Here is a 53,601-nt window from a genome sequence, read left to right on the forward strand (position 1 = left end):
CCAACCGTCCACGGCTCTACTGGTCGATGCCGGCTATCCAGATGTGCGGCGCGACGCCAGTGCCAGTCTATCAGGACAGCGTCGCGGAGGAGATGCAGTTCGTTCTCGAACATGCCGGGGTCCGCTTCGCCATCGTCGAGGATCAGGAGCAGGTCGACAAGGTGCTCTCGGTTGGCGACAAGCTGCCCGATCTGGAGCGGATCGTCTATTCGGACCCGCGGGGCCTGCGGAAATACGATCACGAGCGCCTTCATCGCTATGACGAGGTTCAGAAGGCCGGCCGCGCGGCGGAGGCGGAGCACGGGGCCGAGATCGACGCGCTGATTGCGACGGCGAAGGGCTCCGACACTTGCATCATCCTCTACACGTCCGGCACCACGGGCAAGCCGAAGGGCGTCGTTCTTTCCAACGACAATATTCTGTCGGCGGCGCGGTCCTCGGCGGTTTTCGACGATCTGAGGCAGACCGACAGCGTTCTCGCCTATCTGCCGATGGCGTGGGTTGGCGATTTCATCTTCTCGGTCGGTCAGGCCTATGTATGCGGCTTTTCGGTCGCCTGCCCGGAAAGCCCGGACACGATGCTGCTCGATCTTCGCGAGATCGGGCCGAGTTATTATTTCGCGCCGCCGCGCATCTACGAAAGCCTTTTGACCACGGTGATGATCCGTATGGAGGACGCCGGGCGTCTGAAGCGATGGCTCTTCAATTACTTCATGAAACACGCGGAGGATGTCGGCCCGAAGATCCTGGACGGGCGCGCGGTCGGCCTTCTCGATCGGTTGAAATACCGGCTCGGCGATATCCTGATCTACGGGCCGCTGAAGAACACGCTCGGCATGTCGAACATCCGGCTCGGCTACACCGCCGGCGAAGCGATCGGCCCTGAGATCTTCCGGTTCTATCGCGCGCTTGGCATCAACCTGAAACAGCTCTACGGACAGACCGAGGCCAGCGTCTTCATCACCGCGCAGCCGAATGGCGAGGTCCGCGCCGACACGGTCGGCACGCCGACGCCGGGGGTCGAGCTTCGGATCGATGAGAAGGGCGAGGTCTGGTATCGCAGCCCCGGCGTTTTCGTGGAGTATTACAGGCAGCCCGAAAAGACCGCCGAAACCAAAGACAAGGATGGCTGGGTCGCCACCGGCGACGCCGGTTTCATCGAGAAGGAGACAGGGCACCTCAGGATCATCGACCGGGCGAAGGATGTCGGCAAGATGGCCGATGGCGGGCTGTTCGCGCCAAAATACGTCGAGAACAAGCTGAAATACTATCCCAACATCCTCGAAGCCGTGGTTTTCGGCGCGGGGCGCGACAGGTGCAGCGCGTTCCTGAATATCGATCTCGGCTCGGTCGGCAACTGGGCCGAGCGCAATAACATCGCCTATGGATCCTATACCGAATTGGCGCAGCATCCGAAGGTCTACGAGATGATGCGAAGCCATGTTGATGAGGTGAACCGTTCGCTCGCCGCCGACGAGATGCTTTCCGGCTGCCAGATTCATCGCTTTCTGGTGCTTCACAAGCAACTTGATGCTGACGATGGCGAGTTGACCCGCACGCAGAAAGTGCGCCGTCCGACGATCACCGAACGCTACGAGCCGCTGATCGAAGCGCTCTACTCCGACGCGGAGGAGGTCTTCGCCGAGACCGAAGTCACCTATGAGGACGGTCGCAAGGGCAAGATCTCGGCGGTGCTGAAGATCGCCGACATGGAGGCCTACCCGCCGGTCCGGAAGGCCGCCGCGTGAACAACCCGAGTCATGGCTTCGTCACCCCTGACGGCCGCCGGATCGGCGGGCCGGTGCTGGAGGTGCGGAACATCACGCTCCGTTTCGGCGGCGTCGTCGCGCTGTCCAATATCTCCTTCGACGTCCTAGAAGGTGAGATTCGCGCGATCATCGGGCCAAACGGGGCCGGCAAGTCCTCCATGCTGAACGTGATCAACGGATTCTATCACCCACAGGAGGGCGAGGTCTGGTATCGCGGCGCGAAGCGCGAGCCGCTGAAGCCCTATCAGATCGCCCATCAGGGCGTCGCCCGCACCTTCCAGAATATCGCGCTCTTCAAGGGCATGACGACGCTCGACAACATCATGTCCGGGCGGCTCACCAAGATGAAGGCCGGGATGCTGTCGCAGGCGCTCTGGTTCGGCAAAGCCGAGGCCGAGGAGGTCGCGCATCGGGAGGCGGTCGAGAAGATCATTGATTTCCTGGAGATACAGGGGATCCGCAAAACCCCGGTCGGACGGCTCCCATATGGTCTGCAGAAGCGGGTCGAACTCGGCCGGGCGCTGGCGGCGGACCCGTCGCTCCTGTTGCTCGATGAGCCGATGGCGGGCATGAATGTCGAGGAAAAGGAGGACATGTGCCGTTTCATCCTCGATGTGAACGATGAGTTTGGCACCACGATCGCGCTGATCGAGCATGACATGGGCGTGGTGATGGACATCGCCGATCGCGTCGTCGTGCTGGATTACGGTCGCAAGATCGGCGACGGCCCGCCCGACGAGGTGCGGCGCAATCAGGATGTGATCGACGCCTACCTGGGGGTGAGCCATGACTGAAGCGCGGATCCCGGTGTCGGAGACCGCGTTCGGCGCGATCACCGCGCGCGGGTCGGCCGCACCGCTGCGGATAACGCCTCCGCCGCCTGACGCCAATCTGCGTGCGCCGGCTTCGCGCGAGATCGTCGGCGGTTTTCCGCGGGGCCGGGCTTGTGTCGGACCGAACGAAAGGCGCGTCTCCTCTGTCGGCGACGACGCCGAAAGTGACGGCGGCGTTTTCGCAAGCTATCAGGATCTGGCGCACGGGGTTTCCGCGCGGGTCATGATCAAACCAGAGGCCGGGGCCTGATGGCGCCGGTCAACCGCTTCACCGAACTGTTCGCGCCAGGCGTGAACGACCCCTATTCCGGAGTATGCAATGAGTGATTTGACGAAACTGGGGCAAGCAGCGCTCGCCGCCGCGGTTCTGACGGCCTGCGCGCAGGCGCCGTCGAGCGAAACGCAGCCAGCGCCGGCGCACGCAGCGGCGAGCCCCGCCGATGTGAACGCGATCGGAGATCGTTTCGCCGGCTATTTCAGGGATAGATGCGCCTTGCCCATCAAGGCCGGCGACGCGCCCGACACGGCGGGGCTGATCCCGGCGACGGCCGAGGTGATCGCCCGGTTCCCGAAGGTGCCCGACTACGAGGAGTTGAGCGGGCGCGACCTGTCGTTCTGGATGGCGCCGGACGATTCGCAGGGCGCGGTCATCCTGGTCATCGAAGAGGGGCCGGAGGGCGAGCGCTGCGCCGCCGTCACGGAGGCGTTCTCGACCGAGCAGTTCGCCGGACTCCTAAAGAAAACCTACCCAGAATATCTCGGGGAGGCGTCGGATGACAGCGTCGTCAACGCCCGCGCATTTCTTGACGACGCAGGCGATTCTACGCGCAGCGTCATCTATTCATCCTATCACGACGCGAAAACGCGTGTTTCGGCCGGCGTTGTTTCGCTGAGCGAGGCCGATTGATGGACCCGGTCATTCTCTACACGATTGAGGTGATCCTCAACGGGTTGATGACCGGGGTGATGTATTCACTTGTGGCGCTCGGCTTCGTGCTGATCTTCAAGTCTTCAGGAATTTTCAATTATAGCCAGGGCGTCATGGCGCTGTTCGCGGCGCTGACGCTGGTCGGGCTGCAGACCGGGCAGGTACCGTTCGCGCATCTCATCAACGCGATCTTCGGCGTGCATCTCGAATATTTCGGCTGGACGCTGCCCTCGGTCCTCGCGATTCTCGGTTCGCTCGCGGTGATGATCCTGTTCGCGTTCCTGGTCGAGCGGCTGATCCTCAAGCACCTGGTGAACCAGGATCCGATCATCCTTTTCATGGCCACGATCGGCCTCGCCTATTTCATGGAGGGGTTCGGCGATCTGCTGTGGGGCGCCGATATCAAGACGCTCGATATCGGCATCCCGCAGGGCGGGTCGTTCTGGCTGGAGGACCGGACCATCGGCCTCGCGGCCGAAGGGTCGAACTATTACGGGATGTATATCGACCTGCTCGATGTCTGGGCGACGGTGGTCGCGGTCATCCTTGTGATCGGGCTGACGGTGTTTTCGCAATACACCAAGACAGGCCGCGCCCTGCGCGCAGTGGCGGACGATCACCAGGCGGCGCTCTCCGTGGGTATCTCGCTCCGGGCGATCTGGGTGATCGTCTGGTCCATCGCCGGCTTTGTCGCGCTGGTCGCGGGCATCATGTGGGGCGCCAAGTCCGGCGTTCAGTTTTCGCTCTCGCTGATCGCGCTGAAGGCGCTTCCGGTTTTGATGCTTGGCGGGTTCACCTCAATTCCCGGCGCCATCGTCGGCGGGCTGATCATCGGCGTCGGCGAAAAGCTCTTCGAATTCTGGATCGGCCCGTTGATCGGCGGGGCGACGGAGAACTGGTTCGCCTATGTGCTGGCGCTCCTCTTCCTCGTGTTTCGGCCGCAGGGTCTTTTCGGCGACAAGATCATCGAGAGGGTGTGATGGCGCATCAATCCCGCATCGGTGTTATCGTGATCGACTGCCAGACCGAGGATTTGACCGCGGCGCTCGCCTTCTGGAAGGAAGCGCTTGGCTGCGAGGGCGAGATCGACGACGACGGCAAATACGCGCAGCTCCATACCGGGGGGCAATTGCGCGTCCTCCTGCAGAAGGTCGGGCACGAGCCGCGCGTCCATCTCGACATCGAGACCGACGACCGGGAAGCCGAGCGCGCGCGGCTCGCGGCTGTCGGCGCGAAGCCGCTGGAGAGCATCAAGACCTGGCACGTGATGGAGGCCCCGACCGGCCACCGGTTCTGCATTGTTGGTCCGCAGGGTGGGGATTTCCCCGCCGGCGCGGCGGAATGGGAAGACTGAGATGCTGTATCGCGAAGCCGGTGACTTCAAGACATCATACGCCGCCGACGGCCAGACCTTTCCGATCGCTTTCGACCGTTGGGGCTATTACGTGGCGATCGCGGTGGCGTTTCTGGTTATTCCATTCATTATTGACGACTACTGGGAGAAGTCGGTCCTCGTCCCGGTGCTGATTTATGCGATGGCGGCGCTCGGGCTCAACATTCTGACTGGCTATTGCGGGCAGCTTTCGCTCGGCACCGGCGGGTTCATGGCGGTCGGGGCCTACGCCTCCTACAAGTTGATGACCGCGTTTCCGGAGCTGAACATCTTCTTCGTCATCCTGCTCTCCGGCGGGGTGACGGCGGGGGTCGGGCTACTCTTCGGGTTGCCCTCGCTCAGGATCAAGGGGTTCTACCTGGCCGTGGCGACGCTGGCGGCGCAGTTCTTCCTGGTCTGGCTCTTCAACAAGGTGCCGTGGTTCTACAATTATTCCGCGACCGGGCAGATCAATGCGCCGACGCGCACTTTTTTCGGGATCGAGGTGACCGGGCCGTCGGCGGCGCCCTGGGCGACCTATCTGTTCTGCCTTCTCTTCGTGTTCATTTTCGCCTGGGCGGCGCGGAACCTGACGCGGGGTAGGCTGGGACGACAATGGATGGCGATCCGCGACATGGACATCGCGGCGGAGATCATCGGCGTGAATCCGCTGATGGCGAAACTCTCCGCCTTCGCGATCTCATCCTTTTACATCGGCGTCGCGGGTGCGCTCTTCTTCACTGTCTATCTCGGCGCGGCGGAGGTGGGCGAGGCGTTTGGCATCGACAAGTCGTTCCTCGTCCTTTTCATGATCATCATTGGCGGGCTCGGCTCGATTCTGGGCAGTTTCATTGGGGCGGCGTTCATGGTGCTTCTGCCGGTCCTCCTGAAAAACCTCTTTGTCGGCGGGCTCGACTGGCCGACGGATGTCGCCGCGCATCTTCAACTCGTCATTTCGGGCGGGCTGATCATCCTGTTCCTGATTGTCGAGCCGCACGGGCTTGCGCAATTGTGGCGATTACTGAAGGAAAAATTGAGATTGTGGCCGTTTCCGCACTAGGATCGACCGCATGAGACGAACCCGGAACAACCGGGGCGCATACCGATCTTCAACCCTACAGGGAGGATTTAGCATGAAACTCTCCAGACTGTCCGCGATCACTGCGGCGGCGCTGCTGGCGGCGAGTCCGGCGTTGGCGGACCTCGTGTTCCCATCGCTCAGCTACCGCACCGGCGCTTACGCCGCGAGCGGCATCCCCTTCGCCGACGGCTATGCCGATTACTTCACCCTGGTGAACGAACGCGATGGAGGCATCGGCGGCGTGAAGGCGCGGGTGCCGGAATGCGAGACCGGCTACAACACCGAAAAGGGCGTCGAGTGTTATGAGTCGACCAAGGGCGAGGGCGATGGCGCGTTGCTCTATCAGCCCCTCTCCACCGGCATCACCTACCAGCTGATCCCCAAGGTTTCGGCCGATGGAATTCCGATGCACTCGATGGGGTATGGCCGCACCTCGGCCGCCAACGGCAAGGTGTTCGAATGGGTTTTCACCTACCCGACCAATTACTGGGCCGGCGCCTCGGTCGCGGTGAAGTACATTCTGAACGAGAATGGCGGCGATATTTCCGGCAAGAACATTGCGCTGCTTTACCACAATTCGGCCTATGGCAAGGAGCCGATCCGGACGCTGGAGGAACTCGCCAAGAAGCATGGTTTTTCCCTCACGCTGCTGCCGATCGACGCGCCCGGACAGGAGCAGAAATCGCAATGGCTTCAAATCCGGCGCGAACGGCCGGATTACGTTCTCTTCTGGGGCTGGGGCGTGATGAACCAGGTCGCGATTCAGGAGGCCGCGAACATCCGTTACCCGATGGAGAATTTCATCGGCATCTGGTGGTCGGGCGCCGAGCCTGACGTGATCCCGGCGGGCGCCGGCGCGGACGGCTACAAGGCGCTGGCCTTTTTCGGCACCGGCGACGACTGGCCGATCTTCGACGATATCCGGAAATACGTTGTGGACGCGGGAAAGGCCGCCGGCGCCGGTGATAATATCGGCTCGGTCGGCTACAACCGCGGCCTCTACGCGGCGATGCTGGCGGTCGAGGCGACGAAGACGGCGCAGGAACTGAGTGGCGAGAAGAACATCACCGCCGCGATGATGCGCGACGGGATGGAGGCGCTGGAGATCACCGAGGAAAAGTTGACGGCGCTCGGCCTCGCCGGCTTCGGCCCTACATTCAAGGTCACCTGCGCGAACCATGGCGGGCCGGGCCTTGGCGCGATCCAGCAATGGGACGCCGACGCCCAGACCTGGAGCATCATCACCGACTTCGTTGAGCCTGATATGGACGTGCTCCAGCCGTTGATCGATGAGGACAGCGCGGCCTACGCCGCCGAGAATGGCATCGAGCCGCGCTCCTGCGACTGACATGATATCTTCCCCGGCTCCGCGCGGGGCCGGGGAGGCGCCAACATCGCCCTTCCTAGTTCAGGCCGCATCCATGCTCGACGACAGTGAAAATCCGGCGAAGAGCGAACCGGAAACCCTGCTCGAAGTCTCGAATGTCGAGGTGATCTACAATCACGTGATCCTCGTTCTGAAAGGCGTCAGCCTGACCGTGCCGCGGGGCGGGATCACCGCCTTGCTGGGCGGCAACGGGGCCGGCAAGACGACGACGCTCAAGGCGATCTCGAACCTTCTCCATTCCGAGCGTGGCGAGGTGACGAAAGGCGCAATCCGCTATCGCGGCGAGCCGGTCGCGAAACTGAATCCCGCCGCGCTGGTGAAAAAGGGCGTCATCCAGGTAATGGAGGGGCGGCACTGTTTCGAACATCTCACGATCGAGGAGAATCTTCTCACCGGCGCCTACACGCGCTCATCGAAGACCGAGACCGCGGCGGAACTCGAGAAGGTTTACGCCTATTTTCCACGCCTCAAGGAGCGACGGAAAAGCCAGGCCGGCTACACTTCTGGCGGCGAGCAGCAAATGTGCGCCATCGGCCGCGCGCTGATGAGCCGGCCGGAGATGATCCTGCTGGACGAGCCATCGATGGGCCTCGCGCCGCAGCTTGTGGAGGAAATCTTCGGTATCGTGAAAGGGCTGAACGAGAACGAGGGCGTCAGTTTTCTTCTAGCCGAGCAGAACACCAATGTGGCGCTTCGCTTCGCTCATTACGGCTATATCCTCGAAAGCGGCCGGGTGGTGATGGACGGGCCGGCGGCGAGCTTGCGCGAGAACCCTGACGTGAAGGAATTCTATCTCGGGATGTCCGAGACCGGGCGCAAAAGCTTTCGCGACAGCCGCTCTTATCGCCGGCGCAAGCGGTGGCTGAGTTGAGGCCACGCCTTGGCCGCGCCGAGCAGGAGAGGCGGCCGGACCTCCCGGACCCGCCGCCTCCGATAGTCTCTCGACCGATTCCGCCTCTACTCTACTTGGGCGCGCAATCGTTAATGATCACTCCGGGTGAATGGGCGAAACTGACGCCACTTGCGCCGTAGCGGTAGTAGTATCGCACGTTCCCGCCTGATGAGAGGGGATCGCCCTCCGGACTCATCGTGTATTCATATTTGAAGCTGCGGTCGGTGGGCTGCGCATTCGGCGTATCTGAAAAGCCGATGGCGCCCGCTCCCTTGTAGGGCTCGAATGTGAGTGTGAACCAGTCGCCCGCGTCGCCGGGATTCACGCATCTGAACTGACGTCCCGACACGGCGTCGAAGAACGCGTCGTTCTTCAGCGGGACGAGATCAGCCCTGGCGGTCGGAGCGGTGGCGGTTGGAGTGGAGCAAGCGGCCGCAAGCAGGGAGGAGCAAGCAATTAAGTGGAATCTTCTCATGGTTCTAGTTTCCTTATGTTTTGATCGAATCAATAAATAGCGTGAAATTATTGAGCGGCCTTCCGAACGCTGCCAACAAAATTGCGCGCGGTGCAACTTCGCGTTTCCTTTCGTCGAAGGAATGCAGGGCGTTGGTCTTCATTCCGGGCATCTGTAATGTTGCGCGGAATGCTGGGAGGAAAAGCAAATGACCCGCCACTACGACGAACTCGAAACCCGCAGCGCTGATGAGCGCGCGGCGGATATCGCCGCCAAGCTGCCGCGGCTGATCGCCGGCGCGATGGGGGCCGCGCCGGGGCTGGCGTCGCATCTTGATGGCGTCGATCCTGCGGCAGTCGCTGACCTGAACGGGCTCGCAAAGCTTCCCGTGCTGCGCAAGTCTGACCTTCACGCCGCGCAGAAGGCGGCCCCGCCCTTCGGCGGCTTCGCGCGGCCTCCGGGCGCGACGCATCATGTCTTTCAGTCACCCGGCCCGATCTATGAGCCGGGCGGGACGGGGCGCGACTGGTGGCGCATGGGCCGCAGCCTTTTCGCCGCCGGGATCGGGCCGGGCGATATCGTGCAGAATTGCTTCTCCTATCACCTGACGCCAGCCGGCATGATGTTCGAGAATGGCGCGGCGGCTGTCGGCGCTTCGGTCTTGCCGGCGGGAACAGGGCAGACGGAGCTTCAAGCGCAGGCGGCGGCGGATATCGGCGTCACCGCCTACACCGGGACGCCGGATTATCTGAAAGTAATCCTCGACAAGGCGGCAGAGCTTGGGTTGGATCTATCGCGGTTGAAAAAGGCGGTGGTCGGCGGCGGTGCGCTTTTTCCGAGTCTTCGCGCGGAATATGCTGAGCGTGGGATCACCTGCCTTCAGGGTTACGGCACGGCCGATCTCGGTTCAATCGCGTATGAGAGCCCTGGACCGGATGGCGCGGTCGAGGGGATGGTCGTCGATGAGGGTGTGCTTGTCGAGGTCGTGACGCCGGGTACGGGCGATCCTGTCGCTGAGGGCGAGGTCGGCGAAGTCGTGGTCACCACGTTCAACCTGGACTATCCACTGATCCGTTTCGCCACCGGCGATCTCTCCGCTGTTCTACCGGGCGAGAGCCCTTGCGGGCGCACGAACATGCGGATCAAGGGCTGGATGGGTCGCGCCGACCAAACCGCGAAGGTCAAGGGCATGTTCGTTCGTCCGGAACAGGTCGCAACGCTGGTCGCCCGCCATGATGAAGTGCTGAAAGCCCGCGTTATCGTCACCCGTTCGGGCGAGCAGGATTCGATGCTGGTGCGGCTGGAGGCGACGGGCGGCGATGTCGCGGCGTTCGAAGCCAGCGTCGTGGCGGCGCTGAAGCTCAAGGGCGCGGTGGAGGTCGTCGTCCCGGGGAGTCTGCCGAAGGACGGCAAGGTGATCGACGATCAGCGCAGTTACGAGTGATTCCCGAAACGCCAAAGGCCGCGCGAGAGCGCGGCCTTCATTTTCGTCGCACGGCTCGAAGGCGCGCGGCGCGGGTCAGCCCTGGCGGGCCTTGAACCGGCGCTGCACCTTGTTGATCACGTAGACCCGACCCTTGCGGCGCACCACGCGGCACGCCGGATGACGACTCTTCAGCGAGCGAAGCGAATTCTTGACTTTCATCCTGCGTCTCCCGGCGCGCTGCGCCCTGATCTCTGTCTCTCGCCCGGCGCGGCGGTCTGATGGTGGGCGTAACTGGGATTGAACCAGTGACCCCTTCGATGTCAACGAAGTGCTCTCCCGCTGAGCTATACGCCCATGAGCCTCCGCGCCCGGTCGCGGGATAAAGCATGGGATGCGTGGGGTCGTCAAGGCCGCGAAGCGGTGAAACTCGACACCGCGTTCGGCCCTTATTGTTCGGATTGCCAATCGCATGGCGCGGGTCCATCCTGATCCGCATGGTCACGACGCAGCCCTTCCATCTGACTGAGCCGGAGACGCTTTCCGCCGCTGCGGTGTTCAGTTCCCCGCATAGCGGCCGAATCTATCCCGACGACCTGATCCGGCGCGCCCGGCTCGACCGGCACGCGCTCCGCGCCTCCGAAGACGCATTCGTTGATCGGCTCTTCTCGGCCGCGCCCGATTCAGGCGCGCCGCTGATCGCCGCCGCGATGCCCCGCGCATATGTCGATCTGAACCGCGGGCCGGAGGAGCTGGACCCGGCGGTGGTGCGCGATGTCCGGGCGACCGGGCTCAACCCGCGCGTTGCAGCTGGCTTGGGCGTCATCCCGCGCATCGTCGCGGAAGGGCGGCCGATATACGAAGGGAAGATCGGGCTGGACGAGGCGCGCGCGCGAATCGCCGCGTGCCATACGCCCTATCATCGTAAGCTGGAGGCGCTGATGACGCGGGCGGCCGCGCATTTCGGCTACGCGCTTCTCTTCGATTGTCATTCGATGCCGTCCGACGCGTTGCGCGCGGCGCCGCGGGTGCGGGGCGGGCGCGCGCAGATCGTGCTCGGCGACCGCTTCGGCGCCTCGGCGGCGCGACCATTGATGCAGGCCGCCATCGATGCGTTCGAGCGCGCTGGCTTCGTCGTCGCCGTAAATGCGCCGTTCGCCGGCGGTCACATAACGCAGCGCTACGGCCGTCCGTCGCAGAACTGGCACGCGATTCAGATAGAGATCGATCGTGGTCTCTATCTCGATCAGAATCTGGTGACGCCGGGGCCGGGCTATGCAGAATTGAATGCGCGACTGGCGCGTGTGATCCCTGAACTGGCTCTGATCGGCCGCGCCGGAGCGCTCGCCGCCGAATAGGTTTCTACGACCGGTCGCCATCGAGGACCCACGCGGAAACAGGCGTTGGACTCCAAGAATACCGCAAAAAAATGGGCCGCCGAAGCGGCCCAAGTAAAGGGAGGAAACGCCCGACTAAGGGCTACGGCCTAAGCCGTGAGTTGAAGATATGTGTGCGATGCAGCATTGGCAAGCGTGCATTGCAGAATCTCGCCAGACCAGGTGACCTTGGTTGGTGGCGGACGAATAAAAAGAATTTTATATCAACATATTGAAGGATTATTGGCGGGGGAACAAATTTGTTGCAACTGCGAGGGTCCGCCGGTATCGCGGCGACGGATCATCTGATGCTGCGGCCCTTTGCGATCGAATCCGCGCCAAATCGGGCGCGGATCCGGTCGCTTGCGCGCTCCGCGCGGGCTCTCGCCCCGGCCTGAGAATCGAGAAGGTCCGCCGAGGCGTCGTCGCCTTCGCCTTCAGGAAGCAGGTCCGATATTCCCACGCCGACCAGCCGGAACGGGCCTTGGGAGAGGATCAGACCGAGGAGCGCCCGTCCGGTGGTGAAGATGCGGTCGGCGAGCTGCGTGGGGCTGGTGAGCGCGCTTTGGCGGGTGAGGGCGCGGAAATCCGCGGTTCTGACCTTCACCGTGACGCGGCGGCCGGCGAGAGTCCTGGCCTTGGCGCGGTCGGCGACGCGCACGGCGAGGCGCCAGAGGTGGGCTTCGAGCGTTTCGCGGTCGCGGATGTCTTCGTCGAAAGTGGTCTCGGCGGAGATTGATTTCATCGCGGCGTTGCGGGTCACGAGGCGGGCGTCTTCGCCGCGGGCGAGGGCGGCGAGGCGGCGGCCCATGGCGCCGTAGCGGGCGGTGAGGTCGGCTTCATCGGCGCGGCGGAGGTCGGCGATGGTGCGGAACCCGTCGGCGATCAGCTTCTTCTGCGTGGCGGCGCCGACGCCCCAGATGGTGGAGACTGGGCGGGGGGCGAGGAAGGTGTCGGTTTCGGCCTCGCCGACCACGGAATAGCCGCGCGGCTTGTCGAGATCGGAGGCGATCTTGGCGAGGAACTTGTTGTGGCTGAGGCCGGCGGAGGCGTCGATGCCGGTCTCGCTCCTGATCCGGGCGATGAGGCGGGCGAGGGTGATCGCCGGGGGGGCGCGGTGAAGGCGTTGGGTGCCGCGGAGGTCGAGGAAGGCCTCGTCGAGGGAGAGGGGTTCGACGAGGGGGGTCGCCTCCTCCATCAGTGTCCGGATCTGGCGGGAGACGGCGACATAGGTCTCCATACGCGGAGGGATGACCACGGCTTCGGGGCAGAGGGCGAGGGCCTTGAACATCGGCATGGCGGAGCGGACGCCCCTGATCCGGGCGACGTAGCAGGCGGTGGAGACGACGCCGCGGCGACCGCCGCCGATGATGACGGGGCGGTCGGCGAGGGTCGGATCGTCGCGTTTCTCGACCGAGGCGTAGAAGGCGTCGCAGTCGATATGGGCGATCCCGAGGGTGAGAATCTCCGGGTGCGACAGGGTGCGCGGCGAGCGGCAGGCCGGGCAGCGGCCGGGCCTTTCGAAGCTCTCGTAACAGTCGCGGCAGATCGTCGGCATGGGGGCGAGGATAGCAGAGAGCGGGGCGGGGCGGCAGCGGGAAATCAGTGCGTTATCGCACGCGATAAGGGGGTCAAACAATTGATATAAATAAATAATCCGAATCTTCGTGTTTTTCGGGGCGGCTATCGCGCGGGTTTCCGGGGGTGAAAATCTCATTCAACAATTCGGTTGACTCATGCCATTCCGACATGTACATTCAACGCCATGGTTGAATCAGGAACAGCAGAGATGAACGCCGTCTTTCACGCGCTCGGCGATCCGACGCGTCGGGGGATGCTCGGCGCGCTGGCCGAAGGCGAACGGAGCGTGGGGGAGCTGGCGGCGCCGTTCGAGATGTCGCTCGCGGCGGCGTCGAAACACGTGAAGGTGCTGGAGCGCGCCGGGTTGATCCGGCGCGAGGTGCGCTGGCGCACGCATACCTGCAGGCTGGTCCCGGAGCCGCTTGCCGCCGCTCATCGCTGGCTGGGCGAGTATGAGCGGTTCTGGACCGGCCGGCTGGACGATCTGGAGCGGCTGCTCCGCGCGGAGGACGCCGCTGAACCCTTAAACCCGGAAGGAGAGGACGAATGAACGAGTTTTCGACGCTTGACGCCTATGGGGCGCTGACCGGCCCGGACACGCTTGAAATCCGCCGCAATCTGCCCGGACCGATCGAACGGGTCTGGCGCTATCTCACGGAAAGCGATCTGCGGTCCAAATGGCTGGCTGCGGGCGAGATGGAGGGGAAGGTGGGCGCGCCCTTCACGCTGACCTGGCGCAATGACGAGTTGACAGACCCGCCGGGCGCCCGGCCGGAAGGGTTTTCCGGCGAGCACAGCATGGAAAGCCGGGTCACGCGTTTCGAGCCGCCGGCGGCGCTGGAGTTCACCTGGGGGGAGAGCGGCGCCGTGCTGATCGAACTGGAGGCGAAAGGCGACGCGGTGCTGCTGACGCTGACCCATCGCCGCCTGCCGGAAGGCGAGGTGCGCCAGATGATCCGCGCCGGCTGGCACGCCCATCTCGACGTGCTGGTCGCCCGCGCGAAGGGAGAAGAACCGGCGCCGTTCTGGGACGAATGGAGTCGGTTGAAGGAAAAGTATGATGTGCGGGAGTAGGGGAAGGGGAGGCCGGGGCGGCGTGGTCGCCCCAGCCGATCCGAAAGAACGGCGCGACCAAGTGAGTTGACCTTGGCGGCGGATGGAACTCCAAATTGGTTGATTGATCGCTTCAAGGTCAACTGCCAGTATGGGCCAGAGGCGGAGTTTATTGATCGGGAGTCAGGCAGCAGTTCAGCGTGAGAGAATCACCATTGGCACTGAAAGAGGAAGAAGTTTGCCACAGGGCGCTCGCATCTTGAGCGCGAAATCTAAAGGAATCTTGCGGAGCCTCCCGGCAAGTGCCATATCTTCCATCAAACGGAGGTTTGCAGATAGTCGCTATGTCGTATGATCCGCGCAAAGCCGCGCAGACCATTGCATACTTGGCCATTAGGAATGGTCGTCGCCCGCTTAACATCGTTAAGGCGGTGAAGTTGGTGTACCTTGCCGATCGCGAAAGTGTGATGAAAAGCGGATTCCCTATCCAAGATGAACCCCGCGTGTCTATGAAGCACGGCCCCGTAAACTCGAAGACTTATTCGTTTATTAATGGCGAATACGATCCGGAAATGTGTGGGTGGTCTGAATTCCTTTCTGACCGGTCAGGACATCGTATTGGCTTAGCTGATGAGAAACTGGACATCGACGATCTCGACGAATTGAGTGACGCTGACATTCAGGTTCTGGATGAGGTCTGGAACAAATTTGGACAAATGGATCAGTGGGCCCTCGTCGATTGGACCCATCAACCTAACAACGTTCCAGAATGGGAGAACCCCGGTAATTCGTCCTACGAAATTCCTGTAGAGCGAATGATGCGCGCTTTGGCAATCGAAGACGCAGCGGGACAGGCCGAATTAGTCAAGAGCCTTGAATATGCACAGAGCTTGGTGAAAAGCCTGTAGCGTCTGTATGGCTATTTACAGAGCGGGAACGCTACTTATCCCTTCAGGCCCTTCGCGTGATCCAGACAGGAAGCACCTACACATCATTTGCAACGACACTGACGAACGTGGCCTTAACCTAATTGTTCCTATTGCGTCTTGGACAAACGATTATTGCGATTCCGCGTGCATTTTGCTGCCGCATGAGCATGATTTTGTGCGCCACAAATCATGGGTTGTCTACCGAAACTCCTTAATCATTTTGGCAGAAAAACTAGAGCGCGGGATCAATGAGAAACGCATCTTTCGCCATGCTGACATGAATGCTGCAGCATTCTTGCGTGTACGCACAGGTGTCTGTCGATCCGCGTTTGCGTCCCGGAAAGTGAAACGTTATTTTGGGTGCCCAGGTTAAATTTTTGAATTTGTGTCCACTTTGAGTTAGATATTTTCTTGATATTTGAGAGTGTCCTTCTTCGCAAGACTCGCTTCATCCATAAACGGCTGATCTAGCGCCGCTGATGTCGGCACTTTGTTTTCCTTCCCTTTTTCTCGGCCAAGGAAGGCTCGCAATACCTTGTGCAGCAGCCGTCAGACGTGCAGGAGGCGAACGGATCCGTTCCAAGCCTAAGCAATTCGGCGTTTCGATGTATGAGAATGTCTGATGGACATCTCGAAGTATCACTTGCTCTGAAATCATACGCTCCATAATACAAATGACTTATGATATTTGCGGGAGCAGAAAGTGGCGTAGATAATATTCTCCTGCTGCCCGAGAAAGTGCCCTCTCACACCGCCGCAAACATCCGCTCGATTTCATCCAGCACATCCTCGATCAGCCCGCCGCGCGCCATCCGCCCGGTAAAGTGTAGACAATACCCCTCGCGGGTCTCCTCGCGGCGAATGACGAGGCCCTGTTTGGGGCGGAGGGTTCGGCGCGGGCGGCCGGGGGAGGGGGCGGGGTCTCCGCGCCTCGGCGGGGTTTCGGCCTCCACGAGAATCGGCTCAAGGAGGCGCCAGTGCGATTCGAAACTTTTCGAATCGGACTCCTCCAGCGCGGTCTGCATGCATTCGGTGTAATCCTCCCGGCAGGCGGCGGCGGCGATGCGGAGGCACTGGCGCTCGCTCAGGCGCCATGGCTCGGCGAGGAAGCCGTCGAGCGCCTCCACGGCGTGGACGATGGCGCGGATGCGCGAGCGTTTCATCGGCGCGGCGGCGGGGTAGAGGCGGGTCACCGCGTCCTCGGTATTGGAGAAATGGCCGTAGGCGGCGGCCTGGACCGCGATGCGGCTCTTCTCCCATGGCGTGATGTCGCGGCGGATGTCGTTCTCCGCCACCATGCGCATGTGGAGTTCGGCGTCGCTCTCGGCCTCACGCAGCCAGGCGGGGATGGCGTCGAATTCGGGGTTCTCGGTCCGGGTCTGGAGCTGGCGGAAGGCGGCGAGGCGCCGAAAGCCGGAGACGAGGCCGTAGCGCTGCGGCGGGCGCGGGGCGGCGAGGGTGAAGACCTCCACCGGCGCGCGCAGGCCCTCGGCGGCGATGGAGCGCACCAGCTCCTCCATCGCGGCTTCGTCGATGGCGATGCGGTCGCGGACGAGGCTGTTCGGGTCGATCTCGTCAAGCGGGATCAGGCGCGGGGCGGCGGGCTCGGTCATCGGGGCGTCCTGTGGCGGCTGGCGGGCGCGCGGCAGGATAGGCCGGAATGGTTTGCGGGCCGTTAGAGCAGCGCGCGCTGGGGGTCAGGCGATGGCGGCGAGGATGGCGCGGGCGGCTTTCGCCGGGTCCTCGACCGCGGTGATCGGGCGGCCGACGACGATGTGGTCGGCCCCGGCTTCGAGCGCGTCGCGCGGCGTCGCGATGCGCTTCTGGTCGCCGGCTTCGGCGCCGGCGGGGCGGACCCCGGGGCAGACGATGAGGCGGCCGGCGGCCTCGGGGAGGGCGCGGATCGCGGCGGCTTCGAGGGGTGAGGCGATGACGCCGTCGGCCCCGGCGAGAAGCGCGCGGCGGGCGCGCTCCAGCACGATATCGGCGGGGGCGCCGGGAGCGATGAGGGCGTCGTCGAGATCGGCGCGGTCGGACGAGGTGAGGATGGTGACGGCGAGAATGCGCGTCGCGGCGGCGCCCCGGCCGCGGATCGCGGCGCGGACGACGGAAGGATCGCCGTGGACGGTGAGGAAGTCGAGATCATACGCAGCGAGGCCCCTGACCGCCGCCTCCACCGTCGCGCCGATGTCGAAGAGCTTGAGGTCGAGAAAGACCGAGGCGCCGCGCTCCTTCAGCGCGATGGCGAGAGCGAGGCCGCCGCCGGTGAGCATGCCGAGGCCGATCTTGTAGAAGCCGACGGCGTCGCCGAGCTTTGCGGCGAGGACCTCGCCCGCCTGGGCGTGGGCGACCTGCGGCGGGTCGAGCGCGACGATGAGGCGGCGGTCGGTCATGATTTGCTCCTCCGGTCCCGCGTGATGCGCGGCGGACGGTCGCGGCGTCAAGGGGGCGGCGGGCTCTTGCATGGCCGTTGCATAAACACCACATGTGCAGAGACGCGCCGTTCGGGCGTCAGAACCATGAAAAGACGGATATGGAACGTGCTTCGGGCGTTCCGATCTCTGGGCTTGGAGGCCGATACATGAATCTCGAAAAATTCACCGATCGCGCGCGCGGGTTCATCCAGGCGGCGCAGACCATCGCGCTGCGGGAAAACCACCAGCGCTTCCTGCCGGAGCATCTGCTGAAGGCGATGCTCGACGACAAGGAGGGCGCCGCGAGCGCGCTGATCTCGCATGCCGGGGGCGACGCGCAAGCGGCGCGCGTGGCGGTCGAGGCGGCGCTGGCGCGCCAGCCGAGCGTCGAAGGCGGCGACGGGCAGCTCTATATGGACGGCGCGACGGCGAAGGTGCTGGTCGAGGCCGAAAAGCTCGCCGAAAAGGCTGGCGACAGCTATGTCACCGCCGAGCGGCTGCTGACCGCGCTGGCGCTGGCGAAATCTACGGAGGCCGGCAAGGCGCTCGCCGCCGCCGGACTGACGCCTCAGGCGCTGAATTCCGCGATCAACGATATCAGGAAGGGCCGCACCGCCGACAGCGCGGGCGCGGAGGACAGTTTCGACGCATTGAAGAAATACGCCCGTGATCTGACCGAGGACGCGCGCGAGGGCAGGCTCGACCCGGTGATCGGGCGCGACGAGGAGATCCGGCGCACGGTCCAGGTGCTTTCCCGGCGCACGAAGAACAACCCGGTGCTGATCGGCGAGCCGGGCGTCGGCAAGACGGCGATCGCGGAGGGCCTCGCGCTTCGCATCGTCAACGGCGACGTGCCGGAGAGCCTGGCCGACAAGCGGCTGATGAGCCTCGACATGGGCGCGCTGATCGCCGGGGCGAAATATCGCGGCGAGTTCGAGGAGCGGCTGAAGGCGGTCCTCTCCGAAGTCACGGCCGCGACGGGGGAGGTGATCCTCTTCATCGACGAGATGCACACGCTGGTCGGGGCCGGAAAGGCTGACGGGGCGATGGACGCCTCCAACCTGCTGAAGCCGGCGCTGGCGCGCGGCGAGTTGCACTGCATCGGCGCGACGACGCTGGACGAATACCGCAAGCATGTCGAGAAGGACGCGGCGCTGGCGCGGCGTTTCCAGCCGGTCTTCATCGACGAGCCGACGGTGGAGGACGCGATCTCGATCCTGCGCGGGCTGAAGGAAAAATACGAGCTTCATCACGGCGTCCGCATCACCGACTCGGCGCTGGTGGCGGCGGCGACGCTGTCCGCGCGCTACATCGCCGACCGGTTCCTGCCCGACAAGGCCATCGACCTGATGGACGAGGCGGCGTCGCGGCTCCGGATGGAGGTCGATTCGAAGCCCGAGGAGCTGGACCAGCTCGACCGTGACATCATGCAGCGCGAAATCGAGGCCGAGGCGTTGAAGAAGGAGACGGACGACGCCTCCAAGGACCGGCTCGCCGCTTTGGTGAAGGAACTGGCGGACCTGAAGGAGCGCTCGGCCGAAATGACCGCGCGCTGGCAGGCGGAGCGCGACAAGCTTGCGGGCGCGCGCGACGTGCAGGAAGCGCTGGATCGCGCCCGGAGCGAGCTGGAGATGGCGAAACGCGAAGGCGATCTCGCCAAGGCCGGCGAGCTTTCCTATGGCGTGATCCCGGACCTGGAGCGGAAACTCGGCGACGCCGAGAGCACCGAGGACGTGATGGTCGAGGAGGCGGTGACGCCCGCGCATGTCGCCGGCGTCGTCAGCCGATGGACCGGCGTGCCAGTCGACAAGATGCTGGAGGGCGAGCGCGACAAGCTCATCAAGATGGAGGCGACGATCGGGCGCCGGGTGATCGGACAGGGCGCGGCGGTGGCCGCGGTCTCCAACGCCGTGCGCCGGGCGCGGGCCGGGCTTTCCGACCCGAACCGGCCGATCGGATCGTTCCTCTTCCTCGGGCCCACGGGCGTCGGCAAGACCGAGTTGACGAAGGCGCTGGCCGAGTTCCTGTTCGACGACGAGCACGCGATGGTGCGGATCGACATGTCGGAGTTCATGGAGAAGCACGCCGTCAGCCGGCTGATCGGCGCGCCGCCGGGCTATGTCGGCTATGACGAGGGCGGGGTGCTGACCGAGGCGGTGCGCCGGCGGCCCTATCAGGTGATCCTCTTTGACGAGGTCGAAAAGGCGCATCCGGACGTCTTCAACGTGCTCCTGCAGGCGCTCGACGACGGGCGGCTGACCGACGGGCAGGGCCGGACGGTGGATTTCCGCAACACGCTGATGATCCTCACGTCCAATCTCGGCTCCGAGGCGCTCTCCTCCCTGCCGGAAGGGGCGGCGTCGAAAGACGCCGAGGGCGCGGTGATGGCGGCGGTCCGGGCGCATTTCCGGCCCGAGTTCCTGAACCGGCTGGATGAGATCGTGCTCTTCGACCGGCTGAGCCGGGCCGACATGAACGGCATCGTCGATCTGCAGCTGGAGCTTCTGGAAAACCGCCTCGCGGCCCGGAAGATCACCCTGGAGCTGGACGAGGCGGCGAAGACATGGCTCGGCGACAAGGGCTATGACCCGGTCTACGGCGCGCGGCCGCTGAAGCGGGTGATCCAGAAGGCGGTGCAGGACCCGCTGGCGGAGCTGTTGCTTTCCGGCGAACTCCTCGACGGCGAGACCGTCGAGGTCGGCGCCGGCGAGGACGGGCTGATCATCGGCGGCGCCGTCCGCCCGCTCGGCGGCAAGCCGGCCGAGCCGCCGACCGCGACGGTGCATTGAAGACGGGCGCGGCCCCGGCGGTGAGCCGGGGCCGCGCTGGTTTTGTTTTGTGGGGCTCAACGCTTTGGCGGACAAAGCTGCCGAAGGGCAGATGCCGACGCTCGCCGCTCTGTGCCAGAAACAGTGGTTTGTGAACGCTAACACCGTTGCAATCGAAAATTGTGAACGGGCTAGGCTGCTGTGATCATTGAGAGGGGCCAAGTGTGTCTTAGTCGTGACTTTTGCACGGACTGGCTAAAAGGCGTAGCGCTCTCTGAAGCAATTTTAGATCACCGCCGATGCATGCCTCATGGATCGTCCCAAGGCGCACGGCTTGAGCGGTTTTGATGAACTGGCAGTGCTTCTCTTCGGTGTTCGACAGCATAGTGATATGCGCGTAGGTAACAGAGTCTTGCAGATAACGCTTGCACGCAATGGCGAACCGACAGGAATCTAGATTGACGCCTTGATGGAGGATCAACAGATCAACGTCATTAGCGACTATTTTGGGCGTGCCTATTTTGGCAAAGGCGGAGCCAAAGCCATAGACCGCTACGCTGCGCGTTACAGCCAACCCCGCTCCTTAAAATAGTCTTGGTGAAAATCTTCGATAAGCATCCAGTAGTCATCCCGATGTAGCGCAGCCATAAAACCCGCTATCTTGAAAAGTCCCACGCTAGCGTCGCGACAATACCGTTTGGCATCCGGCGTGTATCCGCACCATGCAGAATTGATGATCACAACATCGACCTCCCCAAGCTGATCGACCGTTTCCATGTATGCCGCCACGCCGAACGCGTAGCACTCGCAGATAAAGACGCGTAGCGTGTCGCCCTGAGTGCGCGTCAGTTCATAAACGCCGCCACCCTGCGGGGTCAGGGAGGTGACTCTGCCGTGCTTGGCCATCTGGGTTTCAAAGAAATTGTAGTGGCCGTAATGGCTGGGCCAGGGGAAGCCTTCTCTAAGTCCCTCCATCTGCAAGTCCTCTAATCAGATCTTCAAATTCCATCGGAAAGCGGCGCACCGCTGCATAGGGGATCGCATCCTGAACCCATTGCTCATAGCTGCGCACATGCATTAGGAAAGCAGTAATCGTCGCCTGCTCGCCTGCGTCGAACAGGGCCATTTGTGCGTCAAGCTCCGCCGCCATCTTACGGTTATTGGGCACGATAACTGACAGCCTCTCGGACACCCACACCGCATGCGCCGCTTCATTGTGCGGTTCGGCTTTGGCAAGGTCGGACTGCGGGCCATACTGTGCCCAGGACTGCCTATTCAATTCCAGAAGCGGCAGGATCGCGCGGGCAATGTCTGACTTGGTTTTCATGGCCTCTTGATCCAAGCGCTCCAGCACACGTGCCTCATGGTCGGCCTTCATCGCATGCAGGGCCTCGACTGCGTAGACGGCCTCATTTTCCTTGCGATCGATCAACGTGTGATGCGTCGGACAGAGAAGGATCAGGTTCTGATAGTCGTCGCGCTGCATGGCCGTCTGGCCTGCGTCGTGCCGATTGGCTCCGGGCTTGTCGCCGCAGATATGCGCCATCTCGCCGAGCGTGAATGGTGCAGCCTCTTCGGCCTCATGGTAGCAGAGGCGCTCCCAGCATCCCGGAAACGCGCATCGCCCGCCCGACGCTGACCAGAGAATTTTGACGGATTTCTGCGTAATTGCCATGCCAACCGAATATCACGGCAAACGGGACGCCGCATCCGAAGCTTCTCTCTAGTTTCCCATAGCGTGCAAAAATCAGAGCTTTGTGCGCCCACTGAATTGTTACGTTCACAACCTGTACGTGTTCTTGATTGGAGATGTGCAGACAAAAACGACCGTTTGTGACCGGTGCGGAGGATGGTCAAAGGCCTTGGAAAATCCAGTGACCATATCCCTTGGCGAAACCTTAGCGAGATTTGTCACGTTTTTGAACACCCAAACTTGGGAGCCGTTCGTTGCACCGCCCCAAGTGTGGCGGAGGGGCTCATGCTGCGGTATCGTTCGCCGCTACGGTGGCGTCTGGAGCGCAATGGCGCCAGCGGCCGGATTTCAGACGTTCAACAACAGATATTCCCGCTCCCACGGGCTGATGACGCGCATGAATTCGGCGTGTTCGGCGCGTTTTACGGCGCAGTAGATTTTCACGAATTCGGGGCCCAGCACCTCCGCGAGGGCCGCGTCGGATTCGAGCTCGATCACGCTGTCAAGCTGGCTCTCGGGCAGGTCGCGGTTCATCAGATAGGCGTCGCCGGTCGCCTCGGCGCGGGGTTTCGCCTTCTCCTCCATCCCGAGCCAGCCGCAGGCCAGCGCGCCGGCGATGGCGAGATAGGGGTTGGCGTCGGAGCCGATGATGCGGTTCTCGACCCGGCGCGCTTCGGGGGTGGACTTCGGGGTGCGGATGCCGACCGAGCGGTTGTCGATCCCCCATTCGAGGTTGATCGGCGCCGACTGGTAGGCGACGAGCCGGCGGTAGGAGTTCACATAGGGCGCGGCCATCGCCATCGCGGCGGGGAAATGGCGCTGCTGGCCGCCGATGAAATGGCTGAAGGCCGGGGTGGGGCGGCCCTGTGCGTCCGAGAAGATGTTGCGGCCGGTCGCCGTCTCCACCACCGACATGTGGACGTGCATCGCGCTGCCGGGCTGGTTCTCCATCGGTTTCGCCATGAAGGTGGCGTAGCAGCCGCATTGCATCGCGGCTTCGCGGATCAGCCGCTTGAAGAGAAAGACCTGGTCCGCCAGCTCCATCGGGTCGCCGTGGACGAGGTTGATTTCCAGCTGCGCGGCGCCGGATTCCTGGATGATCGTGTCGATCTCCAGCCCCTGCGCGTCGGCGTAGTCGTAGATATGCTCGATCACCCGCTCGTACTCGTCGACGGCGGAGAGCGAGAAGGCCTGGCTGCCGGTGGACTGGCGGCCGGAGCGGCCGACCGGAGGTTCGAGCGGATAGTCGGGGTCGGTGTTCTTCTTGGTGAGATAGAACTCGATCTCGGGCGCGACGACCGGCTTGAGCCCGGCTTCGGCGAACCGATCGACGACACGGCGGAGAACCGTGCGCGGCGCGGCGCCGGAAGGGCGGCCCTCTCCGTCCACGAGATCGTGGATGATGACCAGCGAGGGATCGCTGGCCCAGGGAACCGCGCGGGCGGTGGAGAAGTCGGGCCGGAGCGTGAGGTCGCTGTCGGTGTCGAAATCGCGCCGCGCGACAGCGGCGTATTCGCCGTTGATGGTGGAGATCAGGATCGAGACCGGCAGGCGCACGTCGCCGCCCTGCACGAATTTGGCCGCCGGCATGACCTTGCCGCGGGCGATGCCGGCGAGGTCGGGGGTGACGCACTCGATCTCGTCGATCCGGTTGGCGCGGATCCAGTCCGCCAGCGCGGCGGCGTCGGGCGCGGCCAGCACTGGAGAGTGGCTGAGGCCGAGGACGGGTTTGGTCAGGGACATCGGTTGGCTCGCGGGCGGAAGGGCGGCGGCCCGCGCCGCCGCCCCGAGGCTGAAAAGGATATCCGCTCAGTCGCCGGGGCCGAGGGGCAGGTTGCTGGCGCCGGGGCTCGGGGTAATGCTCTGACCACCTCCGCCGCCGCTGAACGAGGTGCGGTCGCCGGCGAAAATTCCGGCGCCGATGATCGAATTGTCAGTCGAATTGACATTGAGCGAACCTGCGGCCGCCCGCGCCGGGTCGCCGCCGGGGCCGTTGAAGAAGTCACCCCGTATGCTGACCGAACTGGGGCGTCCCATGATGATGACATCCTGCGGGTTGCCGCCGCTGAATGCGGTCCCGTCGCCGGGATTGACCACGAGGGAGACATCCGCGCCAAGAAGGTCCGTGAGATTGGCCGAGCCGCTCCGTTGGCCGAAATTGAAACTCATGTCGAAGCCGGCGCCGTCCACCACGGTCGCGCCGTCGACGGTGGCGGAAATGGCGGCGAAGCCGCTGTAGTCCGCGATGCCCGAGGTCGGCAGATTGATCTCAGAGGTGATGTCGCCGGCGACGAAGGCGCCGAGATGGAGGCGCTGGTCGTTGGTGATCGGGTCGCACTCATTGCTGCAGGCGGCGAGAGCGCTGTCGGGCTCGGCGCGCACCTCGCCCGCCCACCAGCCCCAGGTCAGGTATTCCGATTTGGGCGTGACGCCGGCCGGAAATATCCCGCCGTCGCCGGCGAATTCGGCCGAGGCGAGCGCGCCGCGAAACTCGTTCGGGTCGCCACCGACGGAAGTCTGGAAATTCGCGCTGTTCTGGCCCCCTGTCGCATCCCGCGCCGCATATAGACGATCGTCGATCATTGCGCTCTTGCCGTCTTCGCCGCCGTACTGGACGATAAGGTCGAAAATCTGCGGGGATGCGTCCTGCCCGTCGAAGAAGCTGTCGACACCGAGATCCGCAGTGAAGGAGTTGGTGGCCGGGCTGAAACTTATCGACACGCCGGCCGAAGAGCTACTGTACCCGATGTAATTCCCGTTGGTTCCGAGATCGCGCCCGGTCGTCGCGGCGTAGCCGGACAGGGTCGTGGCGGGCAGCGTCATCCGCTCGGTCGTCGTCAGATTGTCGACGGCGTTGCGCGAAGCGACGCTATAGGTCGTAAAGGTGGTCGTCGCTCCGGTATCGGGAATGGCGCGACCGGGCGTAGCTCCCTCGCCGCCGATATCGGTGCTGTTCGAAAGCGCGAAATGTTTCGCATTGGGGCCGAAGGCGGACGCGCCGGCGCCGTCTTCGACTGTCGAAATCGGCGTGACGAGACGAACCAGGCCGCCGGCGGAGTAGCTTGAGCCTTCGAAAGCGCCGCTGAACGCCGGCGTTCCCGTCTCGGCCGCATCGACATTCGCGGTATAGACGCCGAAACCGGTGACCTGGGCTAAGTCGGGGCCGCTGATCTGCAGGAACGCCGCCCCGGCTTTTGCAGAGCCGCCGGTCGCCGCGCCCCCTGTGTTGCTCACGAGGACGAGATCGCTGAACGAGTCGCTCGAAAACAGGCCGCTCGCGCTCGGCCCGAACGCGGCGTCGCCGGTCATGATGTCGGCGGAAATTGTGTAGGAGCGGGTCGTGACCGCGTCTGCGCCCGCATTGAGCAGCGGACCGCTGGCCTTGCCGGTGAGGAACGCGCCCGTGTCGCCGCCCTGCGTTTTATACACGGCATAGGTGAACTCGTCCTTGGGGTCGAAAAAGCCGTTGCCGGCGATCGGCCCCACCGGCGATTCGCCGCCGGAAAAGCCGAAGCTGAAAAAGCCCGGCGCGGTGGGAATTACGAACCTGTCTCCATCGGCGGTGACGCCGATCCGCGAACCGGCGAAAACCTGCTGGAACCCGAAAGCGGTCGCGCCGATCGACGCCCCGCCGGTCACGCCTTCGAGAAGAACCGGCGTCACGGGGGGCGTTACGGGCGGCGTTACGGGCGGGTTCACCGGCGGCGTGACGGGCGGTTCGACGGGCGGTTCGACGGGCGTGCCCGGTCGCGAGTCGGCGATCACCGTCGTGATCTCCTCTTCGTCGCGGTGGAAGAACAACTGGTCCGGGCCGAATTCCGTTTCGCTTTCGCCGGTGGTGGAGATTGGTCCCTGATTCGGGGCGTCCTTCCTTTCCGAATTGGCGGCGGGAAGGTTGCTCTGGATCACGTCCGGGTTCTGCGGCCTTACCCGCTCGCCCGCGTCGCCGCGCCCGATCAACGCCACCGTCGTCGCGCGGATCAGATCCTGATCGGCGACGCCGAGATAGGTGATGACGCCGTCGACGCTGACCTCCGCGACGCCGTTCGCGCGGGAGATGACGATCTCCTCGCCGGAGTTCGAGGTGAGTTTCACATAATCCCCCGCGACGAGCATGGCGCGGGTCACGTCGTTGAGAATGGTGATGATCGCGATGCCGCCGCGGATGCCGATGGTGGCGGTCGGCGTCGTCACCACGGCGTCGTTGGTCTTCGATATCCTGCCGCCGATGAAGCGCAGCACCCCGCGGCTCATCGACATGGAGAATTCACCGGTTCGGGTCTCCGGATCGTAGATATATCTGTCGAGGACCAGGTTGCTGTTCGGCGCGACGGTCAGGGAGGACTGATCCAGGAACAGAAACTGCCCCGAGCCGATCGGGGAACTTTCGATCCGTTCGTTCAGAAACAGCTTGTCCCCGAGCGTGAGAGACCGCGGGTCGGCTTTGGGCGGGGTGCCGTCGATCTGGCTGTTGACGGCCGCGACGGCGCCGACGGTTTCGGCGGCGGCGCCCGGCGCGTGGGCCGCGGCGAACGCGGCCGCGATCAACGCTGGCGCTACAGGCAGGAGCGGCGCCGCGCGCGACATGCGCTGCGGATCAGCGGGTGTGGCGGTCTTCGCCATGGCATGACCTCCTCGGGTCTTGTCGCGCGCACCTGGGGCGCGTTGGAATTCGCTTCAGAAGCTGAGCCCCACGGAGAGGCCGACGCCGAAATTCTCCAGATCGAAATTCGATACGTTGCTGTCGCGGTAGAGGTAGTCCGCGTCGGCCTGAACGAACCAGCCTTCGGTCAGATGGAAGACATGGCTGATTCCGGCGCGAAGGTCGAGATCGTCTCGCTTGCGGTTCGGATCGACGACGGGGTCGGGCTCATCGAACCAGCGCCATGACGCGCTGGCGAAAGCCGCCACGCTCCAGAGCCGGTCGGTGAATTCGACGCCGCTGTCATAGCGATGCACCGCGCCGAGCCTGAACCCGGCTTCGTAATTGGTGTTGTAGTCCTTGTCCGCCTGGTCGGATTCGGCGAAGGCCAGCGCGGAGAACGCGGTGGAGGGGTCGGGCGCGTAGGACGCGCCAATTGCGGCCCGGAAGCTCGGGCCGTCGAAATCGTTCTGCTCGTCATATTCGCGCCACTTGCCCTCGGCCGCGGCGAAAAGGTTCACCCGGTCGTTCAGGGTGTCGGAATATTCCGCGCCCAGCCCGGCGCCATAGTAGAGCAATTCGTTCCCCGATCGCAGCGCTTCGCCGGAGAGATAGGGACGGATCTTCGGGCCGAACCGCTCCGCGTTGAGCGACAGCCGCGGGCCGGTCAGGAAAGCGAAACTGTCGAGATCGCCGTCGGTCTCCTCCAGGTAATGCAGTGAAAACAGGGAGACGTCGGTCAGCCATACGTCGCTGTTCGGCCTGTCGAGATCGTAGAAATGTCGCCCCTGCGCGGTGGCGCGGAAACCGAAATCGTCTGTCTCTACAAACTGTTTGCCGAGAATGGCGGGGCGGCCGAACAGCAGCACGTCGCCGTCCGGCGGGCCGAGATTGGCGTTTGAGGAATAGGTCGCGCCGAAGGTCGCGACGCCGGCGAAGCCGCTCTTCTGCGTGCGCTTGTCGATCTCGGTGAGGAAGGCGTCGATCCGGCGCGCGACCTCGGGCGGCGGGTCGTCATTCGCGAGCACGTCCTCGAAATAGTAGCGCGCGTTCTCGTAGGCGCCGAGGCGGAAATACGCGGCGCCGAGCTCGACCTTGGCGCGCCCGAGATTGGGGTTGAAGATCAGCATGCGCTCCAGCGTAGTGATCGCCGCCTCGTAATCGCTGATCTCCACCGACGCGAGCGCGTGCCGGAACATGATGTCCAGATCGTCGGGCGCGTCCAGCATCGCTTCGTAAAGCGCGGCCTGCCGAGCGCGCAGGTCGTCTGAGGCGACAGCCGGATCCTGCGCCCGCGCGGCGCCGGCCGCCATACATCCTGCGATGGCCAGGCCGACCGCCATTCTCAGAGCAATCATACGAATTCCCTCTGCGCCCTCTCCCCAGGACTTGCTGTTCCCTATCACGGAACGGATTTGTTTCGGAACAGTTTTCTCCTTTTTCGCGATTCGCGGGGCGGGGCGCGGCATGCGGAACGGGCGCGAGACTACGCTCCGACCCGGGCGACAGGCGATGCGCCCGGCGCGTATCGGCGGCTGAATCCGCCGCTGCGCCGGATCATAGCATTTGACACTGATCGGATGGCGTCGTTTTTTGGCGGCGATCAGAGATGTGGAGTCACCATTGTGCCCCTGACGACGTTTGAAAATGCAGGCTTCGCCTACACCGACGCCGACGGCGGTGTTGTGCTGGACCTGAAGGCGGCTCTCGACGAGCCCGGTATCGTCATCCCGACCGCGGAGACGATCAAGATCGTCTCTGACGACACGGTGCGGAGCGTCGTCTTCGCCCCGGTGCTGGAGAACGGTTCCTTCGACGGACGAATCGTCGTCGATTTCGCGCAGTTCGCCGATCTCGGCGCGGGCGAGGCGGAATCGCTTTCGATTCTGTTCGACCTGCAGGACGGCGAGAGCAGGATCGCGGCCATGGTTCCGCTGACCGTCACCGGGCTGAACGATGCGCCGGAGGCGGCGGATCAGGCGTTCTCCGTCGTCGCGGGGACCGCGCTCAAGGGCGTTTTGCCGGCGAGCGACGTGGAAGGCGACGCGCTGCGCTTCACGCTGCTCGAGGAGGATGGGGCGGGGGATTTCACCCTCTCCAGGGACGGGACTTTCGTTTTCGTCCCCGAATCCGATGCGGACGGGGCCTTCGAAGCGACGGTCAGGGTTGAGGACGACGTCGGCGGCGCGACGGAGTTTGAGGTTTCGATCGACGTCTCGGCGCCCGCGCCCGCGCCCGCGGCGGCGGGAGCGGCGCCTGCGGCGGCGAGAGCCGCGCCGGTGCTCGACGGCGAGACGCTGGACGGCGACGAGGGCAATAACGGGATCGAAGGCGGTGATCGCGGGAATCTGATTCGCGGCTTCGCCGGCGAAGATTCGCTTTTCGGCCGCGGCGGCGCCGACAGTATCCTCGGCGGCGCGGATGACGACGTGATCCGCGGCAACAGCGGGGCCGACACGCTGCGGGGCGGCGGCGGCGACGACTTGATGTTCGGGCAGCGCGGAACCGACATGGTGTTCGGCGCGCTGGGCGACGACACGTTGAACGGCGGTGACGGCGCCGACGCGATCGTTGGCGGCCGCGGCGCGGATATTCTCATCGGCGCCTACGGGCGCGACAACATTCTCGGCGAGGTGGGGGCGGACCGGTTGGTCGGCGGGCCCGGGTCAGACCGGCTGGAGGGCGGCCCCGGCGCCGATTTCCTGATCGGCGGCGGCGCGCGGGACCGGTTCATCTTCACCGACAATTTCGGCCGTGACCGGATCGCGGATTTCAACCCCACGAAGGAGGTGCTGAATTTCACCGGCCATAGCGGGGTGAACAGCATGGCCGACCTGACGATCCGGCAAATGGACGGCGACACCGTCATCCGGGACGGCGGCAACGGCCAGATCACGCTCTCGGATGTCGATATCTCGGAGATCGACGCCGACGATTTCCTTTTCTGAGCGCTCAGAGGCTTTCGGGCGCGGCGTCGAGACAGGTGCGGTCCATCGCCTCGAGCAGGTCGCAGGCGGGGCCGATGGCGGGCAGCTCGTAGCGGTGGAAATAGCGCGCGGCGGTCAGCTTGCCGCTGAGGAAGGCGCGCTCCTCGCCGCTTGCGCCCTCCAGCGCGGCCTCAGCGACGAGAGCCTGTTTCAGCCAGAGCCAGGCGACCGCGACATGGCCGAGCATGTCGAGATAGATCGTCGCGTTGGCCAGATAGGCGGCCGGGCCGGCGGCGTGCGCGGCGCCGGTCATCGTCTCCGTCGTCTTCATCGCCCGCGCGGCGGCGTAGCGGAGGCTCTCGGCCAGTTCGGAAAGACCGGGGCGCATCGCGGCCTCGCCCGCCGTCGCCTCGATCGCGGCGGCGAGGCGGTGGAGCCCGGCGCCGCCGCCCTGCGGGATCTTGCGGCCGAGAAGGTCCATGCCCTGTATGCCGCGCGTTCCCTCGTGGATGTGGTTGAGCCGGTTGTCGCGATAGAGCCGCTCGACCGGATAGTCGCGGGTATAGCCGGCGCCGCCGAAGACCTGAATCGCGATCTCGTTGGCGCGCAGACCGTATTCGGAGGGCCATGACTTCATGATGGGGGTCATCAGATCCAGCAGCGCCGCCGCGCCCTCGTCGCCCAGCCGGGCCTCGTCCACCAGCGAGGCGCCGTAGAGGACCAGCATCAGCGCGCCCTCGGCGTAGGATTTCATCTGCAGGAGCATGCGTTTGACATCGGCGTGCCCGATGATCGGGACCGGCGGGCTGGTCGGGTCCTTCATGTCGGGCGCGCGGCCCTGCTTGCGCTCCTTCGCGTATTCGAGCGCGTGGAGATAGCCTGTGTAGCCGAGGCAGGCGGCGCCGAGGCCGACGCCGATCCGCGCCTCGTTCATCATGTGGAACATGCAGGCGAGGCCGTTGTGTTTCTCGCCCACGAGCCAGCCGACGGCGCCGCCCTCGTCGCCGAAATTCAGCGCGCAGTTGGTGGTGCCGCGAAAGCCCATCTTGTGGTTGAGGCCTATGAGGCGGATATCGTTCCGGGTTCCGTCCGCGAGAATCTTCGGGACGATGAAGAGCGAGATGCCCTTCACCCCCGCCGGGCCGCCGGGGATCTTCGCAAGGACCATATGGACGATGTTCTCGGAAAGCTCATGCTCGCCGCCGGAGATCCACATTTTCGAGCCGAAGAGCCGGTATGTCCCGTCCGGCTGTTCCTCCGCCCGCGTGCGGATATCGGCGAGGCCGGAGCCGGCCTGCGGCTCGGAAAGGCACATGGTGCCGGTCCAGCGGCCTTCGAGGATCGGCGGCAGATATTCGGCGATCTGGCTCTCGGAGCCATGCGCCGCCAGCATCGCGCCGACGCCAACCGAGAGCATGGCGTAGCCGTTGAGCGAGACATTGGCGGCGTTGAACCAGGCGGAGACGCCCTGCGCCACGGTGAAGGGGAGGCCCATGCCGCCAAGTTCCTCCGCGAAGCCGGCGGTCTGGAAACCGGCGGCCCAGTAAGCGTCGAGCGCGGCTTTCGCCTCCGGGATGATGCGGACGCGGCCGTTCTCGAACGCCGGCTCCTCCACATCGAGCCGCGCCGCCAGCGGCGCCCATTCGCGCGTCGCGACCCCTTCCGCGAGATCGAGGATCTGGTCGTAATCGGCCCGCGTCTGCCCGGCGTGGGCGGGGTGGTTCGCAAACCGCTCCACCCCGATCACGTCATGCAGCATGAAGGCGAGGTCGCGGGGGCGGAGGATGGTGGACATGGGCGATGATCCTGTCGGGGCGTTCGGAGAGACTGCGCCAGGAGGCGGGCGCCCGCAAGTTCAACGGCGGGACGGCGCGGGGCCGATCAGCATATTTGATGCCCGGAGGGGCGGAGAGGCCGGCGCGCTGTGGTCGTGCGAGCCGGCCTTCGAATCCCCGGCGCGCGCCGACGGGTTCGCGAGTCTACCGCGGCGTCGCCTGCGACCGCATGGCGTCGACGCTCCAGGGGCCGGGGCCGGCGAAGACCAGGTAGAGAAAGACGAAGCAGTAGAGGATCGCCGCGTCGCCGCCGTTGTTGACCGGGAAGAAGTCCTGCGGCGCATGCGCGATCCAGTAGGCGACCGCCATCATCCCCGAGGCGAGGAAGGCCGCCGCCCGGGTCAGGAAGCCGGCCGCGATCAGGGCGCCGCAGACAAGTTCGATCACGCCGGCGGTCCAGGAGAGCGAGAAGGCCGCCGGCCCGCTCTCGGCAAAGGGAAAGCCGAGGAGCTTCTGCGTGCCATGCGCCATGAAGATGAGGCCCGCGACGATGCGCAGGATGCTGAGAATGCGGGGCGCCCAGGCGTTCAGTGTTTCGGTCACGCATTGTTCCTGTATCGTTTCGTTCGCGGCGTAGGGCGCCGCCAGCCGCCACCCTGGCCGCGATTGAGTTTTCGACCGGCTGACGGCGGCGGGCTCGATCCCGGCGCCGGTCTTTCGCAGATTGCCGGCGCGGCGGCAACGCCGATCGCGGGGATTGCGCGGCGCCGGCGCCGGGCCGGAAAGCGTTAACCTTCGGCCCTTTCCGCCCTTGACATGATTCCCCCCCGCCCATAGAAGCCGCGCATCCCGTAGGGCCGTGTCCTGCCGGGGTGAGACAAATGCCCAAGTTTGGCGTCCACGATCCGGGTCTCGGCCTCGATCCTCTGATTTTCCGCCAAAGACGGTCGAAAGGCCGTTCTTTGGCGTTTCGCGCGTTTCGGCGACCGCCGGGACGCATGGTATGAAGTAAAGATGGGGTGTGAGCCCGATGCCCACGATCCAGCAGCTGATCCGGAACCCCCGGCGGCCCAAGCCGGTGCGCAAGAAGTCGATGCATCTGGAGGCCTGTCCCCAGAAGCGCGGCGTCTGCACCCGCGTCTACACGACGACGCCGAAGAAGCCGAACTCGGCGCTCCGGAAGGTCGCGAAGGTGCGCCTGACGAACGGTTACGAGGTGATCTCGTATATCCCGGGCGAGGGTCATAACCTTCAGGAGCACTCGGTTGTTCTGATCCGCGGCGGCCGCGTGAAGGACCTTCCGGGCGTTCGCTATCATATTCTTCGCGGCGTTCTCGACACCCAGGGCGTGCCTTCGCGCCGTCAGCGGCGGTCGAAATACGGCGCCAAGCGGCCGAAGTAAGGAGAGCGCGAGATGTCACGCCGTCATTCCGCGGAAAAGCGCGATATTCTGCCCGACGCCAAATATGGCGACCGGATCCTGACCAAGTTCATGAACAACCTCATGTTCGACGGCAAGAAGTCCGTCGCCGAGGGGATCGTCTATGGCGCGATGAGCCGCGTCGAAGACAAGATGAAGAAGGCGCCGATCGAGGTGTTCCACGAGGCGCTGGACAACATCAAACCCTCCGTCGAGGTGCGCTCCCGCCGGGTCGGCGGCGCCACCTACCAGGTGCCGGTCGAGGTGCGCCCGGAGCGGCGCGAGGCGCTGGCGATCCGCTGGCTCATCAAGTCGAGCCGCGCGCGCAACGAGCACACGATGGAAGAGCGCCTCGCGGGCGAGCTGATGGACGCGGTGAACGGCCGCGGCGCGGCCGTGAAGAAACGTGAAGACACCCACAAGATGGCCGACGCCAACAAGGCGTTCAGCCACTACCGCTGGTAACCCCCGAAGGACCTGGACCCATGGCCCGCGATTATCCCCTCGAGCGCTACCGAAATTTCGGCATCATGGCGCATATCGACGCCGGCAAGACGACGTGCACGGAGCGCATCCTCTTTTACACCGGAAAGTCCCACAAGCTTGGCGAAGTCCATGACGGCGCCGCGACGATGGACTGGATGGAGCAGGAGCAGGAGCGCGGCATCACGATCACGTCCGCCGCGACGACCACGTTCTGGGAGCGGACTTCGACCGGAACCGAGGCGGAGACGCCGAAGCATCGCTTCAACATCATCGACACCCCCGGCCACGTCGACTTCACCATCGAGGTGGAGCGTTCGCTCGCGGTGCTCGACGGCGCGGTCTGCGTTCTCGACGCCAACGCCGGGGTCGAGCCGCAGACGGAGACCGTCTGGCGGCAGGCCGACCGCTATCACGTGCCGCGGATCGTCTTCGTCAACAAGATGGACAAGATCGGCGCCGACTTCTTCAACTGCGTGAAGATGATCAAGGACCGGACCGGCGCGCAGCCGCTGCCGATCCAGTGCCCGATCGGCTCCGAGACCGAGCTCGAAGGCGCGGTCGATCTCATCACCATGGAGGAATGGGTCTGGCAGGGGGAGGACCTCGGCGCGAGCTGGGTCCGTCAGCCGATCCGCGCCGAGCTGGCCGACAAGTGCGCCGAGATGCGCGCCGACATGCTGGAGCGCGCGGTCGAACTCGAGGATGACGTGATGGAGGCTTACCTTGAGGGGAACGAGCCCGACATCGCGACGATCCGACGGCTGATCCGCAAGGGCACGCTGGACATGGTCTTCGTGCCGGTTCTCGCGGGCTCCGCCTTCAAGAACAAGGGCATGCAGCCGCTTCTCAACGCGGTCATCGACTATCTTCCCGGCCCGCTCGATGTGAAGCCCTATATGGGATTCCGGCCGGGCGACGAGACCGAGACCCGCGATCTCGCCCGTCATGCGAATGACGACGAGCCGTTCTCCGGCCTCGCGTTCAAGATCATGAACGACCCGTTCGTCGGCTCGCTCACCTTCACGCGCATCTATTCCGGCAAGCTCAACAAGGGCGGCCAGATGCTGAACGCGACGAAGGGCAAGCGTGAGCGGATCGGGCGCATGATGATGATGCACTCGAACAACCGCGAAGAGATCGACGAGGCCTTCGCCGGCGATATCATCGCGCTCGCCGGACTGAAGGACACGACGACGGGCGACACGCTCTGCGATCCGGCCAACCCGGTGGTGCTCGAGACGATGACCTTCCCCGACCCGGTGATCGAGATCGCGGTCGAGCCGAAGACCAAGGCCGACCAGGAGAAGATGAGCCAGGGCCTTCAGCGGCTCGCGGCCGAGGATCCGTCCTTCCAGGTTTCGACCGATCTCGAATCCGGCCAGACGATCATGAAGGGGATGGGCGAGTTGCATCTCGACATCCTGGTCGACCGGCTGAAGCGTGAATTCAAGGTCGAGGCCAATATCGGCGCGCCGCAGGTCGCTTATCGCGAGACGGTGAGCCATGAAGCCGAGATCGACTACACGCACAAGAAGCAGTCCGGCGGCTCGGGCCAGTTCGCCCGCGTCAAGATGGTCATCATGCCGACCGAACCGGGCGAGGGCTATTCGTTCGAGTCGAAGATCGTCGGCGGCGCGATCCCGAAGGAGTACATCCCGGGCGTCGAGAAAGGCATCAAGTCGGTCATGGATTCAGGGCCGTTGGCCGGGTTCCCGGTCATCGACTTCAAGGTCCAGCTGCTCGATGGCGCGTTCCATGATGTCGACTCGTCGGTTCTCGCCTTCGAGATCGCGGGCCGGGCGGCGATGCGCGAGGGCCTGAAGAAGGCCGGCGCGAAGCTGCTGGAGCCGATCATGAAGGTCGAGGTGGTCACGCCGGAAGAGTTCACCGGCAATGTGATCGGCGACCTGACTTCGCGGCGCGGTCAGGTGCAGGGGCAGGAGGCGCGCGGCAACGCGAATGTCGTCGACGCCTATGTGCCGCTGGCGAACATGTTCAAATACGTTGACACGCTCCGCTCCATGTCGCAGGGGCGCGCGCAGTTCACAATGCAGTTCGACCACTACGAGCCTGTACCGCAGGCGATCAGCCAGGAAATCCAGGCGAAATACGCCTGATCGTGAAAACAGACGGTCAGGCGTCCGGACCCCGGACCGACCGCATACTGATGGAGGGCCATCATGGCGAAAGCGAAGTTTGAGCGTACGAAGCCGCACTGCAACATCGGGACGATTGGTCATGTTGACCATGGCAAGACGACGCTGACGGCTGCGATCACGAAGCAGTTCGGCGAGTTCAAGGCCTATGACATGATCGACGCGGCGCCGGAGGAGAAGGCGCGCGGGATCACGATCTCGACGGCGCATGTCGAGTACGAGACGGAGGCGCGCCACTACGCGCATGTCGATTGCCCGGGCCACGCGGATTACGTGAAGAACATGATCACGGGCGCGGCGCAGATGGACGGCGCGATCCTGGTGGTGAACGCGGCGGACGGTCCGATGCCGCAGACGCGCGAGCATATTCTTCTGGCCAAGCAGGTCGGCGTTCCGGCGATGGTGGTTTTCCTGAACAAGGTTGACCAGGTCGACGATCCGGAGCTTCTCGAACTGGTCGAGATGGAGGTTCGCGAGCTTCTGACCGAGTACGATTTCCCGGGCGACGACACGCCGATCATCGCCGGTTCGGCGCTTGCGGCGCTGGAGGATCGCGACCCCGAGATCGGGGCGGAGAAGACCGCCGAGCTGATGGCGGCGGTGGACGCGTTCATCCCGCAGCCGGATCGTCCGATCGACCAGCCGTTCCTGATGCCGATCGAGGACGTGTTCTCGATTTCGGGTCGCGGCACGGTGGTGACGGGGCGTGTCGAGCGCGGCGTGATCAAGGTCGGCGAAGAGATCGAGATCGTCGGGATCAAGGACACGAAGAAGACGATCTGCACCGGCGTGGAGATGTTCCGCAAGCTTCTGGACCGGGGCGAGGCGGGCGACAATATCGGCGCGCTTCTGCGCGGCGTCGACCGCGAGGGCGTGGAGCGGGGCCAGGTGCTCTGCAAGCCGGGCTCGGTGAAGCCGCACACGAAGTTCACGGCCGAGGCCTATATCCTGACCAAGGACGAGGGCGGGCGGCACACGCCGTTCTTCACCAACTACCGGCCGCAGTTCTACTTCCGGACGACGGACGTGACCGGCACCTGCGCGCTGCCCGAGGGCACCGAGATGGTGATGCCGGGCGACAACGTGAAGATGGAAGTGACGCTGATCGCCCCGATCGCCATGGAGGAGCGCCTGCGCTTCGCCATCCGCGAAGGCGGCCGCACCGTCGGAGCCGGCGTCGTCGGAAAAATCATCGAGTAAGGAACCGGGAAAGGGGGCGCGGAACGCCGCGCCCCCGATCCCACCAGCCCCGGAAGGGCGAGAGAGATGCAAAGTCAGAACATCCGGATCCGGCTCAAGGCCTTCGACCACCGCGTGCTTGACAGCAGCACGCTGGAGATCGTGGACACCGCCAAGCGCACGGGCGCCGAGGTGCGCGGACCGATTCCGCTGCCGACGAAGATCGAGAAATACACGGTCCTTCGCGGCCCGCACGTGGACAAGAAATCCCGCGAGCAGTTCGAGATCCGCACCCACAAGCGGCTCCTGGACATCGTGGACCCGACGCCGCAGACGGTGGACGCGCTGATGAAGCTCGACCTCGCCGCCGGTGTCGACGTTGAGATCAAGCTCTGAGGAGACGCGGGCCATGCGCTCTGGAGTAATCGCAAAGAAGCTGGGCATGACCCGGCTGTTCACCGAAGACGGCCGGCAGATTCCTGTCACCGTTCTGCAGATGGACAATGTTCAGGTCGTCGCGCAGCGCACGGCCGAGCGTGACGGCTACACCGCCGTGCAGCTCGGGGCCGGCGCCGCGAAGGCGAAGAACGTCACGAAGCCGATGCGCGGCCATTTCGCGGTCGCCAAGATCGAGCCGAAGCGGAAGCTCACCGAGTTCCGCGTCGCGCCGGAGAACATGATCGGCGTCGGCGAGGAGTTGACCGCGGATCATTACTTCGCCGGCCAGTTCGTCGACGTCAGCGGCACCTCGGTCGGCAAGGGCTTCGCCGGCGCGATGAAGCGGCACAATTTTGGCGGGCTGCGCGCCTCCCACGGCGTTTCCGTCAGCCACCGCTCGCACGGTTCTACCGGCCAGTGCCAAGACCCGGGCAAGGTGTTCAAGGGCAAGAAGATGGCCGGCCACATGGGCGCCGCCCGGATCACCACGCAGAACCTGCAGGTCGTCAAGACCGATAGTGAGCGCGGCCTGATCATGGTCAAGGGCGCGGTTCCCGGCTCCAAGGGCGGCTGGGTCACGATCAAGGACGCGGTGAAGAAGGCGGCGCCGGAAGGCGTGATCCTGCCCGCCGCGCTCCGCTCCGCCGCCAAGGCGGCGCGCGAAGCGGCCGAAGCCGCCGCGGCCGAGTCCGCCGCCGCCGAGGCCGCGGAGGCCCAGCGCCTCGCCGCCGAGGCCGCCGAGGCCGAGGAAGCCGCGCTGAAGGCCGCGGAGGCTGATATCAAGGCTGGTGACGGCGACGGTGACGCGGCCGAGGGCGGGAAGCCCGAAGGAGGCGAAGAGAAATGAAGACCGATGTGATCAATCTCGACGCTGGCGCGGCGGGCTCGATCGAGCTTGCGGACGAGGTGTTCGGCCTCGATCCGCGGGCCGACATCCTGCAGCGCGTGGTGCGCTGGCAGCTGGCGAAACGCCAGGCCGGCACCCACAAGACGCTGAGCCGGGGTGAAACCCATTATTCGACGAAGAAGATCGTCCGGCAGAAGGGGTCCGGCGGCGCGCGTCACGGTGATCGCGGCGTCACCATCTTCCGCGGCGGCGGCACGGCCAAGGGGCCGGTGGTGCGGAGCCACGCGCACAACCTTCAGAAGAAGGTTCGCGCGCTCGGGCTGCGTCACGCGCTTTCGGCCAAGGCGCAGGCTGGCGAGCTGATCGTGCTCGACGCCGCGACGTTGGAGAGCGGCAAGACGAAGGACCTGAAGACGGCGATGGAGAAGCTCGGCATCGGCAAGGCGCTGGTGATCGACGGCGCCGCGGTCGATGCGGGTTTCGCCCGCGCGGCCAGGAATATTCAGGGCCTGGATGTGCTGCCGAGCCGGGGCGCGAACGTCTACGACATTCTGCGCCGTGACCGGCTGGTCCTGACGACGGCCGCGGTCGCGGCCCTTGAGGAGCGTCTGAAATGAGCGCGAAAGCGGAGCAGTACGACGTTGTCCGTCGGCCGGTGATCACCGAGAAGGCGACCATGGCCTCTGAGGCCAACGCGGTCGTTTTCGAGGTCGCCAAGGCGGCGACGAAGCCCGAGATCAAGGCGGCGGTCGAGGCCCTCTTCAATGTGAAGGTCAAGGCCGTCAACACGACGATCACGAAGGGTAAGGTGAAACGGTTCAGAGGTCGTCCCGGCAGGCGGAACGACGTGAAGAAGGCCTATGTGACTCTCGAAGATGGCAACGCCATCGACGTGACCACGGGTCTTTGAGCCAACAGCAGCGGAAGACAGAAAGATGGCGTTAAAATCGTACAAGCCGACGACGCCGGGCCAGCGCGGGCTGGTTCTGATCGACCGTTCGGAGCTGTGGAAAGGCCGTCCCGTCAAGTCCCTCACCGAGGGTCTGACGAAAAAGGGCGGGCGCAACAACACCGGACGGATCACGGCGCGGCGCATCGGCGGCGGAGCGAAGCGGCTCTATCGCGTGGTCGACTTCAAGCGGAGCAAACACGATGTGTCCGCGGTCGTGGAGCGGATCGAGTACGATCCGAACCGGACCGCCTTCATCGCGCTGATCCGCTATGAGGACGGTGAGCGGGCCTACATTCTGGCGCCGCAGCGCCTCGCCGTGGGCGACAGCGTGATCTCCGGCGCCAAGGTCGACGTGAAACCCGGCAACGCGATGCCCTTCTCGGGCATGCCTGTCGGCTCGATCGTCCACAATATCGAGATGAAGCCGGGCAAGGGCGGACAGATCGCCCGTTCGGCCGGGACCTACGCCCAGTTCGTCGGGCGGGGCGGCGGCTATGCGCAGATCCGGCTCTCATCGGGCGAGCTGCGCGCGGTGCGCCAGGAGTGCATGGCGACGATCGGCGCGGTTTCGAACCCCGACAATTCGAACCAGAATCTCGGCAAGGCCGGCCGTGTCCGTCACATGGGCAAGCGGCCTTCGGTGCGGGGCGTGGTGATGAACCCGATCGATCACCCGCATGGCGGCGGCGAGGGCCGGACCTCGGGCGGCCGGCATCCGGTCACGCCCTGGGGCAAGCCGACCAAGGGCCACCGCACGCGCCACAACAAGGCGACAGATCAGTACATTCTGCGGAGCCGTCACGCCCGCAAGAACAAACGATAAGAGAGGACGGTAAACATGCCACGTTCCGTCTGGAAGGGTCCGTTCGTCGACGCCCATGTCCTGAAGAAGGCCGAGAAGGCGCAGGGGTCCGGCAAGAACCAGGTCATCAAGATCTGGTCCCGCCGCTCCACCATCCTGCCGCAGTTCGTCGGGCTGACATTCGGCGTCTACAACGGCAAGAAGCACATTCCGGTCAATGTCTCGGAAGACATGATCGGCCACAAGTTCGGCGAGTTCTCGCCGACGCGCACCTATTACGGCCATATGGCCGACAAGAAAGCGAAGCGGAGATAATCGATGGGACAGTCGAAGAATCCCCGTCGCGAGGCCGAGAACGAGGCGCTGGCCGTGAGCCGGATGCTGAAAACCAGCCCGCAGAAGCTTAACCTCGTCGCCGGGATGATCCGGAAGAAGCCGGTTGCGAAGGCGCTGGCCGATCTCAGCTTTTCGAAGAAGCGGATCGCGGTAGACGTGAAGAAGACGCTGCAGAGCGCCATCGCCAACGCCGAGAACAACCACGGTCTCGACGTCGACGATCTGGTGGTCGCGGAGGCTTACGTCGGCAAGAACCTGACGCTGAAGCGCGGCCAGCCGCGCGCCCGCGGCCGGTTCGGCAAGATACTGAAGCCGTTCGCGCAGATCACCATCAAGGTGCGGCAGGTCGAGGAGCAGGCCTAATGGGACAGAAAGTCAATCCGATCGGGCTGCGCCTGCAGGTCAACCGCACCTGGGACAGCCGCTGGTTCGCGAACACCAGGGATTATGGCCCGCTTCTGCACGAGGACCTGAAGATCAGGGACTTCATCAAGAAGAAATGCGCGAACGCCGGGGTTTCCCGTGTCGTGATCGAACGTCCGCACCGGAAATGCCGGGTGACGATCCACACCGCGCGGCCCGGCGTGATCATCGGCAAGAAGGGCGCCGATATCGAGGGACTGCGCAAGGAAGTCGCGAAGCTGACGAAATCGGAGCTGCATCTCAACATCGTCGAGATCAGGAAGCCCGAGGTCGACGCGCAGCTACTGGCAGAGAACGTGGCGCAGCAGCTTGAGCGCCGCGTGGCGTTTCGCCGCGCCATGAAGCGCGCGGTGCAGAACGCGATGCGGATGGGCGCGCAGGGGATCCGGATGAACCTCGCGGGCCGTCTCGGCGGCGCCGAGATCGCCCGGACCGAGTGGTATCGTGAAGGTCGTGTGCCGCTGCATACGCTCCGCGCCGATATCGATTACGCGCAGGCCGAGGCGAAGACCGCTTACGGTATCTGCGGCGTGAAGGTCTGGATCTTCAAGGGCGAGGTTCTTGAGCACGATCCGCAGGCCCATGACCGCCGTCAGGCCGAAAGCCAAGAGGGCGGCTCGCGCCCCGCGCGCTGAGCCCGCCCTGCTGAGAGGATAGAAAGATGCTGTCTCCGAAACGGACGAAATTCCGCAAACAGCACAAGGGCCGCATCCATGGCGAGGCCAAGGGCGGGTTTGATCTCAACTTCGGCCATTACGGCCTGAAGGCGAGCGAGCCCGAGCGGATCACCGCCCGGCAGATCGAGGCTGCGCGCCGCGCCCTGACCCGCCACATGAAGCGGCAGGGCAGGGTGTGGATCCGGATCTTCCCGGATGTGCCCGTCACGCAGAAACCCACCGAGGTCCGCATGGGCAAGGGCAAGGGTTCGGTCGAGTACTGGGCGGCCAAGGTGAAGCCCGGCCGCATCATGTTCGAGATTGACGGGGTGAGCGAGCCTGTGGCAAAGGAGGCGCTCCGATTGGCGGCGATGAAGCTGCCGATCAAGTGCCGATTCGTTACGCGCGAGGACTGGTAAGATCAAAGGCCGCTGTGCCTCCGATTGAAGAGGCCTCGCCCAGAGCCGAGCGGGGCCTCTTCGTTTACACGCCGATCGGGGCGTCACGACGTCGGTTCACTCCTAACGATCGCCGTTCGCAGAACAGTCTACGATACGACGGAATTGCCCTGCTTGATCTGGGAGCGCACAGTCGCGCCGAAACTCTGCATCGCCTTGATCACCTCTACCTGAGACAGCCCTGCTGCGGAACCAGCAGCCCAATCTTCCGGCCGCCATGCGTCGCCATTCGGATTGGGCGCGATCAAATCCGGGTTGAAGCAGTAGTCTTTGGCGATCCGTTCATTCGGCGCCAAATTCAACGCGATCCTTGGGCCGACTGTCACGAGCGGAACGTATGCGTTTCTCTCGCCGCCGTAGTCGCTAAGCATTTTCCCGAAATCGCCACCTCCCAGCCAGGGAACAGCGCGGACATAAGTGCAATCTGCTGTGGCGGAAGCGTAGCTGATCACCTCGCTGGCGAGATTCGAACTGTCCAGACAACTCGCAAACTCACCGAATTGTTTGCTTCCAAGCGCAGACTGTCTTGATATTATCACGATACGGTCGATAACTCCCCCGCTCTCACTGACAAGAACATGTGATTTTGCGGGAAAATTAGGATCGGTTGTCTGATCAATCGTTCCGATTTCCACCCAGTCGCCTTCCTGCAAGGGAACTTGGAAGCCTTCGATTTCAATCGTTCCGAATTGGCCTTGTGTCACCGGTGGAACCTTGCGCAGCGAAGCATCGGAAGAAGTGGCGAAGTCCTTCTGCGGTGACACGCAGCCCGATATGAGTAGCGCGATGCAGACGTTCACAGCTAGAGCCGCGCCAGTTTTCAATCCGTGCATAATTGTGCCTCAATGTCAGTGACAGCCAAAACTTGAACTGGAGAAATTTTTAGGTGAGACGAATCCCTGATCAGCGCTTTTCGACGCTTTCGATTGCAGTCGCTGCATCGTTTCGATCGGCACGCTCATGGAGACGGATGAAACCATTGCGAGTTGCGCACTCATTGCCGAGATAGCGGCGTTAAGTGCGAGTGGCCAGCCAGCGGATACTCCGGAGGAGCCGTCATTCTTTATCGTCAGAGCCTGCCCCGAAATGAGTTGAGCGATATCAGAGGGTTGTGATTCACGTCGGTTTGCAACGACTGACGGAGGCCCGATGCCCTGGGATGATATCGCCCGCGCGGAATATGCGCGACGGTCAGCGCGCTATGCAAGCGACCTGACGGATCGGTAGTGGGTCAGTTTGAATTTTCCGGCTGACGCTTCTTGTAGGGGCCGCGCTTCGTGGGGGCAGGCTCAGCATCCTCAATCAGCTTCACGATGTCCGAGATATCCCAAAGCCGATCAGTCAGGCCAGCGGCCATCGCCGGAGTGACGCGCAGCGTCTGGTGGACCTTCACGAAGTTGTAGAACATGAAGTGCAGCGCCACAGCGTAGCAGTGGTTCTCGACCTTCTTGGAGAAGCCGTTGGTCAGACGGGTGAAGCGGCGCATGTGCATACGCATCGTCAGGTTCTGGCGCTCAACATGCGAGGTGCTGACCAGCTTGGGATCGGGCGAGCCTTCCACCCGGCGCTTCTTGATGCCAGTGCATTCGGCGGGGCTGTATTTCTTTTCGTGCCCCTTGGAGCCGGTCTCGCCGCCGTAAATCTTGATGAGCTGCGCATAGTCCACGTCGCCGCCGAACGCGCCCTCAACGGCCTCCAGATAGGCTTTGTGGCCGTCCGTGGTTAGCTGGACGCGGTTCGCCAGACGGGCTCGCAGATCGTCCATGAAGGCGATGGCGTATTCGCTGTCACGTCCGCCGACCATATAGGACACGATCAGCTTGCTCTCGCTGTCGAGCGCCGTCCACGTCCAGGTGTCGCCCGCGCCCTCGGGAGCGGCCTTCGCACCAGCGACGTTCTTCTGCTTGGCGTAGGTGAACGACCAGATCTCATCGCACTGGACGACGGAAGCCTTCACGTCGCGAACGTTGGCGTCGTGATATTCCGAGCAAGCCTTGCCCGCGTCGATCAGGAGCTTGTTGACGGTGTTCTTGGACACATCTGCGACGCGCGCCGTGGCGCGAATGCTGTTGCCCTCAACCAGAAGGCGGAGGATCAGGGCGCGGGTCTTGGTGTCCAGCTTGTTCATGAGATTGATATAATTTCAAAATGACCGATAGTCAAGCATATTACAAAATTAACGCATGGCGTTAAGTCGATCATTGACCTCCGGAGCGGGCGGATATATGTAGAGTCGGCATGGAAGTGAAGTTCGCAAACGACGATCTGGCACGAATATGCACAGACGATGCTCACAAGATTGGGCTGCCGGTCGCCGTGATTAAAGCCGCTCGAAAGACGCTGTTGAAGCTCGAGGCTGCGACGTTCGAAAGCGACCTCTTTAACCTCGGGGGGCTGGATTACAAAATCCGCAAGGGAGCCGAAAATGGAACAAGGCAAGTTCGCGTGAACAGGCAGTATCGAATTTTCTTCACGGTATCAGGTGAGGGAGCAGGCGCTGTAGCCACAGTCACCTTTATTGGCGACCCGCACTAAGGAGGGCACTCAATGAGCATCGCTGCACTATTGAAAGAAGTCCCTCATCCGGGGGAGTTCATTCGAGACGAACTTGAGGCGCGCGGGTGGGCGCAGCGCGACCTCGCATACATTCTGGGCGTTAAAGAGCAGGCTATTAACCCGATCATGTCGGGCAAGCGTGGTATCAGCCCGGACATGGCTCGGTCGCTTTCTAAAGCATTTGGGATTTCTGCGGAGTATTTTTTGAACCTCCAGAAAGCGTACGAGTTGTCCACCGCTAACGAGGCGGACCCCGCGATTGAGCGTAGGGCGAAACTGCAATCGATCTTTCCAATTCGGGAGATGATTAAAAGAAACTGGTTCGAATACACGCAAGATATCTCGCTCCTTGAGGCGCAGGTAATGCGTTTTTTCGGGACCAATTCTTTGGATCAGGTTCCTTGCCTGACACATAACGCAAAGAAGGGTGGAGACTATTCCGAGACCACGCCCCTGCAGTGGGCATGGCTGTATCGCGTCAAACAGATCGCCCAGGAAATCGTCGTCCCCGCATACTCAGAGAAGAAACTTGAGGGGGCGCTTGGTGAGCTTGAACGTCTCTTGGTTGATCCGGAGGAAATCAGAAATGTGCCGCGCATTCTCGCCGATGCGGGTATTCGGTTCGTTGTGGTGGAAACTCTGCCAAAGGCGAATATCGACGGCGTATGCTTTTGGCTGGACGGCAAGTCTCCCGTTATCGGCATGACGTGCCGTCACGACAGGATCGACAATTTCTGGTTTGTGCTGCGTCACGAAATTGAACACCTGCTGCACAAGGATGGGCAAAGAAACCAGCTATCGTCTGAGATTGTGGATGTTGACCTCGACCCAGAAGCGGAGAATTTGCCGGAAGAAGAAATGCGGGCCAACAGTGCCGCCTCGCAGTTTTGCGCAGATCAAGACGCGCTGGAATCCTTTGTGATCCGCAAATATCCCTATATGGCAGAGCGAGATACGCTTGGTTTGGCGCGACGTTTGCAGCGCCACCCTGGCATTATTGTTGGGCAACTACAGTACAAGATGTCGGTGCAGTACAAGGTCAACAAATACAGTTGGCTTGCGAAGCATAAGGTCAAAATCAGGCAGTTCCTAAAGGGGGCTGCAACTATGGACGGGTGGGGCGATCCTGTCCCTTTGAACCTTTAAGGAGGTCGAAATGGCCAAATACAAAGAGCAGCTTCAAGGGGTGTGGCATAGGTATGAAGCCGAGCATGGCTCTGTGCCCGCTACTGCGCGCGAGGCAGTCGCATGGGGGATATCTAAGGGCATGATTGAAATGCCCAAGGTTGATCCCTTGGATAAGCTGGCGTCTGACATGTCCACCGCACTTCGGGAAGAATACGCTACCGACAAAGATGGTCGTCGCTATCGCGTCAATCATGCCGTGCGCGTAAGCAAGGGCGGCGTCCAATATACATTTTGGGCCATCATGAAAGATGCTCCAAGGGAGCACATGCAGAAGGCTTTCATTCAACGTCGAGAGCAGATCGTTGGCGACTGTGTGCAACTCAACACCGATGTCGAGGCTTACAATGCAATTCACGAAGGCCAGCGACCGATCCAGATGCTGTTTGATTTCCGTGACGACATCGAGGAGCGCAAGTTTAGCGCAGAAGTAGCTGCCTAGCCCTTCTTCCAGCGTGCTTCGGCAGCGACACGCGCTATCTCTTCGCGCTGCTGCGGCGTGAGAGACGCTGCTCGCGCCTCGCCGCCCTTTTTCCCGCCCTTACGCTGTGCAGACGTGTCTGGATCGTGTATCGCGTCCTCCCCCGTAGCAATATCCGCCACCAGCTTCGCAAGCTGGTTCGCATCGGCGGGGCGTTTGGGTCTCTGTGTCATGCCCTCAATATGGCGATGGGCGCGACCCAGGGCAAATCAAAGCTGCGATAGGCTGGATTTCAAACTGACCCACTACCGACGGATCGGGAATGGGAGGTGATCGCCGCCTACATGCCTGATCGACGCGGTCTGGGCCGCCCGCGCACAACCGATCTGCGGGAGGTGATGAACGCGATCCTTTACATCGCCTCGACCGGCTGCCCTTGGCGCTATCTACCGACGGAGTTTCCGCCTGTTTCGACCGTGCAGCGTTACTTCTACCGCTGGCGGGACGAAGGCTTCTGGCCCGCACTCAACAATGCGCTGGTGATGGTGTCACGGGAGCTGGAGGGGCGCGAGGCGTCTCCGACCGCAGGCGTGATCGACAGTCAGAGCGTGAAAACCACAGAGGCGGGAGGGGTTTGCGGCTACGACGCTGGGAAAAAGATCAGGGGCCGCAAGCGCCACATGGTGGTCGATACGATTGGGCTGATGGTTGGCCTGGTCGTTCACGGCGCCGGCGTGCAGGACCGCGACGGCGCCCCGCTCGTGCTGGCGTCCATCCGCAGACGCTGACCGTGGCTGCGCCACGTCTTCGCAGACGGCGGCTATGCCGGGAAGAAACTGCGCCGCGCCCTGACCGGGTTCGGCGACTGGCGCATCGAGATCATCAAGCGATCTGATCGCGCCGAAGGGTTCGAGATCATTCCAAGGCGATGGGTTGTCGAGCGCACCTTCGCATGGCTTGGAAGATGCCGCCGTCTCGCCAAGGACTGGGAGCGATCCATCGCCTCGTCAGAGGCGTGGGCGAACGTCGCGCATATCCGACTGCTCACCAGACGCCTCGCAAGGTATTGTTATGTTTGACCGAGTTTCGAGTCAGGCTCTCAGAGACTCCCCCTGTTCGACCGGGATCGAACGCCGCCCCACTTGCACGTCAGCACCACCTTGTTCGACGTATATGACGGTCTGACTTGGGTCAGTGCCGACTGAAATGACAGTCCCGCGTAGACCGATTGCGGCTATCCCGGTGCGCACCGTAATATTCTTGCCGCCGATTTTCCCCGACGCGAGTCGAAAAATGCCTTTTGGCATGGATAAATCGATGCGACCATTCCCTTCGTAAACATAGCTGTCAATCTGAATGCTGCTATTTTCAGCGACGTAAAGTCGTGTCTTGTCATCGAAGACGAAGCCGGCATTTCCGCTGACCGTTGTTTCAATCCGCTCGCCAAATCGTACCTCAACATCGCGACTAAGATCTCGACGCTGATTAGCGAGTATGGCCAGTGCCGCCGGTGTCACAGCGCCCGTCTTGCCAATTGCTTGACCTACCTCTGACGAATCAGCGTGCGAACCGACCAGAGCGAGCGCCAGCGTAACGATAAATACTTTCATTTTTATCCCCATTGGACCTTAATCAGTAAGGAAAGGTTATGCCATTATGTGTGTATTGCAAGTTAATTGCAAAACAGGAGTGTTTGATAGAATGGTATCCGTCCTTCATGGCTAGTTGCGCGTTGGCTGCGGATCGACCTTTAGTTCGCGCTAAGTGCATAGGAAGCCTATCGGAATGTCGGCATATTGACCGACTCTCTGAGCGATCGCGCAGAGGTTATTGTAAAGGGCGGAGGTATGTTTGAGACTGTATAATCGCCTTGCCGGATTTCGTGTGGGCGGTTCGGTTGCCTGAAATGGGTCCGGCGCTGCCCGCAAGGGAAGTGAATCTGGAGGTCTTTGTCCATTGATTTTGTAAAGGCGCGCTTTGTCGTTCGAAAAACCTCGGATTCTTGAGTTGGACCCTTGCCACCTTCGGAGCACCGGCGTATACGCCGCCCCTCTAGTCATCTCCACCGTGTTCAGAGTGACTCCTTCAGGAGGCTCTCCGGTGATGTGGAAAGGAATCGCGGACATGAACGCCGCAGAGCTGCGCGACAAGACGCCGGACCAGCTGCGTGAGGAGCTGGCGAACCTGAAGAAGCAGAGCTTCAACCTCCGCTTTCAGCAGGCGACCGGCCAGCTTGAGAACACCGCCGCCTTCAAGAAGGCGCGCCGCAACGCCGCGCGGGTCAAGACCGTGCTGAACCAGAAGGCCGCCGAAGCGGCCGCCGGAGAATAAGTCATGCCCAAACGCATTCTTTCCGGGGCGGTAGTTTCCGACGCCAACGACAAGACCGTCACGGTTCTGGTCGAGCGCCGGATCACCCATCCGGTTCTGAAGAAGACGATCCGTCGTTCGAAGAAATATCGGGCGCATGACGAGAACAATCATTTCAAGACGGGTGATTCCGTTCGCATTCGCGAATGCGCCCCGATGTCGAAATCCAAACGCTGGGAGGTTGTGATCGACGCCTGAGGGCGCTTTTCACATCCCCCGGTTAATCGAAACCGCAGGGCTTAGGGTCCCTGCAGGTCGGGAGTAACCAGCATGATCCAGATGCAGACCAATCTGGCGGTGGCCGACAATTCCGGCGCCCGCCGGGTGCAGTGCATCAAGGTGCTCGGCGGCTCGAAGCGGAAATACGCTTCGGTCGGCGACATCATCGTGGTGTCCGTGAAGGAGGCCATTCCGCGCGGCCGGGTGAAGAAGGGCGAGGTCCGGAAGGCCGTCGTCGTTCGGACCGCCAAGGAAGTGCGCCGCGAGGATGGCACCGCGATCCGTTTCGACGGCAACGCCGCGGTGATCCTCAGCAACACCATGGAGCCGATCGGCACCCGCATCTTCGGGCCGGTGGTCCGCGAGCTGCGCGCCAAGAACTTCATGAAGATCATCAGCCTTGCGCCGGAGGTCCTCTGATGGCCGCGAAACTAAAAAAAGGCGACAGGGTCGTCGTCCTCGCCGGAAAAGACAAAGGCAAGGAGGGCGAGATCCTGAGCGTCGCGCCGAAGGACGGCCGTGCGGTCGTGTCCGACGTCAACATCGCCATTCGCCACACCAAGCAGAGCCAGGGCAGCCAGGGCGGCCGCATTCCGCATCCGGCTTCAATCGACCTGAGCAATCTCGCGCTCGTCGATCCGAAGGACGGCGGCGCGACGCGCGTCGGCTTCAAGTTCGTCGATGGCAAGAAAGTCCGTTTCGCCAAGAAATCGGGGGAGGTCATCGATGCTTGACGCCGCCAGCTACACGCCGCGCCTGAAAGCGCTGTTCGCGGAAACGATCCGCCCCGCGCTGAAGGAAGAGTTCGGCTACAAGAACGACATGATGATCCCTCGTCTCGAGAAGATCGTCCTCAACATGGGCGTCGGCGAGGCCGTCGCCGACTCGAAGAAGATCAAGTCGGCGCATGACGACATGATGCTGATCGCCGGCCAGAAGCCGGTGATCACCAAGGCGAAGAACTCGATCGCCGGTTTCAAGCTGCGCGAGGGCATGCCGCTCGGCGTCAAGGTGACGTTGCGCGGCGACCGGATGTACGAGTTTCTTGACCGGTTGATCACCGTCGCCATGCCCCGCATCCGCGACTTTCGCGGCGTGAAGGGCTCGGCGTTCGACGGCCGCGGCAATTTCGCCATGGGCATTCGCGAGCACATCATCTTCCCCGAGATCGAGTACGACAAGGTCGACCAGATCTGGGGCATGGACGTGGTGATCGGGACGAACGCCAAGACGGACGCCGAGGCGCGGGCGCTTTTGAAGCATTTCAACATGCCGTTCACGAGCTGAGCGCGGAGGAGAAAGACATGGCCAAGAAAAGCATGATCGCGCGCGAAGAGAAGCGTCAGGAGCTCGTTGACAAATATGCCGCGAAGCGCGCCGCGCTGAAAGCGACGGCGCGGGATGAGAGCCTCTCGATGGAGGAGCGCTTCAAGGCGCGGCTCAAGCTCGCCGAGCTGCCGCGCAATTCTTCCGCGACGCGGCTCCATAACCGTTGCAAGGTGACCGGGCGCCCGAAAGCCTATTACCGCAAGCTTCAGATGTCTCGCATCGCCCTCCGGGAGCTGGCCTCGATGGGTCAGGTTCCGGGCATGGTGAAATCGAGCTGGTGAGGGAACAGAGATGAACGATCCTCTCGGCGATATGCTCACCCGCATCCGCAACTCGCTGATGCGCGGCAAATCCACCGTCCGGACGCCGGCCTCCAAGCTGCGCGGCTGGGTTCTCGACGTGCTGGTCGGCGAAGGCTACATCCGCTCCTACGAGCGGGTAGAGGAATCCGCCGGCAAGCCCGAATTCGTGATCAGCCTGAAGTATTTCGAGGGCGCGCCCGCGATCCGCGAGCTGAAGCGCATCTCGAAGCCGGGCCGGCGCGTCTATTCCGGCGTCGCGGAGATCCCGGAGGTCCGTCAGGGACTCGGCGTCTCCATCGTTTCGACGCCGCAGGGCGTCATGTCCGACGCGCAGGCGCGCGCCGCCCGTGTCGGCGGCGAAGTGCTCTGCACAGTGTTCTGAGGAGGCGGACATGTCACGTATCGGAAAACGGCCCGTGGAGATGCCCGGCGGAGTGTCCGCCGCTGTCTCCGGCCAGACCATCGAGGTGAAGGGGCCGAAAGGCGTCCGCAAGTTCACAGCGACCGACGACATCGATTTCAAGGTGGATGGCAATGTCGTAACCGTGTCGCCGCGCGGGCAGTCGAAGCGCGCGCGCCAGCAATGGGGCATGACCCGGACGCAGGTTCAGAACCTCGTCACCGGCGTTTCCGAGGGCTTCAGGAAAGATCTGGAGATCCAGGGCGTCGGCTACCGCGCGCAGGCGCAGGGCAAGGTGCTGAAGCTGGCGCTCGGCTATAGTCACGACGTCGATTTCGCCATCCCCGACGGGGTCGAGATCAAGACGCCGAAGCCGACCGAGGTGGAGATCACCGGGATCGATCAGCAACTGGTCGGCGAGGTGGCGTCGAAAATCCGCAAGTGGCGCAAACCCGAGCCCTATAAAGGCAAAGGTATCCGCTACAAGGGCGAGTTTGTCTTCCGCAAAGAAGGCAAGAAGAAGTAAGGACCGGCAAGATGGCGAACAGCAAGCGAGCCTTGTTTCAGCGGCGCCGGATGCGCGTCCGCTCGAAACTGAGGAAAATGGGGAACGGCAAGCCACGTCTGAGCGTGCACCGTTCGTCGAAGAACATTTCGGCGCAGATCATCGACGATACGCGCGGCGTGACCCTCGCGGCGGCCTCGTCGCTCGAGGCGGCGCTCGGCATGATCGGGCGGAACAACATCGAGGCGGCGGCGAAAGTCGGCGCGGCGATCGCCGAGCGGGCCAAGTCCGCCGGGATCGAGGACGTGGTCTTCGACCGCGGCGGCTACCTCTTTCACGGGAAGGTCAAGTCGCTTGCCGACGCCGCTCGTGAAGGCGGTCTGAAGTTCTGAGGAGACGATAATGGCCAGAGAACCTAATCGCGGCGGTCGCGGGCGCGGCCGGGGTCGCGACGAAGATCCGGAATTCCAGGACCGCCTCGTCGCGATCAACCGCGTCTCCAAGACCGTGAAGGGCGGCAAGCGCTTCGGCTTCGCGGCGCTCGTCGTGGTCGGCGACCAGAAGGGGCGCGTCGGCTTCGGCAAGGGCAAGGCCCGCGAGGTGCCGGAGGCGATCCGCAAGGCGACCGAGGACGCCAAGCGCGGCCTGATCCGGGTGCCGCTTCGCGAGGGGCGCACGCTGCATCACGACATGTCCGGGCGTCACGGCGCCGGCAAGGTGGTGATGCGGACCGCGCCGGCCGGCACCGGCGTCATCGCCGGCGGTCCGATGCGCGCGATCTTCGAGATGCTGGGCGTCGAGGATGTGGTGGCGAAGTCCACGGGCAGCCAGAACCCCTACAACATGATCCGGGCGACCTTCGACGGGCTCCTCAAGGAGAACTCGCCGCGCATGGTCGCCGCCCGCCGCGGCAAGAAGGTCGCCGAGATCGCCCGTCGCGGCGACGAGGCGCCGGTCGACGCCGAGCCGGCGCCGGCCGAAGCGTAAGGAGCAGAACGATGGCGACCATCGTCGTGAAACAGATCGGCAGCCCGATCCGCCGTCCCGCCAAGCAGCGCGCGACGCTGGTCGGTCTCGGACTGAACAAGATGCACAAGACGCGCGAGCTGGAGGATACGCCCTCCGTCCGGGGCATGGTCGCCTCGATCCCGCATCTTGTCGAAATCGTCGAAGAGCGCGCCTGACTTTCGGCCGCGCTTCCGCATAATCCCGTGGCCAGGGGGTTCTGACGCCTCCGCCCCCTGCGTCCGGTTCAAGGAGACAGCGTCATGAAACTGCATGAACTCAGCGACAATCCGGGTGCGACCAAGGCGCGCAAGCGCGTCGGCCGCGGGCCCGGTTCGGGTACCGGCAAGACCGCGGGACGCGGCGTCAAAGGGCAGAAATCGCGTTCGGGCGTCGCCATCAAGGGCTTCGAGGGCGGCCAGATGCCGATCACCCGGCGCCTGCCGAAGCGCGGCTTCAACAACATTAATGGCAAGAATTTCGCCATTGTGAACTTGAAAACGCTTCAGGATGCGCTGGATCGCGGGGTGATCGAGGCGAAGGCCGAACTCGACGAGACGGCGCTGGTCGCCGCCGGCGTCATCCGTCGGCCGCTCGACGGCGTGCGCCTTCTGGCGAAGGGTGAGTTGAGCGCCGCGTTGACGCTGAAGATCGCCGGCGCGTCGAAAGCCGCGGTCGAGGCGGTTGAAAAAGCCGGCGGGAAGGTAGAGATCGTGGATGTGGTCGCGCTCCGCCGCGCCGCGAAGCGCGAAGCGAAGGCCGCCGCCAAGGCGTAAGCGCCTGGCGCGCGCCGGCGGGACCGGGGCGCGCCGCGCGATCCGTCGCTGAAAAGACAGGGGTTCTCCATGGCGTCCGCCGCCGAACAACTCGCCACGAACATGAGCTGGGGCGCCTTTGGCAAGGCGAAGGAGTTGCGTCAGCGGATTCTGTTCGCGCTGGCGCTTCTGGTTATTTATCGGCTCGGAACCTATATCCCGATGCCGGGGATCGACCCGCAGCAACTTCAACAGTTCATCGAGCAGACGCAGTCCGGCATCCTGGGCGTCTTCAACATGTTCTCGGGCGGCGCGGTCAGCCGGATGGCGATCTTCTCGCTTGGGATCATGCCGTATATCTCGGCCTCGATCATCATGCAGCTGATGACCTCGATGGTGCCGACGCTGGAGGCGCTCAAGAAGGAAGGCGAAGCCGGCCGCAAGAAGATCAACCAGTACACCCGTTATGGCACGGTGCTTCTTGCTACGGTGCAGGCCTACGGCGTCGCTGTCGGGCTTTCGGGCCAGGGTCTGGCGCTCAACCCGGGTCCGTTCTTCATCGCTTCCTCGGTGATCACGCTGGTCGGCGGCACGATGTTCCTGATGTGGCTCGGCGAGCAGATCACCGCGCGCGGCATCGGCAACGGCATTTCTCTGATCATCTATGTCGGCATCATCGCGGAGCTGCCGCGGGCGTTGGCGCAGTTCTTTGAGCTGGGCCGCACCGGACAGATCGCGGCCTGGCTGATCATGGTGATCATGGTGGGCGCGGTGGCGGTCATCGCCTTTGTCGTCTTTCTTGAGCGGGCGCAGCGCAGAATTCTCGTCCAGTATCCGAAACGCCAGGTCGGTGCGAAAATGTATGGCGGCGATTCTTCGCACCTGCCGCTGAAGGTGAACACCTCTGGTGTCATCCCGCCGATCTTCGCTTCTTCGCTCCTATTGATGCCGGCGACGGTCGCCGGGTTCGCCGGCGATGGCGGCTCGGAGATCCTGCAGACGGTCACCGCGCTGCTGGGGCGCGGCCAGCCGCTCTTTCTCGGGATCTATATCGCGCTCGTTGTTTTCTTCTGCTTCTTCTACACGGCTGTGGTGTTCAATCCG

The 53,601-nt window shown here is 63.5% G+C and carries 62 protein-coding genes, 1 tRNA gene and 1 pseudogene (2 of these 64 cut by a window edge); 46 read left to right on the top strand and 18 right to left on the bottom strand.

The window, feature by feature from the left end:
* From G5B40_RS20070 to G5B40_RS20110, 9 genes are all read left to right on the top strand, one after another.
* Positions 1 to 1,748: the 3' portion of an AMP-binding protein gene (locus G5B40_RS20070; protein ID WP_165102652.1), read on the top strand. The gene continues 220 nt to the left of window position 1, outside the view; 1,748 of the gene's 1,968 nt are visible here — the last part of the coding sequence; its start codon lies off the left edge, out of view; it ends in the stop codon at positions 1,746 to 1,748.
* A complete protein-coding gene (locus G5B40_RS20075; RefSeq protein WP_165102655.1) occupies positions 1,745 to 2,563 on the top strand; it encodes an ABC transporter ATP-binding protein in 819 nt (272 codons plus the stop codon). Before G5B40_RS20070 ends, G5B40_RS20075 begins: the two co-directional genes overlap by 4 nt.
* Positions 2,556 to 2,852, top strand: a complete 297-nt coding sequence (locus G5B40_RS20080) for a hypothetical protein (protein ID WP_165102658.1) — start codon at positions 2,556 to 2,558, stop codon at positions 2,850 to 2,852. The genes G5B40_RS20075 and G5B40_RS20080 overlap by 8 nt, the downstream gene beginning before the upstream one ends.
* A gap of 69 nt (positions 2,853 to 2,921) precedes the next feature.
* On the top strand, positions 2,922 to 3,509 hold the full coding sequence (locus G5B40_RS20085) for a hypothetical protein (RefSeq protein WP_165102661.1): 588 nt from the start codon (positions 2,922 to 2,924) through the stop codon (positions 3,507 to 3,509).
* On the top strand, positions 3,509 to 4,510 hold the full coding sequence (locus G5B40_RS20090; protein ID WP_165102663.1) for a branched-chain amino acid ABC transporter permease: 1,002 nt from the start codon (positions 3,509 to 3,511) through the stop codon (positions 4,508 to 4,510). Before G5B40_RS20085 ends, G5B40_RS20090 begins: the two co-directional genes overlap by 1 nt.
* The gene (locus G5B40_RS20095) at positions 4,510 to 4,884 is read left to right on the top strand and encodes a VOC family protein (RefSeq protein WP_165102666.1); all 375 of its coding nucleotides are present in this window, start codon (positions 4,510 to 4,512) and stop codon (positions 4,882 to 4,884) included. Before G5B40_RS20090 ends, G5B40_RS20095 begins: the two co-directional genes overlap by 1 nt.
* A gap of 1 nt (position 4,885) precedes the next feature.
* On the top strand, positions 4,886 to 5,962 hold the full coding sequence (locus tag G5B40_RS20100; RefSeq protein ID WP_165102669.1) for a branched-chain amino acid ABC transporter permease: 1,077 nt from the start codon (positions 4,886 to 4,888) through the stop codon (positions 5,960 to 5,962).
* Positions 5,963 to 6,035: 73 nt separating this feature from the next.
* The gene (locus G5B40_RS20105; RefSeq protein WP_165102672.1) at positions 6,036 to 7,331 is read left to right on the top strand and encodes an ABC transporter substrate-binding protein; all 1,296 of its coding nucleotides are present in this window, start codon (positions 6,036 to 6,038) and stop codon (positions 7,329 to 7,331) included.
* Positions 7,332 to 7,404: 73 nt separating this feature from the next.
* Positions 7,405 to 8,241 carry an ABC transporter ATP-binding protein gene (locus G5B40_RS20110; RefSeq protein ID WP_165102675.1) on the top strand — a complete coding sequence of 279 codons (837 nt, stop codon included), beginning with the start codon at positions 7,405 to 7,407 and terminating at the stop codon, positions 8,239 to 8,241.
* 91 nt (positions 8,242 to 8,332) lie between these two features.
* Here the strand turns inward: G5B40_RS20110 and G5B40_RS20115 are convergent, their stop codons facing one another.
* Positions 8,333 to 8,737 carry a hypothetical protein gene (locus G5B40_RS20115; protein WP_165102678.1) on the bottom strand — a complete coding sequence of 135 codons (405 nt, stop codon included), beginning with the start codon at positions 8,735 to 8,737 and terminating at the stop codon, positions 8,333 to 8,335.
* A gap of 187 nt (positions 8,738 to 8,924) precedes the next feature.
* On the opposite strand from G5B40_RS20115, the gene G5B40_RS20120 reads away from it, so the two are divergent.
* Positions 8,925 to 10,160, top strand: a complete 1,236-nt coding sequence (locus tag G5B40_RS20120; protein ID WP_165102681.1) for a phenylacetate--CoA ligase family protein — start codon at positions 8,925 to 8,927, stop codon at positions 10,158 to 10,160.
* 75 nt (positions 10,161 to 10,235) lie between these two features.
* Here G5B40_RS20120 and ykgO read toward each other — a convergent pair whose 3' ends face one another.
* Positions 10,236 to 10,361 (bottom strand): type B 50S ribosomal protein L36, encoded by a 126-nt coding sequence (ykgO, locus tag G5B40_RS20125; protein WP_165102684.1) that lies wholly within the window; start codon positions 10,359 to 10,361, stop codon positions 10,236 to 10,238.
* A gap of 60 nt (positions 10,362 to 10,421) precedes the next feature.
* A tRNA-Val gene (locus tag G5B40_RS20130) sits at positions 10,422 to 10,496 on the bottom strand.
* A gap of 140 nt (positions 10,497 to 10,636) precedes the next feature.
* Here G5B40_RS20130 and G5B40_RS20135 point away from each other — a divergent pair.
* Positions 10,637 to 11,497: an N-formylglutamate amidohydrolase gene (locus tag G5B40_RS20135; RefSeq protein WP_165102687.1), complete on the top strand. Its 861-nt coding sequence runs from the start codon at positions 10,637 to 10,639 to the stop codon at positions 11,495 to 11,497.
* Positions 11,498 to 11,816: 319 nt separating this feature from the next.
* Here G5B40_RS20135 and G5B40_RS20140 read toward each other — a convergent pair whose 3' ends face one another.
* Entirely contained in the window at positions 11,817 to 13,073 is a 1,257-nt protein-coding gene (locus G5B40_RS20140; RefSeq protein WP_165103898.1) for a DNA polymerase IV, read from the bottom strand.
* A 231-nt stretch (positions 13,074 to 13,304) separates the two neighbouring features.
* Between G5B40_RS20140 and G5B40_RS20145 the strand changes: the two genes are divergently transcribed.
* The 3 genes from G5B40_RS20145 (at position 13,305) to G5B40_RS20155 (ending at position 15,057) form a co-directional block, all read left to right on the top strand.
* The gene (locus tag G5B40_RS20145) at positions 13,305 to 13,646 is read left to right on the top strand and encodes an ArsR/SmtB family transcription factor (protein WP_211907376.1); all 342 of its coding nucleotides are present in this window, start codon (positions 13,305 to 13,307) and stop codon (positions 13,644 to 13,646) included.
* Complete coding sequence (locus G5B40_RS20150; protein WP_165102693.1) at positions 13,643 to 14,170, top strand: SRPBCC family protein; 528 nt, start codon at positions 13,643 to 13,645, stop codon at positions 14,168 to 14,170. The genes G5B40_RS20145 and G5B40_RS20150 overlap by 4 nt, the downstream gene beginning before the upstream one ends.
* A gap of 323 nt (positions 14,171 to 14,493) precedes the next feature.
* Complete coding sequence (locus tag G5B40_RS20155) at positions 14,494 to 15,057, top strand: Panacea domain-containing protein (protein WP_165102695.1); 564 nt, start codon at positions 14,494 to 14,496, stop codon at positions 15,055 to 15,057.
* A 767-nt stretch (positions 15,058 to 15,824) separates the two neighbouring features.
* Here G5B40_RS20155 and G5B40_RS20160 read toward each other — a convergent pair.
* Complete coding sequence (locus tag G5B40_RS20160) at positions 15,825 to 16,691, bottom strand: ParB/RepB/Spo0J family partition protein (protein ID WP_165102698.1); 867 nt, start codon at positions 16,689 to 16,691, stop codon at positions 15,825 to 15,827.
* A gap of 84 nt (positions 16,692 to 16,775) precedes the next feature.
* Entirely contained in the window at positions 16,776 to 17,471 is a 696-nt protein-coding gene (gene pyrF, locus G5B40_RS20165) for an orotidine-5'-phosphate decarboxylase (protein WP_165102701.1), read from the bottom strand.
* A gap of 188 nt (positions 17,472 to 17,659) precedes the next feature.
* On the opposite strand from pyrF, the gene clpB reads away from it, so the two are divergent.
* On the top strand, positions 17,660 to 20,281 hold the full coding sequence (clpB, locus tag G5B40_RS20170) for an ATP-dependent chaperone ClpB (RefSeq protein ID WP_165102704.1): 2,622 nt from the start codon (positions 17,660 to 17,662) through the stop codon (positions 20,279 to 20,281).
* A 208-nt stretch (positions 20,282 to 20,489) separates the two neighbouring features.
* Here clpB and G5B40_RS20175 read toward each other — a convergent pair whose 3' ends face one another.
* The 6 genes from G5B40_RS20175 to G5B40_RS20200 all read right to left on the bottom strand — a co-directional run bounded on the left by G5B40_RS20175 (position 20,490) and on the right by G5B40_RS20200 (position 27,953).
* A complete protein-coding gene (locus G5B40_RS20175) occupies positions 20,490 to 20,834 on the bottom strand; it encodes a hypothetical protein (protein WP_165102706.1) in 345 nt (114 codons plus the stop codon).
* Positions 20,825 to 21,235, bottom strand: a complete 411-nt coding sequence (locus G5B40_RS20180; protein ID WP_165102709.1) for a hypothetical protein — start codon at positions 21,233 to 21,235, stop codon at positions 20,825 to 20,827. The genes G5B40_RS20175 and G5B40_RS20180 overlap by 10 nt, the downstream gene beginning before the upstream one ends.
* Positions 21,222 to 21,935, bottom strand: coding sequence for an HNH endonuclease (locus tag G5B40_RS20185; protein ID WP_165102712.1), 714 nt, complete (start codon positions 21,933 to 21,935; stop codon positions 21,222 to 21,224). Before G5B40_RS20185 ends, G5B40_RS20180 begins: the two co-directional genes overlap by 14 nt.
* Positions 21,936 to 22,301: 366 nt before the next feature.
* Positions 22,302 to 23,696 carry a glutamine synthetase family protein gene (locus G5B40_RS20190; RefSeq protein ID WP_165102715.1) on the bottom strand — a complete coding sequence of 465 codons (1,395 nt, stop codon included), beginning with the start codon at positions 23,694 to 23,696 and terminating at the stop codon, positions 22,302 to 22,304.
* A 66-nt stretch (positions 23,697 to 23,762) separates the two neighbouring features.
* Complete coding sequence (locus G5B40_RS20195) at positions 23,763 to 26,576, bottom strand: FecR family protein (protein ID WP_165102719.1); 2,814 nt, start codon at positions 26,574 to 26,576, stop codon at positions 23,763 to 23,765.
* 54 nt (positions 26,577 to 26,630) lie between these two features.
* Positions 26,631 to 27,953 (bottom strand): tetratricopeptide repeat protein, encoded by a 1,323-nt coding sequence (locus G5B40_RS20200; RefSeq protein ID WP_165102722.1) that lies wholly within the window; start codon positions 27,951 to 27,953, stop codon positions 26,631 to 26,633.
* A 267-nt stretch (positions 27,954 to 28,220) separates the two neighbouring features.
* On the opposite strand from G5B40_RS20200, the gene G5B40_RS20205 reads away from it, so the two are divergent.
* Entirely contained in the window at positions 28,221 to 29,543 is a 1,323-nt protein-coding gene (locus G5B40_RS20205) for an Ig-like domain-containing protein (protein WP_165102725.1), read from the top strand.
* A gap of 4 nt (positions 29,544 to 29,547) precedes the next feature.
* Here G5B40_RS20205 and G5B40_RS20210 read toward each other — a convergent pair whose 3' ends face one another.
* Positions 29,548 to 31,317, bottom strand: a complete 1,770-nt coding sequence (locus G5B40_RS20210) for an acyl-CoA dehydrogenase (RefSeq protein WP_165102728.1) — start codon at positions 31,315 to 31,317, stop codon at positions 29,548 to 29,550.
* 184 nt (positions 31,318 to 31,501) lie between these two features.
* Positions 31,502 to 31,900 (bottom strand): DoxX family protein, encoded by a 399-nt coding sequence (locus tag G5B40_RS20215; RefSeq protein ID WP_211907377.1) that lies wholly within the window; start codon positions 31,898 to 31,900, stop codon positions 31,502 to 31,504.
* Between the two features lie 427 nt (positions 31,901 to 32,327).
* On the opposite strand from G5B40_RS20215, the gene rpsL reads away from it, so the two are divergent.
* The 13 genes from rpsL to rplP all read left to right on the top strand — a co-directional run bounded on the left by rpsL (position 32,328) and on the right by rplP (position 41,411).
* The gene (gene rpsL / locus G5B40_RS20220; RefSeq protein WP_165103904.1) at positions 32,328 to 32,699 is read left to right on the top strand and encodes a 30S ribosomal protein S12; all 372 of its coding nucleotides are present in this window, start codon (positions 32,328 to 32,330) and stop codon (positions 32,697 to 32,699) included.
* Positions 32,700 to 32,711: 12 nt separating this feature from the next.
* Positions 32,712 to 33,182: a 30S ribosomal protein S7 gene (rpsG, locus tag G5B40_RS20225; protein ID WP_165102730.1), complete on the top strand. Its 471-nt coding sequence runs from the start codon at positions 32,712 to 32,714 to the stop codon at positions 33,180 to 33,182.
* A 20-nt stretch (positions 33,183 to 33,202) separates the two neighbouring features.
* Complete coding sequence (fusA, locus tag G5B40_RS20230) at positions 33,203 to 35,320, top strand: elongation factor G (RefSeq protein WP_165102733.1); 2,118 nt, start codon at positions 33,203 to 33,205, stop codon at positions 35,318 to 35,320.
* Between the two features lie 63 nt (positions 35,321 to 35,383).
* Positions 35,384 to 36,559: an elongation factor Tu gene (gene tuf / locus G5B40_RS20235; protein WP_165102735.1), complete on the top strand. Its 1,176-nt coding sequence runs from the start codon at positions 35,384 to 35,386 to the stop codon at positions 36,557 to 36,559.
* Between the two features lie 66 nt (positions 36,560 to 36,625).
* The gene (gene rpsJ, locus G5B40_RS20240; RefSeq protein WP_165102738.1) at positions 36,626 to 36,934 is read left to right on the top strand and encodes a 30S ribosomal protein S10; all 309 of its coding nucleotides are present in this window, start codon (positions 36,626 to 36,628) and stop codon (positions 36,932 to 36,934) included.
* A gap of 13 nt (positions 36,935 to 36,947) precedes the next feature.
* Positions 36,948 to 37,823 (top strand): 50S ribosomal protein L3, encoded by an 876-nt coding sequence (rplC, locus tag G5B40_RS20245; protein WP_165102741.1) that lies wholly within the window; start codon positions 36,948 to 36,950, stop codon positions 37,821 to 37,823.
* Positions 37,820 to 38,440: a 50S ribosomal protein L4 gene (gene rplD, locus G5B40_RS20250; protein WP_165102743.1), complete on the top strand. Its 621-nt coding sequence runs from the start codon at positions 37,820 to 37,822 to the stop codon at positions 38,438 to 38,440. Before rplC ends, rplD begins: the two co-directional genes overlap by 4 nt.
* Positions 38,437 to 38,733 carry a 50S ribosomal protein L23 gene (locus tag G5B40_RS20255; protein WP_165102746.1) on the top strand — a complete coding sequence of 99 codons (297 nt, stop codon included), beginning with the start codon at positions 38,437 to 38,439 and terminating at the stop codon, positions 38,731 to 38,733. The genes rplD and G5B40_RS20255 overlap by 4 nt, the downstream gene beginning before the upstream one ends.
* A gap of 25 nt (positions 38,734 to 38,758) precedes the next feature.
* Complete coding sequence (gene rplB / locus G5B40_RS20260) at positions 38,759 to 39,598, top strand: 50S ribosomal protein L2 (protein WP_165102749.1); 840 nt, start codon at positions 38,759 to 38,761, stop codon at positions 39,596 to 39,598.
* Positions 39,599 to 39,613: 15 nt separating this feature from the next.
* Complete coding sequence (gene rpsS, locus G5B40_RS20265) at positions 39,614 to 39,892, top strand: 30S ribosomal protein S19 (protein WP_165102752.1); 279 nt, start codon at positions 39,614 to 39,616, stop codon at positions 39,890 to 39,892.
* A 3-nt stretch (positions 39,893 to 39,895) separates the two neighbouring features.
* Positions 39,896 to 40,276, top strand: coding sequence for a 50S ribosomal protein L22 (rplV, locus tag G5B40_RS20270; RefSeq protein WP_165102755.1), 381 nt, complete (start codon positions 39,896 to 39,898; stop codon positions 40,274 to 40,276).
* Entirely contained in the window at positions 40,276 to 40,971 is a 696-nt protein-coding gene (gene rpsC, locus G5B40_RS20275) for a 30S ribosomal protein S3 (protein ID WP_165102758.1), read from the top strand. Before rplV ends, rpsC begins: the two co-directional genes overlap by 1 nt.
* A gap of 26 nt (positions 40,972 to 40,997) precedes the next feature.
* Positions 40,998 to 41,411 (top strand): 50S ribosomal protein L16, encoded by a 414-nt coding sequence (gene rplP, locus G5B40_RS20280; protein WP_165102761.1) that lies wholly within the window; start codon positions 40,998 to 41,000, stop codon positions 41,409 to 41,411.
* A 128-nt stretch (positions 41,412 to 41,539) separates the two neighbouring features.
* Here the strand turns inward: rplP and G5B40_RS20285 are convergent, their stop codons facing one another.
* The gene (locus G5B40_RS20285) at positions 41,540 to 42,283 is read right to left on the bottom strand and encodes a hypothetical protein (protein WP_165102764.1); all 744 of its coding nucleotides are present in this window, start codon (positions 42,281 to 42,283) and stop codon (positions 41,540 to 41,542) included.
* Positions 42,284 to 42,681: 398 nt separating this feature from the next.
* Positions 42,682 to 43,578 carry a DDE-type integrase/transposase/recombinase gene (locus G5B40_RS20290; RefSeq protein ID WP_165095589.1) on the bottom strand — a complete coding sequence of 299 codons (897 nt, stop codon included), beginning with the start codon at positions 43,576 to 43,578 and terminating at the stop codon, positions 42,682 to 42,684.
* Between the two features lie 110 nt (positions 43,579 to 43,688).
* Here G5B40_RS20290 and G5B40_RS20295 point away from each other — a divergent pair, with 110 nt between their 5' ends.
* Genes G5B40_RS20295 through G5B40_RS20305 form a run of 3 tightly spaced genes read left to right on the top strand, consistent with a single transcriptional unit; the run spans position 43,689 to position 45,633 of the window.
* On the top strand, positions 43,689 to 43,985 hold the full coding sequence (locus tag G5B40_RS20295) for a type II toxin-antitoxin system RelE/ParE family toxin (protein ID WP_165095586.1): 297 nt from the start codon (positions 43,689 to 43,691) through the stop codon (positions 43,983 to 43,985).
* A gap of 12 nt (positions 43,986 to 43,997) precedes the next feature.
* Positions 43,998 to 45,152 (top strand): HigA family addiction module antitoxin, encoded by a 1,155-nt coding sequence (locus tag G5B40_RS20300; protein WP_165095583.1) that lies wholly within the window; start codon positions 43,998 to 44,000, stop codon positions 45,150 to 45,152.
* Positions 45,153 to 45,162: 10 nt separating this feature from the next.
* Positions 45,163 to 45,633 carry a hypothetical protein gene (locus tag G5B40_RS20305; RefSeq protein ID WP_165095580.1) on the top strand — a complete coding sequence of 157 codons (471 nt, stop codon included), beginning with the start codon at positions 45,163 to 45,165 and terminating at the stop codon, positions 45,631 to 45,633.
* Here G5B40_RS20305 and G5B40_RS20310 read toward each other — a convergent pair.
* A complete protein-coding gene (locus G5B40_RS20310) occupies positions 45,630 to 45,845 on the bottom strand; it encodes a histone H1 (protein WP_165095577.1) in 216 nt (71 codons plus the stop codon). The two genes, G5B40_RS20305 and G5B40_RS20310, sit on opposite strands and share 4 nt — an antisense overlap.
* A gap of 78 nt (positions 45,846 to 45,923) precedes the next feature.
* Here G5B40_RS20310 and G5B40_RS20315 point away from each other — a divergent pair.
* A pseudogene (locus tag G5B40_RS20315) lies at positions 45,924 to 46,691 on the top strand (IS5 family transposase); the annotation flags it as partial.
* A gap of 12 nt (positions 46,692 to 46,703) precedes the next feature.
* Here the strand turns inward: G5B40_RS20315 and G5B40_RS20320 are convergent.
* Entirely contained in the window at positions 46,704 to 47,222 is a 519-nt protein-coding gene (locus G5B40_RS20320; RefSeq protein ID WP_165102767.1) for a FecR domain-containing protein, read from the bottom strand.
* 514 nt (positions 47,223 to 47,736) lie between these two features.
* Between G5B40_RS20320 and rpmC the strand changes: the two genes are divergently transcribed.
* The 13 genes from rpmC to secY form a co-directional block, all read left to right on the top strand.
* Positions 47,737 to 47,943: a 50S ribosomal protein L29 gene (gene rpmC, locus G5B40_RS20325; protein ID WP_165102770.1), complete on the top strand. Its 207-nt coding sequence runs from the start codon at positions 47,737 to 47,739 to the stop codon at positions 47,941 to 47,943.
* Positions 47,944 to 47,946: 3 nt separating this feature from the next.
* Positions 47,947 to 48,180, top strand: coding sequence for a 30S ribosomal protein S17 (rpsQ, locus tag G5B40_RS20330; RefSeq protein ID WP_165102773.1), 234 nt, complete (start codon positions 47,947 to 47,949; stop codon positions 48,178 to 48,180).
* A gap of 72 nt (positions 48,181 to 48,252) precedes the next feature.
* Positions 48,253 to 48,621 carry a 50S ribosomal protein L14 gene (gene rplN / locus G5B40_RS20335; protein ID WP_165102776.1) on the top strand — a complete coding sequence of 123 codons (369 nt, stop codon included), beginning with the start codon at positions 48,253 to 48,255 and terminating at the stop codon, positions 48,619 to 48,621.
* Entirely contained in the window at positions 48,621 to 48,935 is a 315-nt protein-coding gene (gene rplX / locus G5B40_RS20340) for a 50S ribosomal protein L24 (protein ID WP_165102779.1), read from the top strand. The genes rplN and rplX overlap by 1 nt, the downstream gene beginning before the upstream one ends.
* Positions 48,928 to 49,488, top strand: a complete 561-nt coding sequence (gene rplE, locus G5B40_RS20345; RefSeq protein WP_165102782.1) for a 50S ribosomal protein L5 — start codon at positions 48,928 to 48,930, stop codon at positions 49,486 to 49,488. The genes rplX and rplE overlap by 8 nt, the downstream gene beginning before the upstream one ends.
* 17 nt (positions 49,489 to 49,505) lie before the next feature.
* A complete protein-coding gene (rpsN, locus tag G5B40_RS20350; protein ID WP_165102785.1) occupies positions 49,506 to 49,811 on the top strand; it encodes a 30S ribosomal protein S14 in 306 nt (101 codons plus the stop codon).
* A gap of 10 nt (positions 49,812 to 49,821) precedes the next feature.
* Positions 49,822 to 50,214: a 30S ribosomal protein S8 gene (gene rpsH / locus G5B40_RS20355; RefSeq protein ID WP_165102788.1), complete on the top strand. Its 393-nt coding sequence runs from the start codon at positions 49,822 to 49,824 to the stop codon at positions 50,212 to 50,214.
* 10 nt (positions 50,215 to 50,224) lie between these two features.
* Positions 50,225 to 50,758 (top strand): 50S ribosomal protein L6, encoded by a 534-nt coding sequence (gene rplF, locus G5B40_RS20360; protein WP_165102791.1) that lies wholly within the window; start codon positions 50,225 to 50,227, stop codon positions 50,756 to 50,758.
* A gap of 11 nt (positions 50,759 to 50,769) precedes the next feature.
* A complete protein-coding gene (rplR, locus tag G5B40_RS20365; protein ID WP_165102794.1) occupies positions 50,770 to 51,129 on the top strand; it encodes a 50S ribosomal protein L18 in 360 nt (119 codons plus the stop codon).
* 10 nt (positions 51,130 to 51,139) lie between these two features.
* Complete coding sequence (gene rpsE, locus G5B40_RS20370) at positions 51,140 to 51,724, top strand: 30S ribosomal protein S5 (protein WP_165102797.1); 585 nt, start codon at positions 51,140 to 51,142, stop codon at positions 51,722 to 51,724.
* Between the two features lie 11 nt (positions 51,725 to 51,735).
* The gene (gene rpmD / locus G5B40_RS20375; RefSeq protein ID WP_165102800.1) at positions 51,736 to 51,921 is read left to right on the top strand and encodes a 50S ribosomal protein L30; all 186 of its coding nucleotides are present in this window, start codon (positions 51,736 to 51,738) and stop codon (positions 51,919 to 51,921) included.
* Between the two features lie 84 nt (positions 51,922 to 52,005).
* Positions 52,006 to 52,518, top strand: a complete 513-nt coding sequence (rplO, locus tag G5B40_RS20380) for a 50S ribosomal protein L15 (RefSeq protein ID WP_165102803.1) — start codon at positions 52,006 to 52,008, stop codon at positions 52,516 to 52,518.
* Between the two features lie 69 nt (positions 52,519 to 52,587).
* Positions 52,588 to 53,601: the 5' portion of a preprotein translocase subunit SecY gene (secY, locus tag G5B40_RS20385; RefSeq protein ID WP_165102806.1), read on the top strand. It continues 354 nt past the right edge of the window; only the first 1,014 of its 1,368 coding nucleotides appear in the window; its start codon is at positions 52,588 to 52,590; its stop codon lies beyond the right edge, outside the window.

The sequence above is a fragment of the Pikeienuella piscinae genome, from assembly GCF_011044155.1.
In the GTDB taxonomy this organism is placed as follows: Bacteria; Pseudomonadota; Alphaproteobacteria; order Rhodobacterales; family Rhodobacteraceae; genus Pikeienuella; species Pikeienuella piscinae.

Bases quoted from the DNA above. Each gene is read 5' to 3' on its own strand.
- G5B40_RS20080 (WP_165102658.1), top strand. From the start codon at position 2,556: ATGACTGAAGCGCGGATCCCGGTGTCGGAGACCGCGTTCGGCGCGATC.
- G5B40_RS20085 (WP_165102661.1), top strand. From the start codon at position 2,922: ATGAGTGATTTGACGAAACTGGGGCAAGCAGCGCTCGCCGCCGCGGTT.
- G5B40_RS20090 (WP_165102663.1), top strand. From the start codon at position 3,509: ATGGACCCGGTCATTCTCTACACGATTGAGGTGATCCTCAACGGGTTG.
- G5B40_RS20095 (WP_165102666.1), top strand. From the start codon at position 4,510: ATGGCGCATCAATCCCGCATCGGTGTTATCGTGATCGACTGCCAGACC.
- G5B40_RS20100 (WP_165102669.1), top strand. From the start codon at position 4,886: ATGCTGTATCGCGAAGCCGGTGACTTCAAGACATCATACGCCGCCGAC.
- G5B40_RS20105 (WP_165102672.1), top strand. From the start codon at position 6,036: ATGAAACTCTCCAGACTGTCCGCGATCACTGCGGCGGCGCTGCTGGCG.
- G5B40_RS20110 (WP_165102675.1), top strand. From the start codon at position 7,405: ATGCTCGACGACAGTGAAAATCCGGCGAAGAGCGAACCGGAAACCCTG.
- G5B40_RS20115 (WP_165102678.1), bottom strand. From the start codon at position 8,737: ATGAGAAGATTCCACTTAATTGCTTGCTCCTCCCTGCTTGCGGCCGCT.
- G5B40_RS20120 (WP_165102681.1), top strand. From the start codon at position 8,925: ATGACCCGCCACTACGACGAACTCGAAACCCGCAGCGCTGATGAGCGC.
- ykgO (WP_165102684.1), bottom strand. From the start codon at position 10,361: ATGAAAGTCAAGAATTCGCTTCGCTCGCTGAAGAGTCGTCATCCGGCG.
- G5B40_RS20135 (WP_165102687.1), top strand. From the start codon at position 10,637: ATGGTCACGACGCAGCCCTTCCATCTGACTGAGCCGGAGACGCTTTCC.
- G5B40_RS20140 (WP_165103898.1), bottom strand. From the start codon at position 13,073: ATGCCGACGATCTGCCGCGACTGTTACGAGAGCTTCGAAAGGCCCGGC.
- G5B40_RS20145 (WP_211907376.1), top strand. From the start codon at position 13,305: ATGAACGCCGTCTTTCACGCGCTCGGCGATCCGACGCGTCGGGGGATG.
- G5B40_RS20150 (WP_165102693.1), top strand. From the start codon at position 13,643: ATGAACGAGTTTTCGACGCTTGACGCCTATGGGGCGCTGACCGGCCCG.
- G5B40_RS20155 (WP_165102695.1), top strand. From the start codon at position 14,494: ATGTCGTATGATCCGCGCAAAGCCGCGCAGACCATTGCATACTTGGCC.
- G5B40_RS20160 (WP_165102698.1), bottom strand. From the start codon at position 16,691: ATGACCGAGCCCGCCGCCCCGCGCCTGATCCCGCTTGACGAGATCGAC.
- pyrF (WP_165102701.1), bottom strand. From the start codon at position 17,471: ATGACCGACCGCCGCCTCATCGTCGCGCTCGACCCGCCGCAGGTCGCC.
- clpB (WP_165102704.1), top strand. From the start codon at position 17,660: ATGAATCTCGAAAAATTCACCGATCGCGCGCGCGGGTTCATCCAGGCG.
- G5B40_RS20180 (WP_165102709.1), bottom strand. From the start codon at position 21,235: ATGGAGGGACTTAGAGAAGGCTTCCCCTGGCCCAGCCATTACGGCCAC.
- G5B40_RS20185 (WP_165102712.1), bottom strand. From the start codon at position 21,935: ATGGCAATTACGCAGAAATCCGTCAAAATTCTCTGGTCAGCGTCGGGC.
- G5B40_RS20190 (WP_165102715.1), bottom strand. From the start codon at position 23,696: ATGTCCCTGACCAAACCCGTCCTCGGCCTCAGCCACTCTCCAGTGCTG.
- G5B40_RS20195 (WP_165102719.1), bottom strand. From the start codon at position 26,576: ATGGCGAAGACCGCCACACCCGCTGATCCGCAGCGCATGTCGCGCGCG.
- G5B40_RS20200 (WP_165102722.1), bottom strand. From the start codon at position 27,953: ATGATTGCTCTGAGAATGGCGGTCGGCCTGGCCATCGCAGGATGTATG.
- G5B40_RS20210 (WP_165102728.1), bottom strand. From the start codon at position 31,317: ATGTCCACCATCCTCCGCCCCCGCGACCTCGCCTTCATGCTGCATGAC.
- rpsL (WP_165103904.1), top strand. From the start codon at position 32,328: ATGCCCACGATCCAGCAGCTGATCCGGAACCCCCGGCGGCCCAAGCCG.
- rpsG (WP_165102730.1), top strand. From the start codon at position 32,712: ATGTCACGCCGTCATTCCGCGGAAAAGCGCGATATTCTGCCCGACGCC.
- fusA (WP_165102733.1), top strand. From the start codon at position 33,203: ATGGCCCGCGATTATCCCCTCGAGCGCTACCGAAATTTCGGCATCATG.
- tuf (WP_165102735.1), top strand. From the start codon at position 35,384: ATGGCGAAAGCGAAGTTTGAGCGTACGAAGCCGCACTGCAACATCGGG.
- rpsJ (WP_165102738.1), top strand. From the start codon at position 36,626: ATGCAAAGTCAGAACATCCGGATCCGGCTCAAGGCCTTCGACCACCGC.
- rplC (WP_165102741.1), top strand. From the start codon at position 36,948: ATGCGCTCTGGAGTAATCGCAAAGAAGCTGGGCATGACCCGGCTGTTC.
- rplD (WP_165102743.1), top strand. From the start codon at position 37,820: ATGAAGACCGATGTGATCAATCTCGACGCTGGCGCGGCGGGCTCGATC.
- G5B40_RS20255 (WP_165102746.1), top strand. From the start codon at position 38,437: ATGAGCGCGAAAGCGGAGCAGTACGACGTTGTCCGTCGGCCGGTGATC.
- rplB (WP_165102749.1), top strand. From the start codon at position 38,759: ATGGCGTTAAAATCGTACAAGCCGACGACGCCGGGCCAGCGCGGGCTG.
- rpsS (WP_165102752.1), top strand. From the start codon at position 39,614: ATGCCACGTTCCGTCTGGAAGGGTCCGTTCGTCGACGCCCATGTCCTG.
- rplV (WP_165102755.1), top strand. From the start codon at position 39,896: ATGGGACAGTCGAAGAATCCCCGTCGCGAGGCCGAGAACGAGGCGCTG.
- rpsC (WP_165102758.1), top strand. From the start codon at position 40,276: ATGGGACAGAAAGTCAATCCGATCGGGCTGCGCCTGCAGGTCAACCGC.
- rplP (WP_165102761.1), top strand. From the start codon at position 40,998: ATGCTGTCTCCGAAACGGACGAAATTCCGCAAACAGCACAAGGGCCGC.
- G5B40_RS20285 (WP_165102764.1), bottom strand. From the start codon at position 42,283: ATGCACGGATTGAAAACTGGCGCGGCTCTAGCTGTGAACGTCTGCATC.
- G5B40_RS20290 (WP_165095589.1), bottom strand. From the start codon at position 43,578: ATGAACAAGCTGGACACCAAGACCCGCGCCCTGATCCTCCGCCTTCTG.
- G5B40_RS20295 (WP_165095586.1), top strand. From the start codon at position 43,689: ATGGAAGTGAAGTTCGCAAACGACGATCTGGCACGAATATGCACAGAC.
- G5B40_RS20300 (WP_165095583.1), top strand. From the start codon at position 43,998: ATGAGCATCGCTGCACTATTGAAAGAAGTCCCTCATCCGGGGGAGTTC.
- G5B40_RS20305 (WP_165095580.1), top strand. From the start codon at position 45,163: ATGGCCAAATACAAAGAGCAGCTTCAAGGGGTGTGGCATAGGTATGAA.
- G5B40_RS20310 (WP_165095577.1), bottom strand. From the start codon at position 45,845: ATGACACAGAGACCCAAACGCCCCGCCGATGCGAACCAGCTTGCGAAG.
- G5B40_RS20320 (WP_165102767.1), bottom strand. From the start codon at position 47,222: ATGAAAGTATTTATCGTTACGCTGGCGCTCGCTCTGGTCGGTTCGCAC.
- rpmC (WP_165102770.1), top strand. From the start codon at position 47,737: ATGAACGCCGCAGAGCTGCGCGACAAGACGCCGGACCAGCTGCGTGAG.
- rpsQ (WP_165102773.1), top strand. From the start codon at position 47,947: ATGCCCAAACGCATTCTTTCCGGGGCGGTAGTTTCCGACGCCAACGAC.
- rplN (WP_165102776.1), top strand. From the start codon at position 48,253: ATGATCCAGATGCAGACCAATCTGGCGGTGGCCGACAATTCCGGCGCC.
- rplX (WP_165102779.1), top strand. From the start codon at position 48,621: ATGGCCGCGAAACTAAAAAAAGGCGACAGGGTCGTCGTCCTCGCCGGA.
- rplE (WP_165102782.1), top strand. From the start codon at position 48,928: ATGCTTGACGCCGCCAGCTACACGCCGCGCCTGAAAGCGCTGTTCGCG.
- rpsN (WP_165102785.1), top strand. From the start codon at position 49,506: ATGGCCAAGAAAAGCATGATCGCGCGCGAAGAGAAGCGTCAGGAGCTC.
- rpsH (WP_165102788.1), top strand. From the start codon at position 49,822: ATGAACGATCCTCTCGGCGATATGCTCACCCGCATCCGCAACTCGCTG.
- rplF (WP_165102791.1), top strand. From the start codon at position 50,225: ATGTCACGTATCGGAAAACGGCCCGTGGAGATGCCCGGCGGAGTGTCC.
- rplR (WP_165102794.1), top strand. From the start codon at position 50,770: ATGGCGAACAGCAAGCGAGCCTTGTTTCAGCGGCGCCGGATGCGCGTC.
- rpsE (WP_165102797.1), top strand. From the start codon at position 51,140: ATGGCCAGAGAACCTAATCGCGGCGGTCGCGGGCGCGGCCGGGGTCGC.
- rpmD (WP_165102800.1), top strand. From the start codon at position 51,736: ATGGCGACCATCGTCGTGAAACAGATCGGCAGCCCGATCCGCCGTCCC.
- rplO (WP_165102803.1), top strand. From the start codon at position 52,006: ATGAAACTGCATGAACTCAGCGACAATCCGGGTGCGACCAAGGCGCGC.